We start from the raw sequence: 53,899 nt of genomic DNA, 5'->3' as shown, positions 1-53,899 counted from the left end.
TAGGACAGCGTGGACTTGCCGGACCCGTTCGGCCCCATGATCGCATGGACCTTGCCAGCCTCGACCGTCAGGTCGACGCCCTTGAGGATCACCTTGTCCTCTTCTTCAAGTTTCACATGCAGGTTCTTGATTTCCAGCATTTTTCCTTGATCCTTATGTCCCGCGCCGGGCGCGATAGTGGGGTGTCTAGGGGCCAGTGCCCCCGTGAATGATCCGGCCTCAGCCGAGTGTGACGGCGGTTCCCGAAGCCGAGACCATCAGCATGTTGTTGATGACCTCGTAATCCAGATCGACGCCGACCACGGCGGTTGCGCCCATTGCGGCCGCCCGCTCCTCCAACTCGCGCAGGGCGGTTTCCCGCGCCTCGGCCAGCGCCTTTTCATAGGCGCCCGACCGGCCGCCCAGAATGTCGGTGATCCCCGCGAAGAGATCGCGCACGATATTGGCACCCAAGATCGCCTCGCCGGTGACGATGCCGTGGTATTGGGCGATCGGGTGGCCTTCGACGGTTGGCGTGGTGGTGACAATCATCCGACCGATCCTTCCAGCGAGATCGCCACCAGCGCCTGCGCTTCCATGGCAAATTCCATTGGCAGCGCCTGCAGCACCTCGCGGCAGAAGCCGTTGACGACCAGCGCCACCGCTTCCTCCTCGTCCATCCCGCGCGAGCGGCAGTAGAACAGCTGATCGTCATCGACCTTGGAGGTCGTCGCCTCATGCTCCACCCGGCTCGAGTTGTTCTTGACCTCGATGTAAGGGACCGTGTGCGCGCCGCAGCCCGAGCCGATCAGCAGGCTGTCGCATTGGGTGTAGTTGCGGCTGTTGGTGGCTTTGGGGTGCATCGACACAAGGCCGCGATAGGTGTTCTGCGCCTTGCCCGCCGAGATGCCCTTGGAGACGATCCGGCTTTTGGTGTTCTTGCCCAGATGCACCATCTTGGTGCCGGTATCGGCCTGCTGCATGTTGTTGGCGATGGCGATGGAATAGAACTCGCCCTGGCTGTCATCGCCGCGCAGAAGGCAGGAGGGGTATTTCCAGGTGATCGCCGAGCCGGTTTCGACCTGCGTCCACATCACCTTGGACCGCGCACCCCGGCAATCGGCGCGCTTGGTGACGAAGTTGTAGATGCCGCCCTTGCCCTCTTCATCGCCCGGATACCAGTTCTGGACGGTGGAGTATTTCACCTCGGCATCGTCCAGCAGCACGATTTCCACCACGGCCGCATGCAGCTGCGCGATGTCGCGCTTGGGCGCGGTGCAGCCTTCGAGATAGCTGACATAGCTGCCCTTGTCGGCGATGATCAGGGTGCGTTCGAACTGCCCCGTATTCTCGGCATTGATGCGGAAATAGGTGGACAGCTCCATCGGGCATTTGGTGTTCGGCGGGATGTAGACGAAGCTGCCATCAGAAAACACGGCACTGTTGAGCGTGGCGAAGAAGTTGTCCGACTGCGGCACGACGGTGCCGAGGTATTTCTTCACAAGTTCCGGATGCTCGCGGATCGCTTCCGAGATCGAGCAGAAGATGACCCCAGCCTTGGCGAGCTCGGCCTTGAAGGTGGTGCCGACGCTGACAGAATCGAACACCGCATCGACGGCGACCTTGCGGCCCGAGGTGATCTCCTCGGCGCCCTCGACGCCCGCCAGCAGCATCTGCTCCTTCAGCGGGATGCCGAGTTTTTCATAGGTCGCCAGCAGCTTGGGATCGACATCCTCAAGGCTTTTGGGGCGCTCGGCCATGCTTTTGGGCGTCGCGTAGTAGAACTGGTCCTGATAGTCGATTTCGGGATAGTTGAGCATCGCCCACCGCGGCTCTTCCAGCTGCAGCCAGCGGCGATAGGCCTGCAGGCGCCATTCCAGCATCCATTCGGGTTCGTCATTCTTGGACGAGATCAGGCGCACGATGTCTTCGGACAGGCCCTTGGGGGCATAGTCCATCTCGATATCGGTGTCCCAGCCGTATTTGTAGCTGCCCATGTTCGCCACGGTCTCGACCGTTTCGCGGTCGACGCCTTCGCGCACTTCCAGTTCGCCTACCTGAAGTTCTGGGGCTTCCATCTCGGGGGTCTCGATCTCGGTTTCCAGCGCCATCGTCTTTCCGTTCCGTTACAGCACCTTACGGCGCGAAGTTCATGCAGCGCGCGCCCGGTGGCGCGCCCGTGCTTTCAGCCATGCCTCGGCAAGGCGCTCTATCTCGTCGCGCGTGGTCTGGGGGCCGATCGACACCCGGATCGCGCTGGCCGCGGCGGCGGCGTCATGGCCCATCGCGGCGAGGGTGCGGCTTGCGCGCACCTTGCCGCTGGAGCAGGCTGATCCTGCCGAGACCGAAAATCCCGCCAGATCCATCTGCATCACCTGGGTCTCTCCCTTCCAGCCGGGACAGATGATCGTGGTGGTGTTTGGCAGCCTCGCCGCGTCTCTGCCGGCAAAAGTAACATCTTCGGCGCAGGATTCCACCGCCCATTCTAGAATATTTCTAAGTTCGGCGACCTCTTCCCAGACCCCATTGGCCAGATCGCGCGCCGCTGCCTCGGCTGCTGCGGCAAAGCCGGCGATGCCGATCAGATTCTCGGTCCCGGCCCGGCGGCCCATTTCCTGCCCGCCGCCCTTGATCTGGGCGGGAAGCTCGATCCCGCGGCGCAGGACCAGCGCGCCTACGCCCTTGGGGCCGCCGAGTTTATGCGCGCTGACAAGTCCGATGTCGCAGCCGAGCCAGTTGAAGGCGAGCGGCAGCTTGCCGAAGGCCTGCGTGAGGTCGGAAACCGCGAGGCCCGCGGGCAGATCCTGCACCACGCCGGTTTCGCTGTTGGCCAGCTGCAGCGTACTGCGGGCAGGGTCAGTGACGGTTACCCGCCCCTCGCCATCCACCGGCAGGCTGGCATCGGTCCAGGCCAGCACCGCGTCATGCTCCACTGCCGCCGAGGCGAGGCCGCGGCCGGCGAGGGCCAGCGCCGCCGCCTCGGTCGCGCTGGAGGTGAAGACGATGTCGGCGCCCTCGGCCCCGAGTGCCGCCGCGATCTGGCCGCGGGCACGTTCCAGCAGCGCCTTGGCCCCCCGCCCCTCGGCATGGACCGAGGAGGGGTTGCCCACCACATCCATGGCCGCGATCATCGCCGCCCGCGCCTCGGGGCGCAGGGGCGTGGTCGCATTCCAGTCAAGATAGGCGCGGGTTGGCACGGGCGGCGTCCTTTACTCGTCGACGACGCGGAACAGCGAGGGCACCGCGGGACAGGGTTTGAGCGCGTTCTTCATCACATCCCCCAACGTGGTCTGGTGCAGGAAGACATAGACCTGAGCAGAAAGGCTTTCCCACAGCCGGTTGGTCATCGACTGCGCCCGGCTGCCCGACACGCCGCCCGTCACCCCGGCGCCGGTGTGCATGGCGCTGACGGTTTCATCCACCGCCTCCAGCACTTCGGAAATGCGGATCTCGGCCGGGTCACGCGCCAGCTTGTAGCCGCCGCCGGGGCCGCGGACCGAGTCCACAAGGCCCGCGCGGCGCAGCTTCACGAAGAGCTGCTCCAGGTACGGCAGGGAAATGTCCTGCCGTTTCGAGATCTCGGCCAGCGAGGTCAGTTGCTCGGGCCGGGCCGTAGCCAGGTCCACCAGCGCCACCATCGCGTAGCGGCCTTTCGTCGAGAGTTTCATGCATACCTCTGCGCCAAAGACATTGACGCCGCGGGGAAGGCCGCTTAACTCCAATCCACCCGGCGGTCCGGCTTGGGGAGATGCCCCATGACCGGAAGTTAGAATAGTTCTAGGGTCTCCGACCGAAACCGTCAAGAATGGTCTCGCACGGTCCCGCAAAAAAGTCAGGCGAGGCGATGCCCGAAGTGATTTTCCCCGGCCCCGAGGGCCGTCTGGAAGGCCGATACCACCCCCAGAAAGAACGAGACGCCCCGATTGCCATCGTGCTGCATCCGCATCCGCAGTTTGGCGGCACCATGAACAATCGCGTCGTGTATAACCTGCACTACGCGTTCCACAAGCTTGGCTTCACGGTGCTGCGCTTCAACTTCCGCGGGGTTGGCCGCAGCCAGGGCGAGTATGACCAGGGCATCGGCGAGCTTTCGGATGCCGCCTCGGCGCTGGATTACCTGCAGGCGATGAACCCCAATGCCAAGCATTGCTGGGTCGCGGGCTTTTCCTTTGGCGCCTGGATCGGCATGCAGCTTCTGATGCGGCGGCCCGAGATCACCGGCTTCATTTCCGTCTCGCCGCCGGCAAACATGTATGATTTCAGCTTCCTGGCGCCCTGCCCCTCCTCGGGCCTCATCATCAACGGCACTGCCGACCGCGTGGCGCCGCCGAAGGATACCGCGACCCTGGTGGGCAAGCTGCGCGAGCAGAAGGGCATCACCGTGACCCACCATCTGGTCGAGGGCGCGGACCACTTCTTCAAGGATGACGAGGCGCATATGACGCCGATGATCACCACGGTCAGCGACTATGTGAAGCGCCGTCTGGGCGAAGTGTCGCGCTAAGGGGGCCCCATGGCGCTGCTGGACGATCTGGCCGACGAGCTTGCCCGGGACGTCCTGGACGCGCTCGATGAGCTTGGGGATGACCGGTTCTATGAGAAGGTCGCGAAATCGGTGGGCGAGCTGTCGCCCACCTTGCAGGAAACCTTCATGACCTCGATCCGGCTGCGGCTGGCCGAACGCCGCGGCCGCCGCACGCTGGAGGCGGCGCTGGCGAAGGTGCGCGGGTGAGCGCGCGGCTGGCGGCGCAGTTCGCGTTCCTGAACGAGGCCGACAGGCTGAAGCACGTCCTGCGCGCCACCACGCTCTGCGATGGCTCGCGGCGTGAAAATTCCGGCGAGCATTCCTGGCATCTGGCGCTGTACGCGATGGTTCTGGCCGATCAGGCCGGCCCGGGGGTGAGCATTGACCGGGTGGTGCGGATGCTGATCCTGCATGATCTGGTCGAGATCGACGTGGGCGATGTGCCGATCCATTCGGCGAACGGCGCCGCGCATGGCAGTGCGGAGACGGTTGCGGCCGAGGCTGCGGCGGCGGACCGGATCTTCGGGCTGCTGCCAGCGGATCTGGGTGCCGATCTGCGGGCGCTGTGGGAAGAGTTCGAGGCGGCGGAGACGCCGGATGCGGTGTTCGCCAAGGCTTTGGACCGGGTGCAGCCGGTGATGCACAACATCGAAAGCGGCGGCGGGACGTGGATCAGCTACAACGTGACCGCGGAGCAGCTGGACGCCCGTGTGGGCGCCAAGGTCGCCCGAGGCGCCCCGGCGCTGTGGGACTGGGTGCGGGCGCGGACACGGGCGTTCTTTGACGCGCGCTGACGTTGGAGTGTAGCGCTTTCAACGGCATCTTTGGCGAAGGCCATCGCCTTCGCCACTCAGTGACTTGTCAATCTGCACCGGACGGGCCCCCAAAGGGCCCGGCCAGCGCCCGCCCCGCCCCCGGCGGGCGCTTCTCGCCCGCCAGGTCGGGCGCTGTCCTCATTCGGTTTCTCGCTGCCGGCGGCTCCGGACGACAGGTCACGCACGGGCGGGGCGAGGCAGTGCCTCGCCTATTCCCGCCCGAACTAAGCTTGCACTATGCGGGCCAGTCCGTGCCGCGCAACCAAACGCACCCATTCCCCCTGCGACACAAAAATCCGCCCGCCCGGCCAGTATACCTTTGCATACCACCTTCCCCGCCCGCCGGTTTTCGGCTATGCAGCGCCAAGCAGAGTCACCCAAGCGGAGAAGCCAATGACCAAGATCAAGGTAGACAACCCCGTCGTCGAGCTCGACGGCGACGAGATGACCCGGATCATCTGGGACTTCATCAAGCAAAAGCTGATCCTGCCCTATCTCGACATCGACCTGAAATATTACGACCTCGGGATCGAAGAGCGTGACCGCACCAATGACCAGATCACCATCGACTCTGCGCTGGCGATCAAGGAACACGGCGTCGGCGTCAAATGCGCGACCATCACCCCCGATGAGCAGCGGGTCGAGGAATTCGGCCTCAAGCAGATGTGGAAGTCGCCCAACGGCACGATCCGCAACATCCTCGGCGGCGTGATCTTCCGCGAGCCGATCATCTGCAAGAACGTGCCGCGGCTGGTGCCGGGCTGGACCCAGCCGATCGTCATTGGCCGCCATGCGTTCGGCGACCAGTACCGCGCCACCGATTTCCACTTCCCGACCGCCGGCAAGCTGACCATCAAGTTCGTCGGCAACGATGGCACGGTGATCGAGCGTGACGTGTTCGATGCCCCGGCTGCCGGTGTGGCGATGGCGATGTACAACCTCGATGCCTCGATCATCGACTTTGCCCGCGCCTCGATGAATTACGGGCTGGTCAAGGGCTGGCCGGTGTATCTGTCGACCAAGAACACCATCCTCAAGGCCTATGACGGGCGCTTCAAGGATCTGTTCCAGAAGGTCTATGACGAAGAGTTCGCCGACAAGTTCAAGGCGGCGGGCATCACCTATGAGCACCGCCTGATCGACGACATGGTCGCCTCGGCGATGAAATGGTCGGGCGGCTATGTCTGGGCCTGCAAGAACTACGATGGCGACGTGCAGTCGGACACCGTGGCGCAGGGCTTCGGCTCGCTTGGCCTGATGACCTCGGTGCTGATGACGCCCGATGGCAAGACGGTCGAGGCGGAAGCGGCGCATGGCACCGTGACGCGCCATTACCGCCAGCATCAGGCCGGCAAGGAAACCTCGACCAACTCCATCGCGTCGATCTTCGCCTGGACCGGCGGCCTCAAGCACCGCGCCAAGCTGGATGACAACGCGGCGCTGCTGCGCTTTGCCGAGACGCTGGAGCGGGTCACGGTGGATGCGGTGGAAGATGGCTGGATGACCAAGGATCTGGCGCTGCTGGTCGGCCCCGATCAGAAATGGCTGACCACGATGGGTTACCTCGAGAAGGTCGACGAGTACCTGAACAAGGCGCTGGTGGGCTGATAGCCACGCCTAGGATGTGACACGGGGCTGGCAGCGATGCCGGCCCCGTTTGCATTCCGCGTCAGGCGCTTGGGCCAAGCTTGCCGACAAGGGTGTAGCTGAAACCGTCCGGCGCGTAGTCCAGCTGCGCGCTGCCGCCGAAATCCTGTGGCACGATCTGTTCGATCAGCCTGCTGCCAAAGCTGCGGCGGGTGGGCGGCGCGACCGGCGGGCCGCCGCGCTCTACCCATGTGAAGCGCACCTGCGGGCCAGCCGGGCCCTCCTCTTCCGCCCAGGCCAGATCGACACGGCCGCCCTCGGCGGAGAGCGCGCCATATTTCACCGCATTGGTCGCCAGTTCGTTCAGCGCCAGCGACAGGGCCAGCGCCTGCTGCTCGCGCAGGCGGATCGGCCCGCCGGTCAGGTGAAAGCGGCCCTCGCCGGTGCGGTGCGGGCGCAGGGCGGCAGTGACCACCTCATCCATCGGGGCTGCGACATGATGTTCGGCCGAGAGCACGCTATGGGTCTCGGCCAGCGCCCCCAGCCGCTGCGACAGCACCTGCCACGCGGTTTCCATATCCGGGGCGCCGCGCAGCGTCTGCCGGGCGATGACCGAGATGATCGAGAAGGTGTTCTTGATCCGGTGCGTCAGCTCGGCATTGCGGATCGCCAGCTCGCGTTCGGCGATCACCCGCGGCGTGGTCTCGATCACCGTGTCGATGAAGCCGGCGACCGCGCCGGTCTCATCCCGGATCGGGCTGTAGCAGAAGGTGAAGAAGGCCTGTTCCGGGGTGCCGTGGCGGTTGATGGTCAGCGGCATGTCGGTGACGAACACCGCCTCGCCCTGCAGCGCGCGGCGGGCAAGCGGTTCGACCTCGTCATAGACCTCGGCCCAGACCGCGCGCATCGGCTGGCCCTGCGCTGGGGGCTTGTCGCCGAGGATGATGCGGAAGGCAGAGTTGTGGAGCGAGATCATCTTGGGGCCCCAGAACAGGCTTTTGGGAAATTCCGAGGCCAGCATCATCTGCACCGCGACCTTCAGCGCCGGGGGCCAGAGGTCGGGGGGGCCGAGCGGATGGGCGGTCCAGTCCACGCCCCGCAGCTCTTCCGCGGCCGGTCCACCGCCCGCAAACAGGGCCTGCAAGGTGTCGTTCATGTCGGTCTCCGGCGTCCTTGCGCGGCCGGACACGGCGCAGGGACGTTTGATGTGGGATGCAAACTGCGTCAGCGGCAACGCCCAAGGCAAGCCAAAGTTGCCTGCGACATTTTGGTGCGCGGCGGGAGGTGCTGGTGCGGGCTGGACGCCGGGCCGCGCTTGCGGCACAGAACGGGCATGAGCCAGACATCCCTCTCCCCCGCCACCGCCGAGCCCGCCCCTGCCCCGGTCAGCCGGCACAACCTGATCGAGGATGCGCAAGGCATCCTCTATGGCACCGGCATGGCGGCCTTCGGCATCGTGATCCTGACCCATCTGGGGATGATCACCGGGCAGACGGCAGGGCTGGCGATCCTGATTTCCTATGCGACCGGCTGGGGCTTTGGCCCGGTATTCTTCGCGGTCAACCTGCCCTTCTACTGGCTGGGCTACCGGCGCATGGGGCTGCGCTTCACCATCAAGACCTTCATCGCCGTGGCGCTGCTGTCGGGGATGGTGGCGGTGCTGCCGAACTACATCTCCTTCGCCGACCTGAACCCTTGGGTCGGGGCGGTGCTGTTCGGCTTTGTCTCGGGCTCGGCGCTGCTGGCGCTGTTCCGGCATGGGGCGAGCCTTGGCGGCGTTGGCATCGTCGCGCTGTACCTGCAGGACCGCACCGGGTTCCGGGCGGGCTGGACCCAGCTGATCTTCGATGCCTGCCTGTTTTCGGTGGCGCTGCTGATCCGCGACCCGATCACCGTGGCCTGGTCGGCGCTTGGGGCGCTGGTGGTCAATCTGGTGATCGCACTGAACCATCGGCGGGATCGGTATATCGCGACCTGAGCCCCTTATGTGAGCCATGCGCGGCACGCGCAGTTGAGTTGCAGAACCGGCACTTTACAAATGGTGCTGCACTGCGACATTTAGGTCATGGCCACTGACCTTAATCCCCCAGCGTTCACCACTGCCGCCACGCCGCGCTACAGCCGGCTGGAGGATGCCCAGGGGCTGTTCATCAGCACCGTACAATGCGCGCTTGGCATCCACCTGCTGCGGATGGCGGGGCTGGTCACGGGCGGCACCGCGGGCCTCGCGCTGGTCATCGCCTATGGTACCGGCTGGAGCTTTGGCGCGGTGTTCTTCGTCATCAACCTGCCCTTCTACGGCATCGCCTGGGCGCGCAAGGGCCGGGTCTTCGCGATCAAGAGTTTTGTCTCTGTCGCCGCCGTCTCGGCCCTCGCCGATGCGATGGCGCCCTATGTGACCATCGCCCATATCCACCCCGGCGCCGCGGCCGTGCTGTTCGGCGTGGTGGCGGGCGCGGGTCTGCTGGGGCTCTTCCGCCATGCCTCCTCGCTTGGCGGAGTGTCGATCATCGCGGTGATCGTGCAGGACCGCTTCGGCATCCGCGCCGGCTGGGTGCAGCTTGGCTTCGACGCCTGCCTGTTCGTCGCCTCGGCCTTCGTGCTGGAGCCGATGCAGGTGGCCTGGTCGCTGCTGGGGGCGCTGGTGCTGAACGGGGTGATCGCCATGAACCACCGGCGCGACTGGTATGTCGCGGCCTGACCTCAGACCCGCGTGATCTGTCGCTTCAGGCATTCCGCCGGGCAAAAATCGGGGATATAGGCAGGGCAACCTCCTTGCCGGACCCCGCCGATGAAAACCTACATCTACCTGCTGATCGCCGTGCTGTTCGAAACCTTCGGCACATCGTGCCTGCAGGCCAGCCAGCAGCTGACCCGGTTCTGGCCCTCGGTCGGGATCGTGGTGGGCTTTGGCGGCGCCTTCTGGTTCTTCATGCAGGTGCTGAAGGTGATCCCGCTGGGGGTGACCTATGCGCTGTGGTCGGGCATCGGGATCGTGCTGATCTCGGCCTCGGGCTATTTCGTCTTCGGGCAGAAACTGGATCTTTGGGCCGTCGTCGGCATCGCACTGATCATCGCCGGGATCGCCGTCATCAATCTTCTGTCGCAAACCTCGGTTCATTGAGGTCGATCCCGATCAACGACAGCTCCCCGCCGCCGAGCGCGATCACGGACCAGCCGTTCTCACGAGGACCGTAGCCTGCCTGCCAGCCCTCATGGCCCAATGAGGCGTTGAAGAGATCGATCCGTGTCTCCTGCCCGAACTGCAGTGTCAGGTCCGCTGTCTGCCTGTCCACGCTCGCCGCGGTGATCACCTTGCCGTCGAGCGCCCCTTGCGCCTCGGCCTCGCCATCGACGGGCGACGTGCCGCCGAACAACTCGCCATGGTCCCCGGACCCGAAGGCGATTCCACCACCGGACACGATCCGCCAAGGGCAACTCACGGTCAAGAAGACCCCGCCCGTCAGGTCGAAGGCCCAGCCGTGCTCCCCCCGCCCGATCACGCAGCTTCGTCCCACAAGGCAAGCCTCAAACTCTGCCACCACGTCGTATTCCATAGCCAATCCTCACATCCCGGCCTGCCACCAGCACGGCTGCGTCACGGCCCAGACCTTATTCCGCTGGCCTTTCGGGGGAACATCGTCTATGCGCGGCGGCGCAGCATACAGGACGATATCATGGACCTTCGCAATATTGCGATCATCGCGCACGTTGACCACGGCAAGACCACCCTGGTGGACGAGCTTCTGAAACAGTCGGGGACCTACCGCGAGAACCAGGCCACGACCGAACGGGCGATGGACAGCAATGACATCGAGCGCGAGCGCGGGATCACCATCCTGGCGAAATGCACGAGCGTCGAGCATGACGGCATCCGCATCAACATCGTCGACACCCCCGGCCACGCCGATTTCGGCGGTGAGGTGGAGCGGATCCTGTCGATGGTCGATGGCGTGTGCCTGCTGGTGGATGCCGCCGAAGGCCCGATGCCGCAGACCAAATTCGTGCTGGCCAAAGCGCTGGCGCTTGGCCTGCGCCCCATCGTGATCCTCAACAAGGTCGACAAGGCCGATGCGGAACCCGACCGGGCGCTGAACGAGGTGTTCGACCTCTTCGCCAACCTTGGTGCGACCGACGAACAGCTGGATTTCCCCCACCTTTACGCCTCGGGCCGCTCTGGCTGGGCCGACATGTCGCTGGACGGTCCCCGCAAGGATCTGACCGCGCTGTTCGACACCGTGATCCGCCATGTGCAGTCGCCCAAGCAGGTGGCGCGCCAGGCCGAACCGTTCCAGATGCTGGCGACCACGCTCGGGTCCGACCCGTTCATGGGCCGCGTCCTGACCGGCCGCGTCGAAAGCGGCACGCTGAAGATCGGCGACACGCTGAAGGCGCTGTCGCGCACCGGCGAGCGGATCGAGCAGTTCCGCGTGTCGAAGATCCTCGCGTTCCGCGGCCTCGGCCAGACCCCGATCGACGAGGCGCAGGCCGGTGATATCGTCACCGTGGCCGGCATGACCAAGGCGACCGTTGCCGACACGCTGTGCGACCTGTCGCTGGACGTGCCGCTGCCCTCGCAGCCGATCGACCCGCCGACCATCAGCGTGACCTTCGGCATCAACGATTCGCCCCTCGCCGGCAAGGATGGCACCAAGGTGCAGTCCCGCGTCATCCGCGAGCGGCTGATGAAAGAGGCCGAGTCCAACGTGGCCATCAAGATCGAGGACACGCCGGGCGGCGAGGCCTTCATCGTGTCGGGCCGCGGCGAATTGCAGATGGGCGTTCTGATCGAGAACATGCGCCGTGAGGGCTTTGAGCTGTCGATCAGCCGTCCGCGCGTGATCTTCAAGGAAGAGGGCGGCCAGCGGATGGAGCCGATCGAGGAAGTCACCATCGACGTCGATGATGAATACTCGGGCGCGGTGATCGACAAGCTGACCGGCGAGCGCAAGGGCGATCTGGTCGAGATGCGCCCCGCCGGCGTCGGCAAGACCCGGATCGTGGCCCATGTCCCTTCGCGCGGGCTGATCGGCTATCACGGCCAGTTCCTGACCGACACCCGCGGCACCGGCGTTCTGAACCGGATCTTCCACGAATGGGCCCCCTTCAAGGGCCATATCCAGGGCCGTCGCCAGGGCGTGCTGATCTCGATGGAGAATGGCACCACCGTCGCCTTCGCGCTGTGGAACCTAGAAGACCGCGGCAAGCTGTTCCTTGGCGCGCAAGAGCAGGTCTATGAGGGCATGATCATCGGCGAGCATAGCCGGGACAATGACCTCGAGGTGAACCCGCTGAAGGGCAAGAAGCTGACCAACATGCGCGCCTCGGGCACGGATGAAGCGGTGCGGCTGACCACCCCGGTGCGGATGAGCCTGGAAGAGGCCATCTCCTATATCGACGATGACGAGCTGGTGGAGGTGACCCCGAAGATCATCCGCCTGCGCAAGCGCCATCTCGACCCGCATGAGCGCAAGCGGCAGACGCGCGCCGGCTGATCGTGTTGAAGTGAGATTGCACGCGCCCCTCGAAAGAGGGGCGTTTTGCGTTTGAGCTAGCCGATTTCCGCAAGCCCCCTGCGCAAGGCGTCCGGCGTCCCTTCCCCCAGCTCCGCTTCCAGCCCGGCATGGGCCTGCCCCCACACCTCCACCGCCACCCGCATCAGCGCCACACCCTCGGGCGTGATGCGCAGGCGGCGGGAGCGGAGATCTTCCGGGTCCGGCTCCACCACCAGCAGCCCACGGCGGGCGAGCGGTTTGACGGCGGCGGTCAGGGTCGAGGGCTCCATCCCCAGGAAGGGCGCGAGGCGGCCCATCGGCGGCGGCTCGGGCTGGTTCAGCGCCACCATCAGCGAGAATTGCCCGTTTGTCAGCCCGAAGGGGCGCAGCGCGGTATCGAAGCGGCGCGCGAGCCGGCGGGCGGCGCGCTGCGTGGCGAGGCAAAGGCAGGTGTCGCGGACGGTGAGGACCGTCTCCAGCGGCAGGAGGTCGGGGGTTGTTTCAGGCATGTTGATTTGATATCAAAGCAAATGGGAGAGTGCAAGAGCACACAGAATCAAAGGGAGGAACACCATGACCGAAGCGACCATGCCGGACCCGAACTCGATGAAGGGCGTCATCCCCTATCTGGTGCTTGGCGGACGTGCGGGCGAGGCTTGCGACTTCTATGCCCGCGCCTTCGGCGCGAGCGAGATGGGCCGGATGCCCTTCCCCGACGGCACGCCCGGGCTGATGCACGCGCAGGTCGGCATCAACGACGGCTGCCTGATGATGACTGACTACAATGCCGAGGGCGGCTCGCCCGCCGCCAATTTCGGGCATCTGCAGCTGGTGGTTGGCGATGGTCGCATGTGGTGGGACCGGGCGGTGGCGGCGGGTTGCACGGTGCTGGCCCCGTACGAGCGGCAGCCCTGGGGCGATGACTGGGGGCTGCTGGCCGATCCGTTCGGCTTCAAATGGGCGGTGCTGGAACCCGGCGTTCCTGGCTGAGAGGGAGGCGACCATGACACCCAAGGCCCTGATTTGCCTCTGGTTCGACGGCACCGCCGAAGAGGCCGCCCGCTTCTACGCGGCGACCTTCCCGGACAGTGCCGTGAGCGCCGTCCACCGGGCGCCGACCGACTACCCCAGCGGCAAGGCTGGCGATGTGCTGACGGTGGAGTTCACCGTCTGCGGCCTGCCCTGCCTTGGCCTCAACGGCGGGCCGATCTTTCCACAGACCGAGGCTTTCTCGTTCCAGATCGCCACCGACGATCAGGCAGAGACGGACCGCTACTGGACCGCCATCACCGGCAATGGCGGACAGGAAAGCGCCTGCGGCTGGTGCAAGGACCGCTGGGGGATGAATTGGCAGATCACGCCGCGGGTGCTGACCGACGCGATGGCGGCCGGCGGCGAGACTGCACAGCGCGCGTTCACTGCGATGATGGACATGCGCAAGATAGACGTGGCGGCCATCGAGGCGGCGGTGCGCGGCGCGGGCCCGGCAGGCTGACACGCCCCGCAGCAGCGGTGCCGGCTGGTAGCGGATCACGGGGCCGGAAAAACCAGCCCGTCCATCAGCTTGCGCGCCGTTCTTAACGTGCCTGCGCCGATCACGGCGCCGCTTGCGTCCTGTTCGATCAAAACCTCGGCCGCGCCGCTGGGATGCTCGATCAGGAACCGCCCATCCGCCGGGATCTGCGCCAGCGCGGCGGCGGGCGAGCCCTGCAGGGTGCAGGCGGTTGCCACGCTGACGGCGGCGAAGACGCCTATCGAGGCGTGGCAGCGATGCGGGATGAAGCTGCGGGTGCTGATCGCGCCGCCGCTCAAAGCGGCCGAGATCAGCGTCATCTTCGGCACGGATTTGTCGGCCACATCGCCAAGGTTCATCAGCGGCCCGGCCTGCAGGCGGATCGCCTCCAGCCGCGCCTTCAGCGGCGCGTCCCCGTCCAGCGCCTCGCGGCTTTCCTGCCCGGATATCCCGAGATCGGCAGCGCGCAGGATCACGCAGGGCATCCCGTTGTCGATCAGCGTGCAGTCCACGCCATCGATCACATCGACCGCGTTGCCGGTGGGCAGCAGGGCCCCGCACATCGAGCCGGCAATGTTCTGGAACATCAGCGGCACCGGCGCCGCGGTGCCCGGAACGCCGTCGATGGCAGCCTCCCCGGCATAGCTGACCCGCCCGCCGGGGGTGCGGACCTGCGCCACGGCCACCTCTGACGTGTTCAGCATGTGGATGCGCACCGGCGTCACCTCGCCCTGCGCGGCCACCAGCCCGCGCTCGATGGCGGCGGGGCCGACGCCGGCAAGGATATTGCCGCAGGCCTGCGCGTCCGACACCAGAGGCCGGTCCACGAAGACCTGCAAGAACAGATAATCCACATCCGCATCGGGCCGCGACGATGGCGCCAGCACCGCAACCTTCGAGGTCAGCGGGTCCGCCCCGCCGATCCCGTCGATCTGGCGCGGATCGGGGCTGCCCATGATCCGCAGCAGCAGCGCATCGCGAGCGGAGGGATCGGCGGGCAGGTCAGCGGCAAGGAAATAGGCGCCCTTCGAGGTGCCCCCCCGCATCCAGAGGCAGGGGATACCGCCCTGCCCGTCAGACATATTTCAGGCCCTTGGCTTCCAGCTTGGCCCGCATGTCGTAGATGTCGAGCCCCAACTCACCCGCCGCCAGCCGAACGCGCTTGGCCTCCTCCGCGTCCATCCGCTTCTCGGCCGCCACCAGCACGGCGGCGGCATCGACAGAGCGCACGACGCAGACGCCATCGTCATCGGCGATCACGACATCGCCCGCCTCGATCAGTTGCCCGCCGCAGACGATGGGCACGTTGACTGACCCCAGCGTTTCCTTGACCGTGCCCTGCGCACTGATCGCGCGGGACCAGACCGGGAAGCCCATCGCCTTGAGGTCGGCCACGTCGCGCACGCCCGCATCGATCACCAACCCGCGGCAGCCCCGCGCCATCGCGCTGGTGGCCAGCAGATCGCCGAAATACCCGTTGTCGCAGGGCGAAGTCGGCGCCAGCACCAGAATGTCGCCGGGCTGCAGCTGCTCGATGGCGACATGCAGCATCCAGTTGTCGCCGGGCGGCGCGCTGATGGTGACGGCCGATCCGGCGATGCGCGCGCCGGTCTGGATGGGGCGCATGGCGCTGGCGAGGCAGCCGATGCGGCCCTGCGCCTCATGCACGGTGGCGGTGCCGGCGCGGGCCAGCCCGTCGATGACCTCAGCCGAGGCGCGCGGAATGTTCTGGATGACGACGGCCATGGATCAACCCCCTGCCTTTGCCGGCGGCGTGCCGTGTGTGTGAAAGCTCTCGATGGTCTTCAGGCCCCAGGCCTGGCCTTTCTTGCGGTCGGTCTCTGTCCAGATCACCGGCTGCCAGTCGGGCGCGAGGATCAGGCGGGCACCGGCATTGGCAAGCTCCACCCGGTTGCCCGCAGGCTCCCAGACATAGAGGAAGAACGTGCCCTGAATGGCATGCTTGTGCGGCCCCGTCTCGATATGGACGCCGTTTTGCAGGAAATGGTCGGCGGCGCGCAGGATGTCCTCGCGCTGGTCGGTGGCATAGGTGACATGGTGCAGCCGGGCCTTGCCACGGCCATGCTCCTCGGTGCAGGCCAGATCATAGGTCTTGTTGTTGACGGTGAACCAGCAGCCGCCGATGCGGCCATTGTCGAGCTGGATCAGTTCGGTCACGCGGCTGCCGAGACAGGTTTCCATGAAGCGGCGAAATTCCGTCACGTCATCCGACAGCAGGTTCACATGGTCGAGCCTGCGCGGGGCGGCGCCGGTGAAGGCGCTGGCGGTGTTCTTCAGCGCGGCGCGGTCGGCCTCCGCAGCGGGCTGATACCAGACCGTGTCATAATAGATCTCGAACACATGGCCGAACGGATCCTCAAAGCGGAAGGCGCGGCCGTGGCTCTGGTCGCCCTCGGTCCAGCCGTGGACCTTGTAGCCAGAGGCCTCGATGGCCGCCACGCGCCGGGCCAGCGCCGCCGGGCTGGAGGCGCGATAGGCGACATGGCCGACGCCGGTGGTGTCGGCGCGGGTCAGCTTCAGCGAGCAATGCTCGTAATCATCCCAGGCGCGCAGATAGGCGCTGCTCTCGTCCATCCCCGACAGTTTCAGCCCGTAGATGCGGGTGAAGAAATCAAGGCTTTCGTCGAACTTGTCGGTCAGCATCTCGACATGCGCCAGATGGGCGATGTCGAAGCAGGGTTCGGTCTGGTCGGTCATCACGTGGTCTCCTTGCGCGTGGCGCGTCAAAGCTCGTCAACCGTGCGCGGGAAGATCGACTGGAAGCCCTCGGCATATTTGCAATCGCGCCCGCTGGCCTGCCCGCCCGAGTTGCGCTTGAAATGGTTGGCGCGGTTGATCGCCACGCGGGTGTAGTATTCCCACAGATGCTCCTGCCCCTCCATGCATTCGATGGCGGCGCGCTTCTTGTCCCAGACCGGGGTGATGTCGAGGAAGGTGTCGGGCTTCCAGCCCATCTGCTCGGTCTGGTGCGGCTCGAAGAGGTAAAGCTGTGGCGCGCCCAGAACCTTTTCGCCGGGGTTGTGGCCCCAGGCCTGCGCGATCATCCGGCATTCCAGCGCGACCTGCGTCGCATACATGTGGTCGGTGTTGTAGGGGTCATACTGGCTGTGGCTGAGCATGAACGCCGGCTGCACCTTGCGGATCACATCGACAACGCGGTTCTTGTCGGCCCGGGTCAGTTCCAGCGGATAATCGCCAAGGTCGAGGCAGGTGAGGTCATGCACGCCAAGCGCCTCGGCGGCGCGTTCCGCCTCGGCGCGGCGGGCGTCCTTGACGCGGTCGAGCGTCATGCCCGGCTGCTTCCACAGCTTGGCGCTTTCGCCGCGCTCGCCAAAGGACAGGCACAGCACGGTGACGCGGTAGCCGAGCGAGGCGTGCAGGGCGATGGCGCCGCCGCAGCGCCATACGAAATCGGCGGCATGGGCCGAGATGACGAGGGCTGTCTTACCGGTGGACATGGGTCGGGTCTCCTTGATCGGGTTGGGCAGAACCTGTCACGGGGCGGGGGCGCGGGCCAATTCGAAAGCCCGTCGCGCAGCATAAATTCCGGCTATAGCAGATGGAAACGCGTGCGGAGCTGTGCCAGATTGCCTGTATCGGCACAGGGGGCGGCATCATGACGGATGGCATGGCACGGATCGCGATGATCGGCTTTGGCGAGGCGGCGATGGCCTTCGTGTCAGGCTGGCCCGAGGCGCGGCCCGACCGCTTGCGCGCCTATGACATCAAGACCGATGATCCTGCCCAGATCGCCGCGATGCAGGCACGTTATGCGCTGCTGCGGGTGACGGGCTGCGCGGCGATGGCCGGGGCACTGGCGGGGGCCGAGGCGGCGTTCTGCCTTGTGACCGCCGACCGGGCGCTGGAGGCGGCAACGACGGCTGCCGCGTCGATTGCGCCCGGCACGCTGTGGCTCGATTGCAATTCCTGCGCGCCGCAGACCAAGCAGGCCGCCGCGGCGGTGATCGGGGCGGCGGGCGGGCGCTATGTCGATGTGGCGGTGATGGCGCCGGTGCATCCCAAGCGGCATCTGGTGCCGCTGCTGGTCGCCGGCCCCGATGCCGAGGCCGGGGCGGCGTTGCTGCGCAGCCTGGGGATGCGGCCCGAGATCGCTGGAGGGGAGATTGGGCAGGCTTCGTCGATCAAGATGCTGCGGTCGGTGATGATCAAGGGGATGGAAGCGCTGACGGCGGAATGCCTGCTGGCCGCGCGCAAGGCGGGGGTGGAGGCGCAGGTAATAGCCTCGCTCCAGGCCTCGGACCCGGGCACAGACTGGCCGGCCAAGGCGGCCTATAACATGGAGCGGATGATGGTCCACGGCGCCCGCCGCGCCGCCGAGATGCGCGAGGTGGCGGCGACCGTTGCGGCGCTTGGGCTGGCGAATGGCATGAGCGACGCCACCGCCAACTGGCAGGACCGGGTGGCGGCGACCGGGGCCGATGCGGGGGCGGGTGATCTGGCGGGGCGGCTGGACCGCGTGCTGGCACGGCTGTGATCTCGCGCAACCTTCGCCATCTGCGGCTGTTCCTGGCGGTCAGTGACATGGGCTCGGTCACGCTGGCGGCGGGGCGCTACAACATCACCCAGCCCGCAGTGACGCAGGCGGTTGCCAAGATGGAGGTGGCAGCAGGGGGCGCCCTTTTCGACCGCACGCGGCAGGGGTTTTTTCCCACTGCCCGCGGAAAGATCCTGACCGGGCGCACCCGCCGCGCCTTTGCCACGCTGGACCCACCGCTGAACGAGTTGTCGCCGCGGCTGCGGCTGGTGACCAGCCATGCGCAGCTGACGGCGCTGATCCGCGTCTGCGAGACCGAGAATTTCAGCCTTGCCGCGCGGTCGCTGGGGCTTGCGCAGCCGACGGTGCACCGCGCCATTTCGCAGCTGGAGCAAGAAGCGGGGCGGGCGCTGTTCCAGCGCACCGCCTTTGGCCTTGTCGCCAGCCGCGCGGCGCGCGAGCTGGCGCAGGCGGCACGGCTGGCCTTCCGCGAGCTGGAGCAGGCAGAGGCGGAACTGGCCGAGGCAGAGGGGCGCGAGGTCGGCACCATCGTGATCGGCGCGCTGCCGATGGCGCGGTCGGTGCTGCTGCCGGGCGCGCTGGCGGCGTTCCGCAAGCTGCGCCCGACGCATCCGCTGCATGTGGCGGACGGGCGCTATGATGAGCTGCTGACCGGCCTCAGGCGCGGGGATATCGACCTGATCGTGGGCGCGCTGCGCGAGCCGCAGCCGATCCGCGACATCGTGCAGACCACGCTGTTTCAGGACAGCATGGCGATTCTGGCGCGCAACGATCACCCGCTGGCGGGCGCGGCGGACCTGACCCCGGCCCTTCTGGCGCAGCAGCAATGGGTGGTGCCGCGGCAAGGCACCCCGGCGCGGGCGCAGTTCGATGGCTTCTTCGCTGAGGCCGGGGTGGCCCCGCCGGTCAGCATCCTCGAGGCCGGATCTATCCTGCTGATGCGCGAAATGCTGACCCGCGGCGATTTCCTTGGCTGCATTTCCGACCTTCAGGCCGCGGCCGAGATCCGGCACGGGCTGATCTGCCGCCTGCCCGTTCCGGCGCACTGGGCGCTGCGGCCCATCGGGGTGACGACGCGCAACAGCTGGCAGCCAACGACGGCGCAGCAGCTGATGCTGGACCTGCTGCAGCAAGAGGCCGCGGGCCTGGACGAGGCCAGAGGCGGCGCGCCGCTATAGCCCAGACTTATACGAGACCCGGGCATTTGAATTGGCCCCGGAGGCTGGCTATCCGTTAATCTTGAGCAGGAGCGAGACGGACCCATTGCGCGGTCCGGAAGGGGAGGAACCAGATGAGCCTTGCATTCACTCATGGCCGGACCGGGCATTGCCCTGCGGCCCGCAGCAGCGCAGGATAAGCGCCATGCACAGGGTTGTGGCAAACGGCTCGCGCTGGATCGACCGGACGGTAAGCGCCCTCGTCGCCCTGGCAGGGCTGTGCCTGCTGGCGATTGTCGTCCTCGTCTCGTTCGGCGTGATCATGCGCTATGTGTTCGGCGCGCCTCTGCTGGGCGTGAATGAGTTCGTGCAGCTGACGGCCGTCGCGCTGGTCATGGCCGCGATGCCCTATTGCACGGCGCGGGGCGACCATGTCGCGGTCGATGTGTTCGAGAAGGCGCTGGGGAAATGGGGCCGCTATACCGGCGACATCATCTCCTATCTGGTGGCCGGTTTCGTGCTGGCCATCCTCGCGCAGCGCGCCGCGCTCAAGGCGCTGGACGCGCTGGAATGGGGCGATGCCACCAACATGCTGCGAATGCCGATCTGGCCGTTCTACGGCATCCTTTCTGCCGGGGCCGGCCTGTGCGTGATCATCATGGCGCTCCAGCTTTTCCAGATCATATCGCGGGGCCCCCGGTAATGACTCCTTTCGCAACCGGCTTTGTGGGCATCGGCCTGCTGTTCGTTCTGCTGATGATCCGCACGCCCGTGGCCTTTGCCATGCTGGCGGTGGGCTTTGGCGGCTACTGGTTCCTGGAGGGGCTGCGCAGCGCGGGTGGCGTCCTGCTGACCGAAAGCTATTCGGCGGTGTCGAGCTACAGCCTGATCGTGGTGCCGATGTTCGTGCTGCTGGGCAATGTCTCCTCGGCCGCGGGGTTCAGCCGCGGGCTCTATGACGCGGCCTTTGCCTGGGTCGGGCGGTTCCGCGGCGGGCTGGCCACGGCCTCTGTCATGGGCTGCGCGGTGTTTGCGGCCGTCTCCGGCTCGTCCGTCGCCACGGCGGTCACGGTCGGCAAGGTCGCGCTGCCGGAAATGAAGCGCCTTGGCTATTCCGATGGCCTGTCCACCGGCGCCATCGCGGCGGGGGGCACGCTTGGCTTCCTGATCCCGCCCTCGACCGGCTTCGTGCTCTACGCGATCCTGACCGAGGAATCGATCGGCCGGCTGTTCATGGCGGGTGTCCTGCCGGGGCTGCTGCTGACGGCGCTGTTCATCGCGGCGATCTGGATCGTCACGCTGCTGGACCCCGAGGCCGGCCCGCGCGGCGCGCCGGTGCCTCTGGCCGAGCGGTTCCGGGCGCTGTCCGATGCCGGGCCGCTGCTGCTGGTCATCATCGCCTCCATCGGCGGGATCTATATCGGCGTCTTCACCCCGGTAGAGGCCTCGGCCGTGGGCGCGGCGCTGGTGATCTTGCTGGCGCTGGCGCGGCGCAGGCTGACCTGGGCGGGGTTCAAGGACGCGGTGGTCAGCACGCTTGGCACGACCGCGATGCTGTACACCATCGTGATCGGGGCGAATGTGCTGAACCCGTTCCTGGCGATCACCCGCATTCCCGCCGCCATCGGCGATGGGCTCGGTGCGCTTGGCCTTGGCGCCTATGGCACGCTGTTCGTGATCATCCTCGCCTATATCCTGCTGGGGATGTTCATGGACGGGCTGTCGATGCTGGTCATCACCGTGCCCATCGTGTTCCCGGTCATCACCGCGCTTGGGTTCGACCCGATCTGGTTCGGCGTCATCGCGGTAATCGTGATCGAGATGGGGATGATCACGCCGCCTGTGGGGCTGAATGTCTTCGTGGTCAGGTCGGTCGCGGGGGATGTGCCGCTGACCACCATCTTCCGCGGGGTGTTCCCGTTCCTGATCGCCATGATCATCGGGTTGCTGCTGATCATCGCCTTTCCGGGCATCGCGCTGCTGTTGCCCAATACCATGTTCGGCTGACCCTTCTGGGGTCGCCTGCTACCACGCCCAACCAATCCGAGGGAGGAAACCGGATGCTGATGAAGACCCTGACGGCGGCCCTGCTGGCCGCGACCGCGCTGGCGCCGCTTGCCGCGAATGCCAAAGACCTGAAGCTGGCGGATTTCCAGCCGCCGACCCATTTCGTGCTGGAAGAGGCCTACAAGCCCTTCGCCGACACCATCGCCGAGAAAACCGGCGGCGAGGTGACGGTGACCGTCTATATGGGCGGCGAGCTCGGGCCGGGCCCGGCCGAGCAATACGGCCGCGTCGTGGAAAGCGTCACCGACATGGCCTTTGGCCTGCCGGGCTATACCGCGTCGAACTTCCCGCTGACGCTGCTGAGCGAACTGCCGGGCGTGATCGAGCCCGAGACGGGAACCGAGCGCTTTCAGGCTGCCTCGGACCTGCTGGCCGAGGAATACCGCCGCGTCGTGCTGCTGGGGCTGTGGAACAACGCCCCCAACCTTCTGATGACCGCCAGCAAGCCGGTGAACAGCCTGGCCGATGTGCAGGGGCTCAAGCTGCGGGTCCCCTCGCGCAATGCCGGGCTGGTGGTCAGCGCCTGGGGCGGCACGCCGGTGTCGATGCCAGCGTCGGAGATCTATAACGCACTGCAGACCGGCGTGATCGACGGCGCGATGATCGACGCGACCGCGCTTGGGGCGTTCAAGCTCGACGAGGTGACCAACCACATCACCATCGGCATGGACACGACGATTTCCAACTTCTTCGTCATCATGAACCGCGACAGCTTTGACGGGTTGAGCGGGGAGCAGCAGCAGATCGTGCAAGAGGCCGGCCAGCAGTTGGCGCTGGATGGCAATGCCGCCTGGATGTCGCGGGCGGAGTCGAGCGTTGCCCGCTTTGCCGGGATGCCGGGCAAGGAGGTCATCACCCTGACGCCCGAGGCGGCGGCAGAGTTCAATGCCGCCAGCGCGCCGGTGGTCGATCAGGTCGTGGCCGAAGTCGATGGCCAGGGGCTGCCCGGCAGCGCCTATGTCGCGGCGCTGAAGGGCGAGTAACCTCCCCTGCCCCGCAATTGGTCCCGTCCGGCTCTGCCGGGCGGGATTTTTGGTGTCCCGGGGGATCTTGGACGCCAGCCAGTCCACCCCGCTATATAGGCTTGGCGCCCCGGCGCGATCAGGCGGCTTGCCAGTGGCAAGCCGACCGTGCCGGTTGCCCGGAGGCGCAAGCCGCAGGGCAAGGGGGGTGCCGCCTGGACTTACAGTGCCAAATTCTGATGAGACCGCCCAGGTGGGCACGAATGTGCCCGCCCCCGGAGGGCGGGCACATCAGAATTTCGTCGACGGCCGAAATTCTGCGCCGCGCCCTTATCCGCCAATGCCCCGCTTGACGTTCAAAGCGGAGCCTCTGCTCCTAGCCCCCCCGCCCCCCCTGCGCCTTCTCCGCCAGAGCGACAAACTGGCGGTACTCGTCCTCATCCAGCCCCGGCAGGATATCGCGCTGCAACCCCGCCACCACCGGCATCAGCGCCGCAACCATGGCCTGCCCCTCCTCGCTCAGCGTCAGCTCGCGCGCGCGCTTGTCGCGCGCGCTGACGATGCGGGTCACCAGCCCCTTGCGCTCCAGCCGGTCCACCACGGCACCGATGGTAGCGCGGTCCTTGGCGATCTGGTCGGCGAGCCCGGCCTGATCGATGCCGGGATGGCGGCCGATGGCATCGAGCGCCGCGAATTGCACCGGCGTCAGGTCATGCCCCGCCTCTGCCATCCGCTGCGCGAAAAGCTGGGTCGAGATCTGGTGCAGCCGGCGGATCAGGTGCCCCGGCATCGCGCGGCTGGAAATCGGTTTGGTCATCGCGTCCTCTGATCTCTGCGCGTCCCGGTATAGCGTGGCGTTTGTAAGTGCACATACTTCTTATTTGACCCGAGCCGGCCGGGCAATTAATAAGTCGACTTAGTAATTGTCTCTGGGGAGGAATGACGATGCAATATCATGACAACGGGTTCCGCCCGGGCGATCCGGAACTGTTCGACGCCGCGCCGGGGCGCAGCGAGACCCAAGGCCCGCTGCCGGAGACGCTCGATGTGCTGATCGTCGGCTGCGGCCCCGCCGGGCTGACGCTGGCCGCGCAACTCGCCGCCTTCCCCGACATCACCACCCGCATCATCGAGCGCAAGCCGGGCCCCATCGAGAAGGGCCAGGCCGACGGGATCTCCTGCCGCTCGATGGAGATGTTCAACACCTTCGGCTTTGCCGAGAAGATCCTCAAGCAGGGCTACTGGGTCAACGAGACCACCTTCTGGAAACCCGACGCCAAGGCGCCCGGCCAGATCACCCGCAACGGCCGGATCAAGGATGTCGAGGACGGTCTGTCCGAGATGCCCCACATGATCCTCAACCAGGCGCGGGTGCATGACATGTATCTGGAGGTGATGCGCAAATCCCCCTCGCGGCTGGTGCCGGATTACGGGCTGGAGCTGGTGGATGTGACGGTGGATGACGGCGCCAGCGACTATCCCGTCACCGTGACCCTGCGCCCCGCCGAGGGCGAGGGCGCCGTGCAGACCCTGCGCGCCCGATATGTCGTGGGCTGCGACGGGGCGCGCAGTTCGGTGCGCCGCGCCATCGGCCGCGAACTGGTCGGCGACAGCGCCAATCAGGCCTGGGGCGTGATGGATGTGCTGGCCGTCACCGACTTTCCCGATATCCGCTGCAAGACGCTGATCCAGTCGGCGGCCGAGGGCAATATCATCATCATCCCGCGCGAGGGCGGCCATCTGGTGCGGCTCTATATCGAGATGGACAAGCTGAAGGATGGCGAGCGCGTGGCGGGCCGCAACCTGACCGTCGATCACCTGATCGGGGCGGCGCAGCGGATCCTGCGGCCCTATGCTTTCGACGTGAAGGAGGTCGCCTGGTGGTCGGTCTATGAAATCGGCCAGCGCCTGACCGACAAGTTCGACGATGTGCCGGACGATCAGATGGCAACCCGCCAGCCCCGCGTCTTCATCGCCGGGGATGCCTGCCACACCCACAGCCCCAAGGCGGGGCAAGGCATGAACGTATCGATGGGCGATGCCTTCAACCTTGGCTGGAAGCTGGTGTCGGTGCTGCAGGGCCGCTCTGCCCCCGATCTTCTGCACAGCTACTCGGCCGAGCGCCGGGCCGTGGCGCAGGACCTGATCGACTTTGACCGGGAATGGTCGCGGATCATGAGCGAGCGCCCCGACACCGCCGAGGCGGCCGAAGGCGAGGCGCCGAAGTTCCAGCGATACTTCATCCAGCATGGCCGCTACACCGCCGGCATGTCGGTGACCTATGAGCCCTCGGCGCTGACCGGCACCGCCGATTGGCAGGCGCTGGCAACCGGCCTGCCCATCGGCAGCCGCTTCCACTCGGCACCGGTGGTCCGCCTTGCCGATGCCAAGCCGGTGGAGCTTGGCCATACGGTCAGCGCCGATGCGCGCTGGCGGCTGTTTGCCTTCTGCCCGGATGAGGACCCGATGGCGAACGACTCCGCCATCCGCCGGCTGTGCGATTTCCTCTATGCGGGTGCGGCCTCGCCGATTGCCCGCTTCACCCCGGCGGGCACCGATCCCGATGCGGTCATCGACCTGCGCGCCGTGTTCCAGCAGGGCACCCGCGCGCTGGAGCTGGAAAAGCTGCCCCCGGCGCTGCTGCCCGCGAAAGGCAAGCTGGGCCTGCGCGACTATGAGAAGATGTTCTGCGCCGAAGCGGGCCGCGACATCTTCGATCTGCGCGGCATCGACCGCAAGCAAGGCTGCCTCGTGATCGTGCGCCCCGACCAGTATGTGGCGCATGTGCTGCCGATGGACGCCCATGACGCGCTGGCGGCGTTCTTCGCGGGGTTCATGATCCCGGCATAAGGGCGCAAGCCGGTGCCCCTGCCCCTTGCCCGGGGCCGGGGCACTGTCCGATACAGACGGAATGCCCTTGATCCTCGGCCGATTTTGCACTTCCTCTTGGAATGCAATTCACAGGTAGGGGGCGCATGGACAACCGGGCCGGGGAAATGCAGGCCTTCCTGCGCGTTGTCGAGACCGGAAGCTTTTCCGAGGCTGCGCGGCAGATGCGGATGACACCCTCGACCCTGTCGAAGCTGATCGGGCGGATCGAGGCCAGGCTGGGGGCGCGGCTCTTGGAGCGTTCCACCCGCCGCCTGTCGCTGACCGCCGAGGGCTGGGTCTATTACGAGCGCAGCCAGCAGCTTCTGGCCGGGATCGAGGATCTGGAGCGCGAGCTGTCCAAGGGTGCGGCCAGCGTTGGCGGCACGCTGCGGGTCAGTGCCTCGGTGGGTTTTGGCATGGTCGCGGTGGAGCCGCTGCTGCCGGAGTTCTGGGCGGCCTATCCCAATGTCATCATCGATCTGTCGCTGTCCGATGAGATCGTTGACCTCTACCTTGACCGCACCGATGTGGCCTTTCGCGTTGGAACCCTCGCCAGTTCCAGCCTGACGGCGCTGAAGCTGGGGGTTGCGCCGCGCAAGATCGTCGCCTCGCCGGACTATCTGGCGCGGCGGGGCGTGCCGCAGACCGCCAGCGATCTGGCGCAGCACAGCTGCCTTGGCTTCAACTTCCGCCGATCCGCCCCGGTCTGGCCGCTGCAAGAGGGCGGCCGCACGGTGGACCGCGGCGTGGCGGGGCCGCTGCTGGCCAATAATGGCGAGACGGTGCGGCGGATGGCGCTGGCCGGGATTGGGCTGGCGCGGATGGGCGAGTTCCACATCCGGCAGGATCTGCGCACGGGCGCGCTGGTCGAGGTGCTGGCCGAGGCGGTGGCGGGCGATACCGAGGATATCCATGCCCTCTTTTTCGGCGGCGAGCGGCTGCCGCACCGGGTGCGGGTGTTCCTCGATTTCATGGCACCGCGGCTGCGGGCGTTTCTGGTGGGGCCGTAAGCGGGGCGGTCTGCCCTGGCGATGCCGGCAGCGTCACATCCGGCCGACGGACCTCAGCAACCGCCGCGCCGCATCCAGCACCCGAGCGGCAACCTCGGCGCTGCCCCGCTCTGCCTGAAGCGCGGTCATCGGCACCTCCAGCGCCACCGGCAGTCCTTGTGGCAGGCGGCCAAGGATGGCGGCCAGATCGATCTGCCCCTCGCCGGGCGGCAGGCGCTCGGCACGGCCGGCGTGCAGCAGATCTTCGGTGGAATAGGGCGGATGCACGGCGGCATCGCAAAGGTGCAGGAACGGCAGCCGCGAGGGCGGCAGGCACTCCAGATCCGCGAGCGAACTGCCGGAGCGGTCGAAATGCAGGGTGTCCACCAGAATGCCGATCTCCTCCATCCCCGTCCGCTCCACCACCGCCCGCGCGGTGGCGAGGTTCGGCACCGAGGTCCAGGGGAAGAACTCCAGCACGCAGGTCAGGCCATAGGGGCGGGCGAGGGTCTGGAAGGCTGCAAGGTTGGCCGCCAGCCGGGCGTGGTCCTCGTCATAGGGCGCGCAGATGACGTGGCATGCGCCGAGGGCGGCGCCAGCGGCCAGAAAGGCGGTGAACGCCTCGGGGCGGAAGTCGGGCGTCAGGCGGATGAACTCGATGTCATTGACGGTGAGGCCGGTTTCCGTGAGCGCCGCCTGCGTTTCCAGCAGGGCGGCGGGGTCTTCGTGCAGCGGATAGCCGGGGCTGGTATCTGTAACGCGGATCAGCCGCAGCCCGACCCGGTCATATCCCAGCCGGGCGGCAAGGCGGATCATCTGCGGCGGCGGCAGGTCGATCACCGTCAGATGCGCCAAAGAAATCGGGGGAACGGGCGAGATCTGGGTCATGTTGCCTCCTCCAACGCGCCTGCGGCATGCAGCGCGGCGATATGGCCAAAGGTCAGGGCCGGGCCAAGGTTGATGCCGCCCGCCGGATAGAAGCCGCCCATCACCGAGGCCATGTCAGTGCCCGCCGCATAGAGGCCGGGGATCGGGGCGCCGCCCCGCAGCACCCGGGCGGCGGCGTCGGTTTCCAGCCCGGCAAAGGTGCCGAAGCTGCCGGGCGTGACCCTGACGGCCAGATAGGGCGGGCGGTCGATCGGCGCGATGCAGGGATTGGGGCCGTGCGACGCATCGCCCTGCAGGCGCATGTAGGGCGTGGTGCCGCGGTGGAAGGCGGGATCCTCACCCCCTGCGGCGTGGCGGTTCCAGTCGTCCAGCGTGGCGCGCAGGCCTGCGGGGTCGATGCCGCAGGCCGCCGCCAGAGCCTCGGGCGTGGCACCGGATTTCAGATAGCCGCGCCGCAGCCATGGCCGCAGCGGCAGCGGAAACGGACGCGAGATGCCAAGGCCATAGCGGCGCTGGAAGCCGCGGGTGGCGATCAGCCAGGCTTCGGGCGGCTGGCCGGGCGGGGTGCTGCGCAGCAGGGCCTCGACGAAGTCGTGATAGCCCAGACCTTCGTTGCAGAAGCGGCGGCCGTTCGGCAGCACGGCGATGAGGCCGGGCTTGCCCCGCTCGATGATATGCGGGAACGGCGCCTGCCGCCCGTCCGGCCAGCGCACATGCGAGACCGGGCACCACGCGCCGGGGCTGGCGGTCTCGCCTTGTCGTGCACCCACCGCCTCGGCCATGCGCAGCCCGTCGCCGGTGGCACTGGGCACGGCGAGGCTGAGGTGGGTACCGTTCTGCGGAAACTGCGCCGCGCGGCGGGCGGCGTCATGGGGGAAGCCACCCGAGGCAAGGACCACGCCGCGGGTGGCGTGGATGGTCACTTCGGCGCCATTTGCCCCCACAACGGCTCCGGTGACCAGGCCGCCTTCCGTCAGCAGCCGCAGGGCGGGGCTGTCGGTACGGAACTCCACCCCCAGATCGGCGGCGGAGCGGATCAGGCGCGCGACCAGGGCGCTGCCGTTGCGCAGCTGCATCGCGCGGCCGTGGCGGACGAGGTCCCACAGGTGGCGCGCCATCCGGGGGCTGACATAGGCGAAGGCCCGTGGCTGGCGGGTCATGGTCATGAAGGCGCGCAGGTCGGCCCCGGCCTGGATGGTCAGGCCCCAGAAGCTGGTCTCGCGCAGCGGCGGGCGCAGCAGGCGCATCAGCGGGCCAAGCGCGCGCCCGTCATAGGGCGCCGCGATGACCGAGCGGCCGCCGGTGCCCGCGCCGGGCAAGTGGCCATAAGTGTCGGGGATCTGGCTGCCGGGCTGGAACGTCAGGGCAGTGTGGGTTTCGAAGAACGCCACCATCCGCGGCGCATGGGTCAGGAAAGCGCGGACACGCGGCGGGTCGAAATGGTTGCCAAGGACGCCGCGCAGATAGGTCTCTGCCGCCTCGGCAGAGTCCACGGTTCCGGCGCGGGCGCAGACCGGATTGCCCGGCGCCCAGATCCAGCCGCCGGACCAGGCGCTGGTGCCGCCGAGCACCGCGTCCTTCTCGACCACGATCACCCGCAGCCCGTGATGCGCGGCGGTCACCGCCGCCGACAGGCCCGCCGCGCCGGAGCCGATGACCAGCAGGTCGCACTCGGCGTTCATAGCGCGCCCCGCAGCAGCCGTGATGCCGGGGCGATGGCGATGATCTCCACCGCCGCGGCGTTGAGCAGGGGCAGCAGCTCCGCCCGCCGCGGCGCAGTCAGGCGCACGGCGGGGCCGGCGATGGAGAGGCAGCCGGGCGAGGGCCCCTCGGCGGGCAGCGGCACGGCGATGGCGGCCATTCCGTCCAGAAAGCAGTCCACCGCCTCGGCATGGCCCGAAGCGCGGGTCCGGGCCAGCACCTGAAGCACCCCGTCCATGTCCAGCCGTGACCCCTGCGCGGCGCCCTCGGGCGGCGTCAGCCCCTGCGCCGCGATCAGCGCCAGCGCCCGGTCCTCCGGCAGCGTCGCCACCCAGGCGCGGCCACTGGCGCTGTAGGCCAGCGAGGCAGCGCTGCCCTGCTCGCGCGCAGGATCGTAGCGCAGGCCGGAGGTCGCCCCCTGCGCGACCGCCACCCAGACCAGTGCGGCACCATCAGCCAGCGACAGGCGCACCAGCTCTCCCGTGTCCGTCGCGAGGCGGTCGAGAACCGGCTGCGCCATGTCGGAAATCCCCGTCCGCCCCAACCATGACAGGCCAAGCGCTGCCAGCCGCATCGTCAGCGCATAGGGCCCCTGCGGGATCGGCTGGCAAACATAGCCAAGGCGCAGCAGGTCGTTCAGCAGCCGGTGGGTGGCCGAGGGCGGCAGCTCGAGCCGCGTCGCCACCGCCTGCAGGGACAGCCCCTCGGGGTGCAGCGACAGCAGCTCCAGCACGGCAAGGGTCCGGTCGATCGGGGCGGTCATGCCGGGCTCCTGCGTTTTGGAATATAATTCCAGTATGGGATTGGCAGCCGGTAATCAACCCCCTTTGCCGCCGCCAATCCTCTGCTACCATCCCGCCATGAAGGAACTGACGCTGAGACAGGTGGAGGTGGTGCGCGCGGTGCTGATCGCGGGCAGCATTCAGGGTGCGGCCGATCTGCTGAATGTTTCGGCCCCCGGGATCAGCCGACTGGTCAAGCATACCGAGGAAGGGCTCGGCATCCGCCTGTTCGACCGCAGGGCCGGGGTCTTCGTGCCCGCCCCCGAGGCGCGGGCAATCTTCGAGATGCTCAATCAGGTCTTCCACCAGATGGAGAACCTGAATGCCGCCGTGGGTGCCCTGCAGAAGGGCGAGGATGTGCGGCTGTCCTTCGCCTCTGCCCCCTCCATCGCGCAGTTCATCGCGGCGCGCGCGATCCGCGGCGTGCGCACCCGGTTTCCCGATCTGATGATCGACCTGAACATCCTGAAGATCGAGGAGACGGCGGATTACCTGCTGCTGGAGCGCGGCGAGGTGGTGTTCATGTCCTCGCCGGTCGAGAATTCGGCCATCGACTCCACGCCGCTGGTGGAGGGGCGCATCGTCGCCATCATGCCCGAGGGGCATGAGCTGGCGCTGCAGGACGATGTGTCGGTGCATGACCTGATGCGCTACCCCTTCGTCGGCGTCGATCCTGACGATCCCTACGGCGCGTTGCTGGCGCAGCCGTTCCGCGATGCCGGGCTGTCCCCCCGTCACTCGATGCGCGGGCGATTCGCGCAGACCACCGTCAGCCTTGTGCGGCATGGGCTGGGCGTTGCGGTGATCGACGAGTTCTCGGTGGCAGAGGTCTATATGCCGGGCCTGATCCGCCGGCCGCTGCGCGAAAAAGCCAGCATCACCGCCTGGTCGGTGCAGAAACGCGGGCGCCATCTGTCAAGTTTTGCTGAGTTTACCATCGCGAAATTCCGGCAGGAGCTGACGGCGGCAACGTCGCGGACGCGGTGGGATCCGCTGCCGCAAACTTAACATGAAGTTACGGAAGGGGAGAAATCGGTATTTGCCGTTAAACAGTAAACGCGCGATTATGCACTATCCGGCCTGAGAGGACAGGCCAGGTCGAAAATCACAGGGAGGAATGAACCATGTTGAAATCGGTTATCGGTGCGGTTGTCGCACTTGGCCTGGGGGCGCTGCCCGTTCTGGCCGACTACCCCGAGAAGGAAATCCAGGGCATCATCCAATGGGGCGCCGGCGGGTCCACCGACACGGTTGCCCGCGCGATCACGCCCCATGCCGAGGCGGCACTGGGCGGCAATATCGTCATGCAGAACGTCACCGGCGGCGTCGGCGCCATCGGCCTGAACCAGGTCGCCGATGCCGAGGCGGACGGCTACTCGATCCTGTTCGGCGCAGAGAACCCGCTGCTCTACAAAGTGATGAAGCTGGGCGACAAGGACTACTCGGACTTCGTTGCGATCAACGTCATCGCCCGCGGCGTGCCGATCCTGGTGGCCAATGTCGATGCGCCGTTCAACACCTTCCCCGAGATGGTGGCGTATGTGAACGCGAACCCCAAGGCGGTGAAGTTCGGCTCGACCGGCCCGGGCGGCCTGCCCTCGGTCGTGACCGCGATGATCAACTCGAAAACCCCGCTGGACGTGACCTTCGTGCCCTATGATGGCGACGGCCCGGCGCTGACCGCGCTGCAGGGCGGGGCCATCGACGTGATGCCCGCCGTTCTGGGTGCCGCCATCGAAGGCATCAAGGGCGGCACGATGAAGCCGCTTGCGCTGTTCGACATCGAAGCCTCGCCGCAGCTGCCCGACGTGCCGACCATCGTGTCGACCAACCCCGAGTTCGAGGAAATGCTGCCCTGGGGCCCGTTCTTCGGCGTCTTCGTCAAGCAAGGCACGCCCGATGACGTGGTCGCCAAGCTGACGGCCGCCTATGCCGAGGCTGCCAAGAACCCCGATTTCGTGGCGCTGATCGACGGGCGCGGCTTCAAGATGCTGTCGCTGTCGGGCGCCGAGGCGGATGCATTTCTGACCGAATGGCAGTCCACCACCTCGTGGCTGATCCATGATGCCGGCCTGACCAAGGCCTCGCCCGAAGAGTTCGGCATCGTCAAACCCTGACCCTGACGGCCCATGACCTGACACCGCCCCCTATCCTCAGCACCGGGGGGCGGTGTTTTCATTCCGAGTGCCGGGAGAAGAGCCCCGGACAGCATACCTGACCCAAGGGAGGGGAAAGCAATGCAGACGACACAACCAAGACGCCCGGGCGAGCTGGTGTTTACCATTCTCATGGCTCTGGGCAGCCTGTTCCTGCTGTGGTCCGCCTATGGCATCTCGGGGTTCGAGGCGCTGTCCGCGCCCGGCGCAATTCCGATGGTGACAGCCGCGACGATGCTGATCTGCGCGCTGATGATCCTGCGCGACACGCTGCGCAGAAGCCCTGTCACCAGCGAAAAGCTGGAGCGGGACATTCTTCCCCTGCCCGTGGTCGTGACCATCGCCATGATCACCGCCTATGCGCTGCTGCTCAAGCCCCTGGGCTTCGTGCCGACCTCTTTCGTGTTTCTGGCAGTGATGATCCGCTATCTGGCCCGCTGCACTCTGCCCCGCGCGCTGCTGCTGTCGGTGGTGATCGTCGCGGTCATCTATCTGGTCTTCCGCCTTGTGTTCACCGTGCTGATGCCGGCGGGGATCGTCCCCGAGGCCGAGATCATCGCATGGGTCAAGGCCCTGTTCGCCGGAAAGGGGAACTAAGATGGACGTTCTTCAAAGCCTGTTGATCCCGATCCTGAACCCCGAGCTTCTGGGCCTGATCGCGCTTGGCACCTTTGCCGGCATCTATGTCGGCGCGATCCCCGGCCTGTCGGTGACGATGGCGGTGTCGATCCTGATCTCCTTCACCTTCTCATGGGAGGTGTATCCGGCGCTGGCCCTGATGATCGGCATCTACATGGGCGGCGTCTATGGCGGCTCGCGCACCGCGATCTTGCTGAACATTCCGGGCGCCCCGGCGGCCATCGCCACAGCGCTTGACGGCTATCCGCTGGCGCAGAAGGGCCTTGCGGGCGAGGCCATCGGCATCGTCACCGTGGTGTCCTTCATCGGCGGCTTCATCGGCATCTTTGCCTTGGCGCTGTTCGCCCCGCTGCTGGCCGATTTCGCCATCCGCTTCCAGCCGCGCGACTATATGCTGTTGGCCGTGTTGGGCATTCTGCTGGTCGGCTCGCTGTCCGGTGACAGTCTGGTCAAGGGCATCTTCGCCGGTGCCCTTGGCATCGGGCTGGGATCTGTGGGCATGGACCCGCTGACCTATACCGAACGCTTCACCTTTGGCACCGATGCCCTGCGGTCGGGCGTGTCCTTCGTGGCGGTGATGATCGGGATGTTCGGCATCTCTGAAGGGTTGATGCAGCTGCACACCGTCAATACCGCGGCGGTGAAGCAGAAGATCGGCCGGATCATTCCCTCATGGCCCTTGGTGCGCAAGCATCTGCCGCTTGGCCTGCAAACCTCGAGCATCGGCACGGTGATCGGCGCGCTGCCGGGCACGGGCGGCGATATCGCGGCGCTGATCGCCTATGACCATGCCACCCGCGTGACGCGGAATCCCGAGGTGCCCTTTGGCAAGGGCGCCATCGAGGGGCTGGTCGCCCCCGAAACCGCCAATAACGCGGCCGTCGGCGGCGCCTTCATCCCGATGCTGACCCTTGGCATTCCGGGCGATGCGGTGACCGCCATCATGATCGGCGCGCTGTTCATCCACGGGCTGAACCCCGGCCCGATGCTGATGGTCGAGCAGCCGGACATGTTCTGGTTCATCGTCAGCGCGCTTGGCCTGGCCAACGTGTTCATGCTGATCTTCGGGCTCACGGGCATCAAGATCTTCGTCAAGATTGTGGAACTGCCGCGCGCCATGCTGCTGCCGGTGATCCTGCTGCTGTCCATCGTCGGTGCCTATGCGGTCAGCAACAGCCTTGCCGATGTCTACTGGATGCTGGGCTTCGGGGTGTTTGGCTACTTCCTCAAGCTCTATGGTTATCCCCTTGGCCCGGTGATCCTCGGCGTGATCCTGTCGCGGCTCCTGGACGACAACTGGCGCCGGGCGATCATTTCCGAACAGGAAAGCCTGTGGATGCTGCTGAAGGGTACGCTGGCCAGCCCGCTGTCGCTGGTGCTGTTCGCCACGGTGATCCTGATCTTCGTGTCCAAGACGCCGCTTTGGGGCATGATCTTCCGCAAGAAGGCGGGCTGAGCCATGACCCTGCCAGCCATTGCCGTCGTCGGGGCCGGAGCGATCGGGCGCAAGCATGTGGCCGCGCTGGCGCAAAGCCGCACCGCACGGCTGGCGGCGCTTGTCGATCCCTCGCCCACGGCGGCGGCACTGGCGGCAGAGCATGGCGTGCCGCTGGTGGCGGACCTAGCTGAGTTGGACGGTGTGGCGGGGGTCATCCTCGCCACGCCGACTTCGCTGCACCTTGCGCAGGCGCTGGAGTGCATCGGTCGAGGCTGGCCTGTGCTGGTGGAAAAGCCGGTGGCGGCCACGGCGGCCGAAGGCGCGCAGATGGCGGCGGCAGCCGATGCTGCCGGGGTGCCGGTGCTGGTCGGCCATCACCGCCGCCACAACCCGCGCATCGCCGCCGCACGCGCCGCCCTGCAATCGGGGGCGGTGGGGCGGGTGATTGCGGTGCAGGCCAGCGTCCTGCTGTGCAAGCCCGATGACTATTTCGCGCCCGATTGGCGCCGCCAGCCCGGCGCGGGCCCGGTCCTGACCAACCTGATCCATGAGATCGACACGATGCGCCATCTGCTGGGCGAGGTGGTGTCGGTGCAGGCCGTCACCTCGAACGCGGTGCGCGGCTTCGCGGTGGAGGATAGCGCTGTCGCCCTCCTGCGCTTCGCCTCGGGCGCGCTGGCCACGGTCACGGTGTCGGATGCCGCCGCCGCGCCGTGGAGCTGGGAGCTGACCGCGGAGGAGAACCCGGACTACCCGCCCACCGGGCAAAGATGCCTGCTGATCTCGGGTACCGAGGGCGCGCTGGAATTGCCGAACCTGCGGCTGTGGCGCCATGCGAAGGGCCCCCGCGGCTGGTTCACCCCGCTGCTGGCGCAAGACTTGCCGGTGGCGGACGAAGACCCGCTGATCCGCCAGATCGACCATTTTGTCGCCGTGATCGGGGGCACCGAGCCGCCGCTGGTGACAGCCGCCGATGCCGCCCGCTCGGTCGCGGTGGTCGATGCCATCCTGCGCGCCGCAAAGACCGGCCACAGCGAAACGCCACATCAAGGAGCCGCCGCATGACCGACACCATCCGCCTTGGCCTGATCGGCGACAATATCGCAAAGTCGCAATCGCCGCGGCTGCACCGGCTGGCCGGGGCGCAGAACGGGCGGCGCACCACCTATGACCGGCTGGTCCCGGCGGAACTGGACAAGGCCTTCGACGCCGTCTTTGCCCATGTCGCCGCCTCGGGCTATCGCGGGGTGAACGTGACCTATCCCTACAAGGAGCGCGCCGCGGCCAAGGTGGTGATCGACGATCCTCTGGTGCGCGCCATCGGGGCGGTGAACACCGTGGTGTTCGACGCGGGCGGCCCGCATGGCTTCAACACCGACTATTCGGGCTTCATCGCCGCCTATCGCCGGGTGCGGGGCGATGCCGCCCCCGGCCCGGTGCTGATGATCGGCGCGGGCGGCGTCGGCAAGGCGGTGGCCTTCGGGCTCATCGCGCTTGGTCTGAGCGAAATCCGCATCGTGGACCGTGACCTGCCCAAGGCCGAGGCGCTGGCTGCGGCACTGGCAGCCGCCCGCCCCGGCCTTGTCACCCGCACCGGCACCGATGCCGGCGCGCTGGCGACCGGCGCTGGCGGCATCATCAACTGCACCCCCGTCGGCATGGTCGGCTATGACGGAACGCCCCTGCCCCGCGCGGCGCTGGCGGGCGCGGCCTGGGTGTTCGACGCGGTCTATACCCCGGTCGACACCCAGTTCCTGCAAGATGCCGCCGCCGAGGGGCTGCAGGTCATTTCGGGCTACGAGCTGTTCTTTGGCCAGGGCGTCGATGCCTGGGCCATCTTCACGGGGCTGCCGCTCGATGAGGCGCGGATGCGCCGCGAGCTGGCCGAAGGCAAGGACGTGACATGAAAACCTCCATCGCCACCGTCTCCATCTCTGGCACCTTCGCCGAAAAGCTGGCCGCCATCGCCATTGCGGGCTTTGACGGGATCGAGATCTTCGAGCAGGATTTCACCGCGTCGGATTTCACGCCGGCCGAGGTGGGCCGGATGGTCCGCGATCAGGGGCTGGAGATCACGCTGTTCCAGCCGTTCCGGGATTTCGAGGGGCTGCCCGAACCGCACCGCGCCCGCGCCTTCGCCCGCGCGGCGCGCAAGTTCGATCTGATGAACCAGCTGGGGACCGATCTGGTGCTGGTCTGCTCCAGCGTCCACCCCGCCGCGATGGGCGGGATCGACCGGATGGCGGCCGATTTTGCAGAGCTTGGCGATCTGGCGAAATCGCACGGCATCCGCGTCGGGTTCGAGGCGCTGGCCTGGGGCCGCCATGTGAACGATCATCGCGACGCGTGGGAGGTGGTGCGCCGCGCCGACCATCCCAATATCGGGCTGATCCTCGACAGCTTCCACACCCTTGGCCGCAAGATCGACCCTGACACCATCCGCCGCATCCCCGGCGACCGCATCTTCTTCGTGCAGCTGGCCGATGCGCCGGCCATCGACATGGACTTGCTGTACTGGTCGCGCCACTTCCGCAACATGCCGGGCGAGGGCGATCTGGACGTGACCGGCTTCATGCGCGCGGTGATGGCGACGGGTTATTCCGGCCCGCTGTCGCTGGAGATTTTCAACGACCAGTTCCGTGCCGGCCTGCCGCGGCTGGTGGCGAGCGATGGGCATCGCAGCCTGATCGGGGTCATGGACCGGGTGCGCCGGGCGGAACCCACGCTGCCGGTGGACCTGCCCGCCTTCCCCGCCGCCGCCGCCGTGCAGCGGGTGGAGTTCATCGAATTCGCCACCTCGCCCGAAGAGGCCCCGGCGCTGGAAAGTCTGCTGGCGGCCACCGGCTTCGCCCGCGCGGGCGCTCATGTGTCCAAGCCGGTGACGCTGTGGCGGCAGGGCGGGGCCAATGTGCTGGTCAACACCGAGGGCAAGGGCTTTACCCACAGCTCTTTCGTCGCGCATGGCACCGTGGTGTCTGAGGTTGCGCTGATGGTTCCCGATGCGCAGGCCGCCCATGCCCGCGCGCTGGCGCTGCTGGCGCAGGACCACACCCAGGCGGCCCTGCCCGGCGAGCTGGAGATCCCGGCCTTCCGCGGCGTCGGCGGCAGCATCCTGCGGCTGCTGGATGCGACCGAGACCCTTTCGCATATCTGGAGCGTGGATTTCCGCAGCGACGCGGCGCCGGCCGAGGGTGCGGGCCTGACCGGCATCGACCATATCGGCCAGACCATGGCCTATGATGAGATGCTCAGCTGGGCGCTGTTCTACACCTCGATCTTCGACGCGAAGAAAGCGCCGATGGTGGATGTCGCCGACCCGGACGGGCTGGTGCGCAGTCAGGCGGTCCAATCGGGCGGGCTGCGGATCACCCTGAACGGCGCCGAGGCGCGGCGCACCCTTGCCGGGCGGTTCGTCGAGGAGACCTTCGGTGCCTCGGTCCAGCACATCGCCTTTGCCACGGACGCCATCTTCCAGACGGCGGCCAAACTGGCCGAGGGCGGCTTCCCGGTGCTGCAGATCGGCGACAACTATTATGACGATGTCGAGGCGCGCTTTGGCCTCGACCCGGCGCTGGTGGCGCGGATGCGGGCGGCGAACGTGCTTTATGACGAAGAGGCAGAGGGGCAGTTCTTCCAGCTCTATTCCGCCCCGCGCCCCGATGGCTTCTTCTTCGAGATCGTGCAGCGGCAGGGGAACTACCTCGGCTATGGCGCCGCCAATGCCGCGTTCCGCATCGCGGCGCAGAAACGCAGCACCCGGGCGCCCGGCATGCCGCGGGCCTAATGCTGCGCGGCGCCGTCCTGGCAAAGGCGCATCAGCAGGTCCAGCCCCGCCACCGCTGGCCCGGCCTGCCGGCGGGTGATGCCGACCGAGCCCGACAGGAACCGCGCGCCGGTGGGCAGCAGGGTCATGGCGCCCCGGTCCAGCTCATCCGCGATCACGCCGCGCGAGATGAACCAGACGGCGTGGGACTCCGCCAATATCCCGCGCCCCACCGCCAGTGCCACCGTCTCGAAGGCCGGCCGCAGGGTGGGCAGGCCGAGGCTGGCCAGATAGTCATCCACCGCCCGGCGGATCAGCGCCCCCTCGGGCGGCAGGATCAGCGGCACGGATTGCAGGATGGCCGGCAAGGGCTGCGCCTGCATCGGATGCCCGGCGCGGGCGACCAGCACGACCTCCTCTTCATAGAGATGCTCGAAGGCCAGCCCGGCCATGTCGCCCGCCACTGGCATCCGCCCGATCATCAGGTCGATCTGCCCCTCGCGCAGCAGGCCCAGCAGGTAGGAATGCGGCCCCGTCTCGATCTTCAGCAGCGTATCGGGCTGCGCGGCCCGAAAGCGCAGCGCGACACGGGGGAACAGCCGTGTCGCCGCCGTGGGCAGGATGCCGACGCGGATGGTGCCCCCGCCCGCCCCGGGGCGCAGCGCGGCTGCCCCCGCCTCCAGCGCCTGCAGGCCAAGGCTCGCATGGCGGCGGAACACCGCGCCTTCCTCGGTCAGCACCAGCCGGCGCTTTTCGCGGCGGAACAGCGGCACGGCCAGCAGGTCTTCCATCTCGGCCAGCGTCCGGCTGAGCGCGGGCTGGCTGATCCCCTGCCGCCGCGCGACCGAGGAGAGGCTACCCTCGGCGGCGATGTCCAGAAAGGCGCGGATGTGGCGCAGCTTGATGCCGGGATGCATAATCATGGGGGTATCAACATCGCTGCATTTTGCATTATCCCATCCACTTCGCGCGGGTTAGATTATGGACAGGAGGAGACCCGATGCAAGCCCTGACACGCCCTTTCGGCGCGCTTCACCTGCAGGTCGATGGCCCGAAGGGCGCGCCCGCGGTGATCTTCGCCAATTCGCTGGGAACCGACCTGCGCCTGTGGGACCGGGTGCTGCCGCTGCTGCCGCAAGGGCTGCGCTATATCCGCTATGACAAGCGCGGGCATGGGCTGTCCTCGCTGGGTGGCGGGTCGGTCATCGACGACCATGCCGAGGATGCGATTGCGGTGATCGAAGAGGTGGTCGGTGGCCCGGTGGTCTTCGTGGGTCTGTCGATCGGCGGGCTGATCGGGCAGGTGGTGGCCAGCCGCCGCCCCGATCTGCTGCGCGCCCTCGTGCTGTCGAACACTGCGGCCAAGCTCGGCACCGCCGAAAGCTGGCAGGCGCGGGTCGAGGCGGTCCAGGCTGGCGGGCTGGACAGTATCGCCGATGCGGTGATGGAGCGGTGGTTCGCCCCCGCCTTCCGCGCGACACCGGGCCTTGCGCTGTGGCACGCGATGATGGCGCGGACGCCCGCCGCGGGCTACATCGCCGCCTGCGCGGCCCTCGCCGCCGCGGACCAGACCGAGGCGACCCGCGCCCTGCGCCTGCCGGTGTTGGTGATTGCTGGATCGGAGGATGGCGCCAGCCCGGCCGCCGTGGTCAAGGCCACGGCAGACCTGATCCCCGGCGCCGCATTCCACGAAATCCCGGGCACCGGCCATCTGCCCTGCGTCGAGGCGCCTGCCGAATGGGCCGCCCTCGTTGCCCCTTTCCTGAAGGACCATGCCCATGTCTGACTTCACCGATCAAGGGATGCAAACCCGCCGCCGGGTTCTGGGCGATGCCCATGTGAACCGCGCCGAGGCGGCCAAGACCCCGGCCGACGCCCCGTTTCAGGCGCTGATCACCGATGCCGCCTGGGGCCATGTCTGGTCGCGGGACACGATCACGCTGCGCGAACGCTCGATGCTGACCATCGCGCTGCTGGCGGGGCTCGGCAACGACCATGAGCTTGCGATGCATATCCGCGCCACCGCCAATACCGGCGCCAGCGAGGCCGATGTGATGGAGGCGCTGCTGCATGTGGCGATCTATGCCGGTGTGCCGCGCGCCAACCATGCCATCAAGATCGCCAAAGAGACATTCGCCACGATGGCCACGACAAGCAAGGGGGAGGACCAATGAAACCTGCAGAGTTCTATCAGCGCGACCGCACGTCGCAGCCGCCGGCGCTGACGCCCGATTACAAGACCTCGGTGCCGCGCAGCCCGCGTCTGGCGATGCTGTCGCTGCAAGGCTCGATGTCGGAAATCACCGGGCCGACCTTTGGCCATTCCGATATCGACGCCATCGACAATGACCTGATCCGCAACTACGCCAAGACCGGCGATCCGGTGGGCGAGCGGATCATCGTCCATGGCCGCGTGCTGGACGAGAATGGCCGCGGCATCCCGAACACGCTGGTCGAGATCTGGCAGGCCAATGCCGGCGGGCGCTACCGGCACAAGAAGGACACCTATCTTGCGCCTATCGACCCGAACTTCGGCGGCTGCGGGCGCACGTTGACCGACGATCAGGGCCATTACCACTTCCGCACCGTGAAGCCCGGCGCCTATCCCTGGCGCAACTGGGTCAACAACTGGCGCCCTGCGCATATCCATGTGTCGGTCTTCGGCACCAGTTTCAGCCAGCGGCTGATCACCCAGATGTATTTCGAGGGCGACCCGCTGATCCACAAATGCCCCATCGTGGCCACCATCCCGGATCCGCGCGCCATCGACCAGCTGATCGCGCCCCTGGACATGAACGCGGCGATCCCGCTGGATTGCCTGGCCTACAAGTTCGACATCATCTTGCGGGGGCGGCGCTCCACCCTGTTCGAGAACCGGCTGGAGGGGAACTGAAATGGCACAACCGCTGAATTACCTCAAGGAATCCGCCTCGCAGACCGCCGGGCCCTATGTCCATATCGGCCTGGCCCCCGGGGCTGCCGGGTTCGACATCTACCGCACCCAGCTGGGTGAGGATATCGCCGGGCCGGATGCGCCGGGCGAGCGGATCCGCGTCGAAGGCGTGGTGATGGACGGTACCGGCGCGCCGGTGAAGGATGTGCTGCTGGAGGTCTGGCAGGCCGATGCCGCCGGGATCTATCCCCATGCCGAAGACCCGCGTTTCGCCGATTGCGCCCCCGGCTTTCGCGGCTGGGGTCGGGTGATCACCGATTTCGACACCGGGCTCTGGGCCTTCGACACGGTCAAGCCGGGCCCGGTGATGGGCCGCAACGGCCGGATGATGGCGCCGCATATCAGCTTCTGGCTGGTGGCGCGCGGCATCAACATTGGCCTCAACACCCGGATGTATTTCGAGGATGAGGATAACAGCGCCGACCCGGTCCTGAACCTCGTCGAACAGGCCCCGCGCCGCGAAACCCTGCTGGCCCGCAAGACCGGCCCCGGCCACTACCGTTTCGACATCCGCCTGCAGGGCGATGGCGAAACCGTGTTTCTGGACATCTGAGCCATGACCCAAGCCTCGCACGGCCCCTGCATCATCTGCGTGGCCATCACCGGCTCCTTGCCGCGCAAGGCCGACAATCCGGCAGTGCCGATCTCCATCTCCGAACAGGTGGAAAGCGCGCAGCAGGCCTTCGAGGCCGGGGCCACCATCGCCCATTGCCATGTGCGCAACGACGATGAGACGCCTTCGTCCGACCCCGAGAAGTTCGCGGCGCTGATGGAAGGGCTGCAGACGCATTGCCCCGGGATGATCGTGCAACTGTCCACCGGCGGCCGCTCTGGTGCAGGCACCGCGCGGGGCGGCATGTTGCCGCTGCGCCCCGACATGGCCAGCCTGTCGGTCGGGTCCAACAACTTCCCGACCCGCGTCTACGAAAACCCGCCGGATCTGGTCGATTGGCTGGCCAGTGAAATGCTGGCCCACGGCGTGAAGCCCGAGATCGAGGCCTTCGACCTGTCGCATATCCTCAAGGCCAAGGAGATGTGGGACAAGGGCCAGATCAAGAACCGCCCCTATGTGCAGTTCGTGATGGGCGTGAAGAACGCGATGCCCGCCGACCGCGAGGTCTTCGACTATTACATCAAGACCGTGCATCGGCTGTTCGGAGCGGATGCGCCGTGGTGCGCCGCCGGGATCGGGCCCAACCAGATCGTGCTGAACGACTGGGCCGTGTCCTCGGGTGGCCACGCGCGGACGGGGCTCGAGGATAACGTGCGGCTCGACAAGACCACACTTGCGCCATCGAACGCCGCGCTGGTGCAGCGGGTGGTGGCGCTGTGCGACAAGTGCGAACGCCCGGTCGCAACCTGGCAACAGGCGCGGGCTATCCTTGGGCTGGAGCTTGCACCGGCTGCCGGGGCCTGATTGCTTGGCCTGAAACCCCGGCCCCAAAACCGCAAGGACTTCCATGCCCGCTGCCCCCGCCGATTCCCAGATCTACGGCCGCCTGTTCGGTGATGAGGAGACCGCCCGCCTCTTCACCGACAGCGCCGATATCCGCGCCATGCTGCTGGTCGAAGGCGCATTGGCCCGGGTACAGGGCGCGCTTGGGGTAATCCCCGCCGAGGCGGCGGCCTTCATCGACCGCGCCTCGCAGGAGGTGGTGATCGACCCGGCGGCGCTGGCGGTGGAGACGGCGCAGAACGGCGTGCCGGTGCCGGCGCTGCTGGCGGCCTTCCGCAAGGGCGCCGCCGCGCCGGGGCCGATGCAATACCTGCATTGGGGCGCCACCAGTCAGGACATCATGGATACCGCGCTCGCCCTGCGCCTGCGCCCGATGCTGCGGCTGTGGGAGGCGCGGATCGCGGGCCTCCTCATGCGCCTTGCCGAACTGGCAGAAGCTAATGCCAGCCTGCCGATGACCGGGCGTACCTATGGTCAAGCGGCGACGCCCACCAGCTTTGGCGCGGTGGTCGCCGCCTGGGGCTGGCCGCTGCTGGACTGGCAGGGCCGCCTGCCCGTGCTGCGGGAGAGCGTGCTGAAGGTCTCGCTGTCAGGGGCCGCCGGCACGCTGTCGGCTATGGGCGAGGCTGGCCCGGCGGTACGCGCGGCGCTGGCGGCAGAGCTGTCGCTGACCGATCCCGGCCATAGCTGGCACAGCGACCGTTCTGCGCCCGGGCAACTGGCGGGTTTCGCCGCGGGGCTTGCCGGTAGTCTGGGCAAGCTGGGCGAGGATCTCATCTTGCTCAGCCAGTCAGGTGTGGGCGAGGTCACGCTGGCCGGCGGCGCCTCCTCCACCATGCCGCAAAAGCAGAACCCCGTCGGCCCCTCGGCGCTGGTGGCGCTGGCGCGGCATGTGATCGGGCTTGCGGCGCTGGTTCAGGGCGCGGCCCTGCACCGCCAGCAACGCGACGGCGCGGCGTGGTTCGGCGAGTGGCTGGCCCTGCCGCAGCTGTGCATCAGCACCGGCCGGATGCTGACGCTTGCCGCCGAGGTCTTGGCCAGCCTCGCCCCCGATGGCGCTGCCATGGCGCGGGGTCTCGAGGCCGGTCAAGGCCTGATCCATGCCGAGGCACTCAGCTTCACGCTGGCCAAGACCATGCCCCGCCCCGAAGCGCAGGCGGCGGTGAAGGAGATGTGTGCGCAGGCAATGGCAACCGGCGCGCCCTTGCTGGCGCTCGCGGCGCAGCGTTTCCCGCAGACCGACTGGGCCGCGCAACTGGCCGGCGCCGGGCTCGGGCAAGCCCCGGCCGAGGCGCGCGCCTTTGCCGCGCGGGTGCGCGGGGGCTGACCGGCAATGGATGCCGTCAACGCCATCATTCCGCTGTTTGCGGTGATCTTGATCGGCTTTCTGGCCGTACGCACTGGCTATGTACCGGCCGAGTCCCTGCGCCCGGTGGGCGAGGTCGTGCTGCGCATCGCCCTGCCGGCGCTGATCTTCCTCTCCGTCGCGGGTGCGGCGCCGGGTGAGGGCCTGCAACCCTTGGCGCTGCTGGCCGTCGGGCTCGGCTCGCTGGCCGCCTTCGCCTGCGGTGTGGCGGTGGCGATCTGGGGCTTGCGGATGCCGTTGCGGCAGGCGGCGATGGTGGGGCTTGGCATTTCCGCCTCCAACAGCGGGTTCATAGGCTACCCGGTCGTGCAGCAGCTCTACGGCACCGCCGAGGCCGGGCGGTTGCTGGCGCATATGATGGTGATCGAGAACCTGGTGATGATCCCCCTGGCGCTGATCCTGTCCAGCAACGCGGGCGGCGGCGGCAGTGTTCGCGCATGGGCCCTGCTGCGGGATCTGGCCCGCAATCCGCTGATCCTCGCGCTTGGCGCGGCGATTGCCTTCCAGCTGGCCGGGCTCTCGCTGCCCAGTCATGCGGCGCGCACGCTGGACCTGCTGGCACGGATGTCAGCCCCCGCCGCGCTGCTGGTCGTCGGCGCCACGCTGGCGACGCTGCGCCCGCAGGGGCAGGCCGGGGCCACAGCGGTGATCGTGCTGGGAAAGCTGCTGCTGCACCCGGCGCTGACCCTTGCCGCCTTTGCCGCAGTCGGCGGCCTCCCCGCGCCCTTCGTGCTCGGCGCCGTCCTCTTCGCCGCGATGCCGATGATGTCGGTCTACCCGATCCTGGCCCAACGCGCCGGGCTCGGCCCGCTGGCCGCCTCCGCCCTGCTGGTGGCGACGGTCCTTGGCACCGTCACCATCCCGCTCTGGCTGCCGGCGCTTGGGCAGCTTGGGTATCGGTAGGGGTAGCGGCGGCGGGCTTGGCGGAAGCGGTGGGATTCGAACCCACGGTACGGTTCCCCGTACGCTAGTTTTCAAGACTAGAGCCTTAAACCACTCGGCCACACTTCCAGACCAGCCAGGCGCCCGCGACAGATGCGGGGCCATGCCCTGCCTTGCCGCGGCCCGGGCCGCTGTCCGTTGTAACCACATCCGCGAGTCGGGGTCCAGATGTCGCGCCGCGGCTTGTGCCGGCGCGGGCGGGGCGGGCACAGGCGCGCCCCGCCCCTGATCCGCTGCGGCTCACGCAGAACTGACGGGCCTGCTGGCAATTGCGGCCCCGGCGGGCCGCCTGCGGCATGGTGCGGCTCTTTCCTTGGGCTGGCCTTGCCGTTAAGATGCGCCGTGGCTGGGCCGGGTGGCCGGCCGCAGAACCGCGGACCAGAACCGACGCACGGCACTTGCCCCAGCGGGGCAGCGCGCCGCACGGGAAAGATCACGGCACCTGTCCGCAACAGGCAGAGGGCGCAGCGCCGTGCAGGGCGCGCGAAGGGGGCAAGAATGATGAGTGGCACCACCGGGCGGATCGGCCTGACCAAGGGCCTGCGCGGCGCGCTGCTGCTGAGCGCGGCCCTGGGACTGGCGGCGTGCGAGGGCACGAAGATGCCGTTCGGGATCGGCTCCGGTTCGGGCAGTGCCGAGGGCGCGCCGGTGCGGCAGGCCAGTTCCGCCACGCTGGTGGACCGCGATGTCGAAGCGCCAGAGGTGTTCGAGGTCTCCGATCAGGGCCTATGGGACGGCCGCCCCTCGCTTGGCGGCGTCTGGGTCGCGCATCCCGATGTGAAGGACCCCGAGCGGGTCATCATCCGCAACCCCGCCAATGGCAAGTTCATCATCGGCGCGCTGTTCCGGCGCGAGCGCGACATGCCCGGCCCGCGCCTGCAGGTGTCCTCCGATGCCGCCGGCGCGCTCGACATGCTGGCCGGCCAGCCCGCCGCGCTGCAGGTGACGGCGCTGCGCCGCGAGGAGGCCGCGGGGGCCGCCGTGGCCGAGACCGATCCCGCCCTCGCCGCCGCCGAGCCGATTGAGGCGACGCCGATCGGCGCGGTTGCGAGTGCCGCCATCGACCGCGCCGACCCGCCCGCCACCCCCTCCGCCAGTGCCAACATCCCGGCCGCGCCAAAGCCCGCTGCTGCGCCGGCCACTCCCGCCGCCACCTCTGGCCGCCCCTATATCCAGATCGGCATCTTCAGCGTCGAGGCGAATGCCGACCGCGCCGCCGGCCAGATGAAATCCGCTGGCCTGACCCCGACGATCCGCAAGGATGAAAGCCAGGGCAAGACCTTCTGGCGCGTCATCGTCGGCCCTCTGACCGGCGCAGAGGAACGCACAGCGGCTGTGGCCAAGGTGAAAAGCCTCGGCTACCCCGACGCCTATGCCGTGAGCAAATGAACTCGGGGGCCGCGACAGGCCCCCAGACGTCCCCTGCCCCAGACCCCGGAGCGACAAGACCCATGCTGAAGCGCCTCCTCCATTCCGCCCTGATCCTCATCGCCTTGCTGGCCCCCGCCGCGGCCTATGAGACCAAGGCCCGCGCCGCCTGGGTCTACGACCTGACCACGCAGACGGTGCTGCTGGAAAAGGATGCCGACGTGCCGCTGCCGCCAGCCTCCATGTCCAAGCTGATGACGCTGAACATGCTGTTCGAGGCACTGCGCGCGGGCACCGTGTCGATGGACACGCAGTTCTCGGTCTCGACACGCGCGAAAAGCATGGGCGGCTCGACCATGTTCCTCAACGAGATGGACCGCCCGACGGTCGAGGAGCTGATCCGCGGCATCGTCATCAACTCGGGCAACGATGCCTGCGTGGTGGTGGCCGAGGGGTTGGCCGGGTCCGAGGAAACCTTCGCGCAGAAGATGACCGAGCGCGCCCGCACGCTTGGCATGACCAATTCCACCTTCAAGAACGCCTCGGGCTGGCCGGCCGAGGGCCACCGGATGAGCCTGCATGACCTTGGCCTGCTGGCCACCCGTCTGATCACCGAGTTCCCCGAGTTCTACCCCTACTTCGCAATGACCGGCTTCAACTACGAAGGCCGCGCCCCCGCCAATGCCAACAACCGCAACCCGCTGCTGGGGCTTGGCGTCGGGGCCGATGGCCTGAAGACCGGGCATACGCAAGAGGCGGGCTATGGCCTCGTCGGCTCGGCCGAGCAGAACGGCCGGCGGATCGTGTTCGTGATCTCGGGCCTCACGTCCGAGGCAGAGCGGCGGCAAGAGGCCGAGGCGCTGACCAACTGGGCGTTCCGGCAGTTCGTGCTGCGCACGCTGGCCAAGGGCGGCACGCGGCTGGCCGAGGCCGAGGTGCATATGGGCGCGGAGGAAACCGTGGGCCTGGTGGTCGAGAAGGACCTGACGCTGCTGCTGCCGGCGCTGGCGCTGTCGCAAGAGGGGATCAAGGCGGAGGCGGTCTATAACGGCCCGATCTCGGCCCCGATCGCCGCCGGTCAGGTGCTGGGGGAACTGGTGCTCGACCTGCCGGACATGGACGATGTGCGGGTGCCGCTGGTTGCGGAAACGGACGTGCCGGTGGGCGGTTTCGGCAAGCATCTGTCGGTCGCCGCGGGCGCGCTGATGGCCCGCGTGTCGGGCAGTTGAGCGAAAGGCCAAGGGAAAGGACCGCAGGCGCGATGTTCATCACCTTCGAGGGCATCGACGGGTCCGGCAAGTCCACCCAGGCTCGGCGTCTGGCCGAGGCTTTGCGCACGGACCATAACGTGGTGCTGACGCGCGAGCCCGGCGGCAGCCAGGGCGCCGAGGAAATCCGCCGGCTAGTACTGGAGGGTGACCCAGACCGCTGGTCTGCGGAAACCGAGATCCTGCTGTTCACCGCCGCCCGCCGCGACCATCTGGAAAAGACCATCCGCCCGGCGCTGGAGGCGGGGCGCATCGTCATCTCTGACCGCTTCGCCGACAGCACCCGGCTGTATCAGGGCATCACCCGCGGCGATCTGCGGGGGCAAGTGGACGCGCTGCACGCGCTGATGATCGGGCGCGAGCCGGACCTGACCTTCATCATCGACATCGACCCCGCCGTCGGCCTCGCCCGCGCCTTTGCCCGCAAGGGCACAGAAGAGCGCTTCGAGGAGATGGGCGAGGCCATGCAGCACACCATGCGCGCCGGGTTTCTGGCGCTGGCCGCCGAATTCCCCACCCGCTGCGTCGTGATCGACGGGGGCCGCGCCCCGGAAGCCGTCGCCGCCGATGTGCTGGCCGTGGCACAAGGGCGCCTGACATGAGAGCGCCCCGCGGCGTCTCCACCGAACTCGCCGAGCCGGTGCCCGAAGCGGACCGCGTCGAAGGCGCCCCGCATCCGCGCGACACGGCCCTGCTTTACGGGCAGGCGCGGGCCGAGGCTGGGTTCCTCGAGGCCTTCGCCACCGGCCGCCTGCATCACGGCTGGATGCTGACCGGCCCGCGCGGCGTCGGCAAGGCCACCCTCGCCTGGCGCATCGCCCGCTTCCTGCTGGCCACGCCCGAGGCGGAGGAGGACGGCTTCTTCGGCGCCCCCCCGCCCCCGACGTCTCTGGATATCCCGGCCGATCACCCCGTCGCGCGCCGGATGCATTCCCTCTCGGAATCCCGCCTGTTCCTGCTCCGCCGCACATGGGACGAGGACAAATCCCGCCTCCGCGCCGTGATCGGGGTGGATGAGGTGCGCCGCCTGAAATCCTTCTTCAACTTCTCCGCCGCCGACGGTGGCCGCCGCGTGGCGATCATCGACGCCGCCGACGAGATGAACCCCAACGCCGCCAACGCCCTGCTGAAACTGCTGGAGGAACCGCCCGCCGGCGCGACGCTGCTAATGGTCTCGCACCAGCCCTCCAGCCTCTTGCCCACCATCCGCTCGCGGGTGCGCGAGCTGCGGCTTGGCACCCTGAGCGCCGAGGAGATGGCCGCGGCACTGGCGCAGGCGGGCACCGAGACCAGCCATGCCGCGGCCCTCGCCGAGCTCTCCGCCGGGTCGGTGGGCGAGGCGATCCGGCTGGTGAACCTCGACGGGCTCCGCGCCTACGCGCAGATGGTCGACCTCTTCGCCGGAATGCCGCGGCTCGACCGCATCCGCGCGCTGCAACTGGCCGACAGCGCCGCGGGCCGCGGATCGGAAGGCCGGCTCGACGTGCTGCTGACCCTCTTTGACCTGTTCCTCGCCCGCCTCGCCCGCGCCGGTGTCGCCGGCCCGCCCGCCACCGAGGCCGCCCCCGGCGAAGCGCAGCTCTTTGCCCGCCTCGCGCCCACACCGGCGGCAGGTCGCCTCTGGGCGCAGCGCCAGCAGGATCTGGGCGCGCGGGCGCGTCATGGCCGGGCGGTCAACCTTGACCCTGCCGCGCTTCTCATGGATATGGTGCTGCAGGTGAACGAGACGGCGGCACGGCTTGCCGCTTGAGGAAAGCCGGATCATGCCCCAGACCCCTGCCCCGACCAGCACCGCCGGCCTTGCGTTGCCCGAAATCGTAGATAGCCACTGCCATCTCGACTTCCCCGATTTCGCCGATGAACTCCCGCAGGTGATCGCCCGCGCCCGCGCCGCCGGGGTGACGCGGATGGTGACGATCTGCACGCGGCTGGCCAGCGAGCCCGCCGTGCGCGCCATTGCCGAGGCGCATGACGGCGTGTTCTACGCCGCCGGCACCCACCCGATGCGCGCCGGCGAAGAGCCGATGGTGACGGTGGAGCAGCTGGTCGCCTTTGCCCGCCACCCCAAATTCGTCGGCATCGGCGAGACCGGCCTCGACTACCACTACAGCGCCGACAGCGCCGCCGCGCAGCAGGAGAGCCTGCGTATCCATATCGCCGCCGCGCGCGAGACCGGCCTGCCGCTGATCATCCACGCCCGCGACGCCGATGACGACATGGCCCGCATCCTGGCCGAGGAACACCGCGCCGGGGCCTATGGCTGCGTGATGCATTGCTTCTCCTCCAGCGCGGAACTGGCGCAGGCGGCGCTGGAGCTTGGCTTCTACCTGTCGATGTCGGGTATCGCCGCCTTCCCCAAATCCGCGGATCTGCGCGCGATTTTCGCCGCCGCCCCGCTGGACCGGATCCTGCTGGAAACCGACTCCCCCTACCTCGCCCCGCCCCCGCATCGCGGGCGCCGGAACGAGCCCGCCTATACCGCCCATACCGCCCGTGTCGGGGCCGAGGTCTTCGGGCTGACGCTGCCCGGCTTTGCTGCCGCCACCAGCGCCAATTTCGACCGGCTCTTCACCCGCGCCGCCACCAAGGCGCAGGCGGCATGACCCTGCGCTTCACCATCCTTGGCTGCGGATCGTCCGGCGGGGTGCCGCGGCTTGGCAACCACTGGGGCGAATGCGATCCCGAAAACCCGCGCAACACCCGCCTGCGCTGCTCGATGCTGGTCGAACGCATGGGCCCCCGCGGCACCACCCGCGCCCTGATCGACACCACCCCCGACATGCGCACCCAGCTGCTGCGCGCCGGCATCGGAGAGCTGGATGCCGTGGTCTTCACCCATGCCCATGCCGACCATACCCACGGGCTCGACGACTTGCGCCAGATCGTGTTCAACACCCGCCAGCGCCTGCCGGTCTGGGCCGATGGCGCCACGCAGGACTCGCTCTATGCCCGCTTCGGCTATGCCTTCGCGCAGCCCGAAGGCTCGGCCTATCCGCCGATCTGCGACATGCATTCGATCCGCGGCCCCTTCCAGATCGAGGGTGCCGGCGGCGCGATCCCGTTCCTGCCGCTGAAGGTCGCGCATGGCGGCATCGACGCGCTTGGCTTCCGCATCGGCGGGCTGGTCTACATGCCTGACGTGTCCGAGATCTATGACGCGGTCTGGCCGCATCTGGCGGGGCTGGAGGTCTTCGTGATCGACGCCCTGCGCCGCATCCCGCACCCGACCCATGCGCATCTGGCGCTGGCGCTGGAATGGATCGAGCGCGCGGCCCCGGCCCGCGCCGTGCTGACCAACATGCATATCGACCTCGACCATGACCTCGTCGCCGCCGAGACCCCTGCCCATGTGATCCCGGCCTTCGACGGCATGGTGATCGAATTGGGCCTCTAGGCGGATGCAGGCGCTTCTCGACGTCATCTTGCCGGTCTTCCTGATCATCGGCTTTGGCTATGTCGCCGCCTGGCGCGGGCTGTTCAACGAAAGCGCGGTCGAGGGCGTGATGCGGTTTGCGCAGAACTTCGCGGTGCCGGTGCTGCTGTTCAAGTCGATCTCGGGCCTCGATCTGGCGGCAAGCTGGGATCCGCGGATCCTGGTCAGCTTCTACACCGGCGCCTTCCTCAGCTTCGGCCTCGGCTTTGCCGGCTCGATCTGGCTGTTCCGCCGCTCGGCGACGGATGCCGTGGCCATCGGGTTCTGCTGCCTCTTCTCCAACTCGCTGCTGATGGGCATCCCGATCACCGAGCGCGCCTATGGCACCGAGGCGCTGGCCGGTAACTTCGCGATCATCTCGATTCACTCGCCGCTGCTCTACGGCTTCGGCATCACCCTGATGGAGATCGTGCGCAACCACGGCCGCGGCACCAGCCCCGCGCGGGTAGCGCTGGCGGCGCTGGCCGGCATCGCCCGCACCCCGCTGGTCATCGGCATCGCCGCCGGTCTCGCGGTGAACCTGACCGGGCTGCCGGTGCCGGGCGTGGTAAGTGCCGCCGTGGCGATGATGGCCAGCGCCGCCCTGCCCGCCGCCCTCTTCGGCCTTGGCGGCGTGCTGCTGCGCTACCGGCCCGAGGGCGATCTGCGCACCATCGCCATGGTCTGCGTGCTGTCGCTGGTGCTGCATCCTGCCGTGGCCTATGCCACCGGCCGTTGGGGGCTGGGGCTCGATACCGCCGGGATGCGCTCCTCGGTCGTCACCGCCTCGATGGCGCCGGGGGTAAATGCCTATCTCTTCGCCAACATGTACGGCGCCGCCCGCCGTGTCGCCGCCTCGAGCGTGCTGATCGCCACTGCGCTCTCGGCTTTCACCATCTGGGGCTGGCTCGCGATCCTACCGTAAAGTCGAAAAGGCCCGGCCCAAGCGCCAAGCCCTTCCCTTCGTTTTGGTCCAAATATCCTCGGGGGGTGAATTGGCGCAAAGCGCCAAGAGGGGGGCAGACGGCCCCCCTTCTTCCTTATCCCGCCGTCACGCCCCGCAGCTTCTCGCTGCGCCTCCGCAAGATCTCCACCGTCGCCAGCAGCGCGATCGACACCACCACCAGGATCGTCGCCACCGCCAGGATCGCCGGGCTGATCTGCTCGCGGATGCCGTTCCACATCTGCCGCGGGATCGTCTGTTCGTCATGGCCGGCGATGAACAGCACCATCACCACCTCGTCGAACGAGGTCACGAAGGCAAAGAGCGCGCCCGAGACCACACCCGGCAGGATCAGCGGCATGATCACCTTGAAGAAGGTGGTGCGCGGATTGGCACCAAGGCTGGCGGCGGCGCGGCTCAGCGAATGGTCGAAGCCCGACAGCGTGGCGGTGACGGTGATGATCACGAAGGGGATCCCCAGCGTCGCATGGGCCATGATGATGCCAAGATAGGGCACGCCCCATTTCTGGATCTCGATCTTCGAGTAGAAGAAGAACAGCCCCGTCGCGGTGATGATGATCGGCACGATCATCGGCGAGATCAGCACCGCCATGATCGACCGCCGCCAGGGCATTTCGGACCGCGACAGCCCAAGCGCCGCCAGCGTGCCAAGCCCGGTGGCGAGGATGGTCGAGAAGAAGCCGATGATGATCGAGTTCCACGCGACGTCGAGCCAGGTCGCGTTCGCCAGCACGTCGCGCCACCAGGACCAGTCGCGCGGCGCATCGGGCGCCTGCATCCCGAAGGTCAGCAGCCGGTCATACCAGCGCAACGAATAGCCCTCGGGGTCGAAGGACAGCATCTTTTCGGTGAAGGTGAAATAGGGCTCGGCGTTGAACGAGAGCGGGATCACGATCAGGATCGGCGCGATCAGGAAGATGAAGATCGCGGTGCAGATCGCCTTGTAGGTCCAGTGCCAGACCTTCTCGAGCGGCGAGGCGTAGATCGGAAGCGCCATGTCGGTCTCCTTGTCTGGCGGGCGTCAGCCCAGTTTCAGGTTGTCGATGCCGATGAGGCGGTCGTAGAGCCAGTAGAGGATCAGCACCCCGGCCAGCAGCAATGCGGCCAGTGCAGCGGCGAGCGACCAGTTCAGGCTGTCCTGCATGTGATAGGCGATCAGGTTCGAGATCAGTTGGCCCGAGGCCCCCCCGACCAGCGCCGGGGTGATGTAATAGCCGACCGACAGGATGAAGACCAAGAGCGCCCCTGCCCCGATCCCCGGCAGCGTCTGCGGCAGGTAGACCCGGCGGAAGGCGGTCCAGCTGGTGGCGCCAAGGCTGCGGGCGGCGCGCACATAGCTTGGGTTGATCGGGCGCATCACCGAATAAAGCGGCAAGATCATGAAGGGCAGCAGGATATGGGTCATCGCGATGATGGTGCCGGCCTGATTGTACATCATCTGGATCCGGCTCTCATTGCCGATCAGGCCGAGGGCCACCAGCGTATTGTTGATCACGCCCTGTTCTTGCAGCATCACCATCCAGCTGGTCGTGCGCACCAGAAGCGAGGTCCAGAACGGCAGCAGCACGAGGATCATCAGCAGGTTGGATTTCGCCAGCGGCAGCACCGCCAGCAGATGCGCGACCGGATAGGCCAGAATCAGGCACAGCCCGGTGATCAGCGCCGAGAGCCACAGCGTGCGCATGAACAGCATCCCATAGATGCGCCGGTCCTCGGGCGCGCGGACGATCTCACCATTCTCGTCTCGGGCGAGGTCCAGTGCCGCCAGGTAGAAGTTCGCGCTATAGGCCGATGAGACGGAGCGCATCACCCCCCAGAGCTGCGGATCGCCCCATTTCTCGTTCAGGTCCAGCATCGCCTCGCGGTAGGGCGGCTGCAGATCCTCGGCATTGCGGCCGGCCGAGGTGAAGAGCGAGCGGGTGCCCGACAGTTCGTAGTTCACCCGGGTGCCGACCACGCCAATGGTGCGGGCCTCGGCGGCGGCGGCAATGTCTGCAACCAGCGCCGCATAGGCGGCCTCATCTGGCGCGTCCCCGGCCTTGGTCTCGTCGAACCAGGCCGAGATCTGCGGCATGTTGGCCGAGAACCCGTCATTGTGGATCGAGCGGAACAGCAGCTGCCCGATCGGCATCACGAAGGTGATCAGGATGAAGGCCAAGAGCGGCACCACCAGCAGCAGTGCCTTGCGCTTGGCCCGTGCCTGCGCATGGGCCAGCGCCTGTTTCAGCGGCTTGCCATCGGCGGTGGTCAGACCGCCGCGCATATCTTCAGGAACCTCTGCGTCGATAGCGACCATTCATTCACCC

General features: G+C 67.5%; 57 protein-coding genes and 1 tRNA gene (1 of these 58 only partly in view). 38 read left to right on the top strand and 20 right to left on the bottom strand.

Features of this window, described 5'->3' with window-relative positions; all coding sequences use genetic code 11:
• From sufC to Q8S30_RS04635, 5 genes are all read right to left on the bottom strand, one after another.
• Positions 1-140 carry the 5' end (the start) of a Fe-S cluster assembly ATPase SufC gene (gene sufC / locus Q8S30_RS04655; RefSeq protein ID WP_305664872.1) on the bottom strand. 616 nt of this gene lie to the left of the window's left edge, so the window shows 140 of its 756 coding nt (coding positions 1-140); the start codon lies at positions 138-140; its stop codon lies off the left edge, out of view.
• A 79-nt stretch (positions 141-219) separates the two neighbouring features.
• Positions 220-531 carry a heavy metal-binding domain-containing protein gene (locus tag Q8S30_RS04650; RefSeq protein WP_305664871.1) on the bottom strand — a complete coding sequence of 104 codons (312 nt, stop codon included), beginning with the start codon at positions 529-531 and terminating at the stop codon, positions 220-222.
• A complete protein-coding gene (gene sufB, locus Q8S30_RS04645) occupies positions 528-2,057 on the bottom strand; it encodes a Fe-S cluster assembly protein SufB (RefSeq protein WP_305665662.1) in 1,530 nt (509 codons plus the stop codon). Before sufB ends, Q8S30_RS04650 begins: the two co-directional genes overlap by 4 nt.
• A 72-nt stretch (positions 2,058-2,129) precedes the next feature.
• Positions 2,130-3,176, bottom strand: a complete 1,047-nt coding sequence (locus Q8S30_RS04640) for a cysteine desulfurase family protein (RefSeq protein ID WP_305664870.1) — start codon at positions 3,174-3,176, stop codon at positions 2,130-2,132.
• Positions 3,177-3,188: 12 nt separating this feature from the next.
• Positions 3,189-3,647 (bottom strand): Rrf2 family transcriptional regulator, encoded by a 459-nt coding sequence (locus tag Q8S30_RS04635; protein ID WP_305664869.1) that lies wholly within the window; start codon positions 3,645-3,647, stop codon positions 3,189-3,191.
• Between the two features lie 176 nt (positions 3,648-3,823).
• Here Q8S30_RS04635 and Q8S30_RS04630 point away from each other — a divergent pair, with 176 nt between their 5' ends.
• The 4 genes from Q8S30_RS04630 (at position 3,824) to Q8S30_RS04615 (ending at position 6,927) form a co-directional block, all read left to right on the top strand.
• The gene (locus Q8S30_RS04630; protein ID WP_305664868.1) at positions 3,824-4,483 is read left to right on the top strand and encodes an alpha/beta hydrolase; all 660 of its coding nucleotides are present in this window, start codon (positions 3,824-3,826) and stop codon (positions 4,481-4,483) included.
• Positions 4,484-4,492: 9 nt separating this feature from the next.
• Complete coding sequence (locus Q8S30_RS04625) at positions 4,493-4,711, top strand: hypothetical protein (protein WP_305664867.1); 219 nt, start codon at positions 4,493-4,495, stop codon at positions 4,709-4,711.
• Positions 4,708-5,298 carry an HD family hydrolase gene (locus Q8S30_RS04620; protein WP_305664866.1) on the top strand — a complete coding sequence of 197 codons (591 nt, stop codon included), beginning with the start codon at positions 4,708-4,710 and terminating at the stop codon, positions 5,296-5,298. Before Q8S30_RS04625 ends, Q8S30_RS04620 begins: the two co-directional genes overlap by 4 nt.
• A 414-nt stretch (positions 5,299-5,712) precedes the next feature.
• A complete protein-coding gene (locus Q8S30_RS04615) occupies positions 5,713-6,927 on the top strand; it encodes an NADP-dependent isocitrate dehydrogenase (protein WP_305664865.1) in 1,215 nt (404 codons plus the stop codon).
• A 61-nt stretch (positions 6,928-6,988) separates the two neighbouring features.
• On the opposite strand, the gene Q8S30_RS04610 is transcribed toward Q8S30_RS04615, so the two are convergent.
• Entirely contained in the window at positions 6,989-8,062 is a 1,074-nt protein-coding gene (locus Q8S30_RS04610) for a sensor histidine kinase (RefSeq protein ID WP_305664864.1), read from the bottom strand.
• A gap of 177 nt (positions 8,063-8,239) precedes the next feature.
• Between Q8S30_RS04610 and Q8S30_RS04605 the strand changes: the two genes are divergently transcribed.
• From Q8S30_RS04605 to Q8S30_RS04595, 3 genes are all read left to right on the top strand, one after another.
• Positions 8,240-8,884, top strand: coding sequence for a YitT family protein (locus Q8S30_RS04605; protein WP_305664863.1), 645 nt, complete (start codon positions 8,240-8,242; stop codon positions 8,882-8,884).
• 87 nt (positions 8,885-8,971) lie between these two features.
• On the top strand, positions 8,972-9,607 hold the full coding sequence (locus Q8S30_RS04600; protein ID WP_305664862.1) for a YitT family protein: 636 nt from the start codon (positions 8,972-8,974) through the stop codon (positions 9,605-9,607).
• Between the two features lie 90 nt (positions 9,608-9,697).
• Entirely contained in the window at positions 9,698-10,030 is a 333-nt protein-coding gene (locus tag Q8S30_RS04595) for a multidrug efflux SMR transporter (RefSeq protein WP_305664861.1), read from the top strand.
• Here the strand turns inward: Q8S30_RS04595 and Q8S30_RS04590 are convergent.
• A complete protein-coding gene (locus tag Q8S30_RS04590) occupies positions 9,999-10,463 on the bottom strand; it encodes a hypothetical protein (RefSeq protein WP_305664860.1) in 465 nt (154 codons plus the stop codon). The genes Q8S30_RS04595 and Q8S30_RS04590 overlap by 32 nt on opposite strands.
• Positions 10,464-10,583: 120 nt before the next feature.
• Between Q8S30_RS04590 and typA the strand changes: the two genes are divergently transcribed.
• Positions 10,584-12,401, top strand: a complete 1,818-nt coding sequence (typA, locus tag Q8S30_RS04585) for a translational GTPase TypA (protein ID WP_305664859.1) — start codon at positions 10,584-10,586, stop codon at positions 12,399-12,401.
• A gap of 56 nt (positions 12,402-12,457) precedes the next feature.
• Here the strand turns inward: typA and Q8S30_RS04580 are convergent, their stop codons facing one another.
• Entirely contained in the window at positions 12,458-12,910 is a 453-nt protein-coding gene (locus Q8S30_RS04580) for a MarR family winged helix-turn-helix transcriptional regulator (protein ID WP_305664858.1), read from the bottom strand.
• A 64-nt stretch (positions 12,911-12,974) separates the two neighbouring features.
• Between Q8S30_RS04580 and Q8S30_RS04575 the strand changes: the two genes are divergently transcribed.
• Both Q8S30_RS04575 and Q8S30_RS04570 read left to right on the top strand, forming a co-directional pair.
• The gene (locus tag Q8S30_RS04575) at positions 12,975-13,391 is read left to right on the top strand and encodes a VOC family protein (protein ID WP_305664857.1); all 417 of its coding nucleotides are present in this window, start codon (positions 12,975-12,977) and stop codon (positions 13,389-13,391) included.
• Between the two features lie 13 nt (positions 13,392-13,404).
• Entirely contained in the window at positions 13,405-13,896 is a 492-nt protein-coding gene (locus Q8S30_RS04570) for a VOC family protein (RefSeq protein WP_305664856.1), read from the top strand.
• Positions 13,897-13,931: 35 nt separating this feature from the next.
• Here the strand turns inward: Q8S30_RS04570 and Q8S30_RS04565 are convergent, their stop codons facing one another.
• Genes Q8S30_RS04565 through Q8S30_RS04550 form a run of 4 tightly spaced genes read right to left on the bottom strand, consistent with a single transcriptional unit; the run spans position 13,932 to position 17,393 of the window.
• Entirely contained in the window at positions 13,932-14,996 is a 1,065-nt protein-coding gene (locus tag Q8S30_RS04565; RefSeq protein WP_305664855.1) for a 4-oxalomesaconate tautomerase, read from the bottom strand.
• The gene (locus Q8S30_RS04560; protein WP_305664854.1) at positions 14,989-15,660 is read right to left on the bottom strand and encodes a 4-carboxy-4-hydroxy-2-oxoadipate aldolase/oxaloacetate decarboxylase; all 672 of its coding nucleotides are present in this window, start codon (positions 15,658-15,660) and stop codon (positions 14,989-14,991) included. Before Q8S30_RS04560 ends, Q8S30_RS04565 begins: the two co-directional genes overlap by 8 nt.
• Positions 15,661-15,663: 3 nt before the next feature.
• Positions 15,664-16,632, bottom strand: coding sequence for a VOC family protein (locus tag Q8S30_RS04555; RefSeq protein ID WP_305664853.1), 969 nt, complete (start codon positions 16,630-16,632; stop codon positions 15,664-15,666).
• Positions 16,633-16,658: 26 nt separating this feature from the next.
• Positions 16,659-17,393 carry a PIG-L deacetylase family protein gene (locus Q8S30_RS04550; protein WP_305664852.1) on the bottom strand — a complete coding sequence of 245 codons (735 nt, stop codon included), beginning with the start codon at positions 17,391-17,393 and terminating at the stop codon, positions 16,659-16,661.
• 101 nt (positions 17,394-17,494) lie between these two features.
• Here Q8S30_RS04550 and Q8S30_RS04545 point away from each other — a divergent pair, with 101 nt between their 5' ends.
• The 5 genes from Q8S30_RS04545 (at position 17,495) to Q8S30_RS04525 (ending at position 22,658) form a co-directional block, all read left to right on the top strand.
• Positions 17,495-18,430 (top strand): NAD(P)-dependent oxidoreductase, encoded by a 936-nt coding sequence (locus tag Q8S30_RS04545; RefSeq protein ID WP_305664851.1) that lies wholly within the window; start codon positions 17,495-17,497, stop codon positions 18,428-18,430.
• Positions 18,427-19,629, top strand: coding sequence for a LysR family transcriptional regulator (locus Q8S30_RS04540; protein WP_305664850.1), 1,203 nt, complete (start codon positions 18,427-18,429; stop codon positions 19,627-19,629). The genes Q8S30_RS04545 and Q8S30_RS04540 overlap by 4 nt, the downstream gene beginning before the upstream one ends.
• A gap of 184 nt (positions 19,630-19,813) precedes the next feature.
• Positions 19,814-20,311, top strand: coding sequence for a TRAP transporter small permease (locus Q8S30_RS04535; protein WP_305664849.1), 498 nt, complete (start codon positions 19,814-19,816; stop codon positions 20,309-20,311).
• A complete protein-coding gene (locus Q8S30_RS04530; protein WP_305664848.1) occupies positions 20,311-21,615 on the top strand; it encodes a TRAP transporter large permease in 1,305 nt (434 codons plus the stop codon). Before Q8S30_RS04535 ends, Q8S30_RS04530 begins: the two co-directional genes overlap by 1 nt.
• A 53-nt stretch (positions 21,616-21,668) precedes the next feature.
• Entirely contained in the window at positions 21,669-22,658 is a 990-nt protein-coding gene (locus tag Q8S30_RS04525) for a TRAP transporter substrate-binding protein (RefSeq protein ID WP_305664847.1), read from the top strand.
• 355 nt (positions 22,659-23,013) lie between these two features.
• Here Q8S30_RS04525 and Q8S30_RS04520 read toward each other — a convergent pair whose 3' ends face one another.
• The gene (locus tag Q8S30_RS04520; protein WP_305664846.1) at positions 23,014-23,454 is read right to left on the bottom strand and encodes a MarR family winged helix-turn-helix transcriptional regulator; all 441 of its coding nucleotides are present in this window, start codon (positions 23,452-23,454) and stop codon (positions 23,014-23,016) included.
• A 128-nt stretch (positions 23,455-23,582) separates the two neighbouring features.
• On the opposite strand from Q8S30_RS04520, the gene Q8S30_RS04515 reads away from it, so the two are divergent.
• A complete protein-coding gene (locus tag Q8S30_RS04515; protein ID WP_305665661.1) occupies positions 23,583-25,487 on the top strand; it encodes an FAD-binding monooxygenase in 1,905 nt (634 codons plus the stop codon).
• Between the two features lie 125 nt (positions 25,488-25,612).
• Positions 25,613-26,518 carry a LysR family transcriptional regulator gene (locus Q8S30_RS04510; RefSeq protein WP_305664845.1) on the top strand — a complete coding sequence of 302 codons (906 nt, stop codon included), beginning with the start codon at positions 25,613-25,615 and terminating at the stop codon, positions 26,516-26,518.
• A gap of 33 nt (positions 26,519-26,551) precedes the next feature.
• Here the strand turns inward: Q8S30_RS04510 and Q8S30_RS04505 are convergent, their stop codons facing one another.
• The 3 genes from Q8S30_RS04505 to Q8S30_RS04495 are packed head-to-tail and all read right to left on the bottom strand — an operon-like array spanning position 26,552 to position 29,849.
• Positions 26,552-27,385: a sugar phosphate isomerase/epimerase gene (locus Q8S30_RS04505; RefSeq protein WP_305664844.1), complete on the bottom strand. Its 834-nt coding sequence runs from the start codon at positions 27,383-27,385 to the stop codon at positions 26,552-26,554.
• The gene (locus Q8S30_RS04500; protein WP_305664843.1) at positions 27,382-29,067 is read right to left on the bottom strand and encodes an FAD-dependent oxidoreductase; all 1,686 of its coding nucleotides are present in this window, start codon (positions 29,065-29,067) and stop codon (positions 27,382-27,384) included. The genes Q8S30_RS04505 and Q8S30_RS04500 overlap by 4 nt, the downstream gene beginning before the upstream one ends.
• Complete coding sequence (locus tag Q8S30_RS04495) at positions 29,064-29,849, bottom strand: IclR family transcriptional regulator (protein WP_305664842.1); 786 nt, start codon at positions 29,847-29,849, stop codon at positions 29,064-29,066. The genes Q8S30_RS04500 and Q8S30_RS04495 overlap by 4 nt, the downstream gene beginning before the upstream one ends.
• 97 nt (positions 29,850-29,946) lie before the next feature.
• Here Q8S30_RS04495 and Q8S30_RS04490 point away from each other — a divergent pair, with 97 nt between their 5' ends.
• The 7 genes from Q8S30_RS04490 to Q8S30_RS04460 all read left to right on the top strand — a co-directional run bounded on the left by Q8S30_RS04490 (position 29,947) and on the right by Q8S30_RS04460 (position 37,885).
• Entirely contained in the window at positions 29,947-30,876 is a 930-nt protein-coding gene (locus Q8S30_RS04490; protein ID WP_305664841.1) for a LysR family transcriptional regulator, read from the top strand.
• 116 nt (positions 30,877-30,992) lie between these two features.
• Positions 30,993-31,985: a tripartite tricarboxylate transporter substrate binding protein gene (locus tag Q8S30_RS04485; protein WP_305664840.1), complete on the top strand. Its 993-nt coding sequence runs from the start codon at positions 30,993-30,995 to the stop codon at positions 31,983-31,985.
• A gap of 156 nt (positions 31,986-32,141) precedes the next feature.
• A complete protein-coding gene (locus Q8S30_RS04480; RefSeq protein ID WP_305664839.1) occupies positions 32,142-32,621 on the top strand; it encodes a tripartite tricarboxylate transporter TctB family protein in 480 nt (159 codons plus the stop codon).
• Between the two features lies 1 nt (position 32,622).
• Complete coding sequence (locus tag Q8S30_RS04475; protein WP_305664838.1) at positions 32,623-34,119, top strand: tripartite tricarboxylate transporter permease; 1,497 nt, start codon at positions 32,623-32,625, stop codon at positions 34,117-34,119.
• A gap of 3 nt (positions 34,120-34,122) precedes the next feature.
• The gene (locus Q8S30_RS04470) at positions 34,123-35,166 is read left to right on the top strand and encodes a Gfo/Idh/MocA family protein (protein WP_305664837.1); all 1,044 of its coding nucleotides are present in this window, start codon (positions 34,123-34,125) and stop codon (positions 35,164-35,166) included.
• Positions 35,163-36,008 carry a shikimate dehydrogenase gene (locus tag Q8S30_RS04465; RefSeq protein ID WP_305664836.1) on the top strand — a complete coding sequence of 282 codons (846 nt, stop codon included), beginning with the start codon at positions 35,163-35,165 and terminating at the stop codon, positions 36,006-36,008. The genes Q8S30_RS04470 and Q8S30_RS04465 overlap by 4 nt, the downstream gene beginning before the upstream one ends.
• Entirely contained in the window at positions 36,005-37,885 is a 1,881-nt protein-coding gene (locus Q8S30_RS04460; RefSeq protein ID WP_305664835.1) for a bifunctional sugar phosphate isomerase/epimerase/4-hydroxyphenylpyruvate dioxygenase family protein, read from the top strand. Before Q8S30_RS04465 ends, Q8S30_RS04460 begins: the two co-directional genes overlap by 4 nt.
• Here Q8S30_RS04460 and Q8S30_RS04455 read toward each other — a convergent pair.
• Positions 37,882-38,787, bottom strand: a complete 906-nt coding sequence (locus Q8S30_RS04455; RefSeq protein ID WP_305664834.1) for a LysR substrate-binding domain-containing protein — start codon at positions 38,785-38,787, stop codon at positions 37,882-37,884. The two genes, Q8S30_RS04460 and Q8S30_RS04455, sit on opposite strands and share 4 nt — an antisense overlap.
• A 77-nt stretch (positions 38,788-38,864) precedes the next feature.
• Between Q8S30_RS04455 and pcaD the strand changes: the two genes are divergently transcribed.
• Genes pcaD through Q8S30_RS04420 form a run of 7 tightly spaced genes read left to right on the top strand, consistent with a single transcriptional unit; the run spans position 38,865 to position 44,542 of the window.
• Positions 38,865-39,650, top strand: coding sequence for a 3-oxoadipate enol-lactonase (gene pcaD / locus Q8S30_RS04450; RefSeq protein ID WP_305664833.1), 786 nt, complete (start codon positions 38,865-38,867; stop codon positions 39,648-39,650).
• Entirely contained in the window at positions 39,643-40,038 is a 396-nt protein-coding gene (pcaC, locus tag Q8S30_RS04445) for a 4-carboxymuconolactone decarboxylase (RefSeq protein WP_305664832.1), read from the top strand. The genes pcaD and pcaC overlap by 8 nt, the downstream gene beginning before the upstream one ends.
• Positions 40,035-40,757 carry a protocatechuate 3,4-dioxygenase subunit beta gene (gene pcaH, locus Q8S30_RS04440; RefSeq protein ID WP_305664831.1) on the top strand — a complete coding sequence of 241 codons (723 nt, stop codon included), beginning with the start codon at positions 40,035-40,037 and terminating at the stop codon, positions 40,755-40,757. The genes pcaC and pcaH overlap by 4 nt, the downstream gene beginning before the upstream one ends.
• A gap of 1 nt (position 40,758) precedes the next feature.
• On the top strand, positions 40,759-41,370 hold the full coding sequence (gene pcaG, locus Q8S30_RS04435; RefSeq protein WP_305664830.1) for a protocatechuate 3,4-dioxygenase subunit alpha: 612 nt from the start codon (positions 40,759-40,761) through the stop codon (positions 41,368-41,370).
• A 3-nt stretch (positions 41,371-41,373) separates the two neighbouring features.
• The gene (locus tag Q8S30_RS04430; protein WP_305664829.1) at positions 41,374-42,234 is read left to right on the top strand and encodes a 3-keto-5-aminohexanoate cleavage protein; all 861 of its coding nucleotides are present in this window, start codon (positions 41,374-41,376) and stop codon (positions 42,232-42,234) included.
• Positions 42,235-42,277: 43 nt separating this feature from the next.
• Positions 42,278-43,600 (top strand): lyase family protein, encoded by a 1,323-nt coding sequence (locus Q8S30_RS04425; protein WP_305664828.1) that lies wholly within the window; start codon positions 42,278-42,280, stop codon positions 43,598-43,600.
• A gap of 6 nt (positions 43,601-43,606) precedes the next feature.
• A complete protein-coding gene (locus Q8S30_RS04420; protein WP_305664827.1) occupies positions 43,607-44,542 on the top strand; it encodes an AEC family transporter in 936 nt (311 codons plus the stop codon).
• Between the two features lie 18 nt (positions 44,543-44,560).
• Here Q8S30_RS04420 and Q8S30_RS04415 read toward each other — a convergent pair.
• Positions 44,561-44,650: transfer RNA gene (locus tag Q8S30_RS04415), tRNA-Ser, on the bottom strand.
• Between the two features lie 429 nt (positions 44,651-45,079).
• Here Q8S30_RS04415 and Q8S30_RS04410 point away from each other — a divergent pair.
• The 7 genes from Q8S30_RS04410 (at position 45,080) to Q8S30_RS04380 (ending at position 51,554) form a co-directional block, all read left to right on the top strand.
• Positions 45,080-45,970 carry an SPOR domain-containing protein gene (locus Q8S30_RS04410; protein WP_371135442.1) on the top strand — a complete coding sequence of 297 codons (891 nt, stop codon included), beginning with the start codon at positions 45,080-45,082 and terminating at the stop codon, positions 45,968-45,970.
• Between the two features lie 62 nt (positions 45,971-46,032).
• The gene (locus Q8S30_RS04405) at positions 46,033-47,178 is read left to right on the top strand and encodes a D-alanyl-D-alanine carboxypeptidase family protein (RefSeq protein ID WP_305664825.1); all 1,146 of its coding nucleotides are present in this window, start codon (positions 46,033-46,035) and stop codon (positions 47,176-47,178) included.
• A gap of 32 nt (positions 47,179-47,210) precedes the next feature.
• On the top strand, positions 47,211-47,819 hold the full coding sequence (gene tmk, locus Q8S30_RS04400) for a dTMP kinase (RefSeq protein WP_305664824.1): 609 nt from the start codon (positions 47,211-47,213) through the stop codon (positions 47,817-47,819).
• Positions 47,816-48,967 (top strand): DNA polymerase III subunit delta', encoded by a 1,152-nt coding sequence (locus Q8S30_RS04395; protein WP_305664823.1) that lies wholly within the window; start codon positions 47,816-47,818, stop codon positions 48,965-48,967. Before tmk ends, Q8S30_RS04395 begins: the two co-directional genes overlap by 4 nt.
• 13 nt (positions 48,968-48,980) lie before the next feature.
• A complete protein-coding gene (locus Q8S30_RS04390; RefSeq protein WP_305664822.1) occupies positions 48,981-49,820 on the top strand; it encodes a TatD family hydrolase in 840 nt (279 codons plus the stop codon).
• Positions 49,817-50,611 carry an MBL fold metallo-hydrolase gene (locus tag Q8S30_RS04385; RefSeq protein WP_305664821.1) on the top strand — a complete coding sequence of 265 codons (795 nt, stop codon included), beginning with the start codon at positions 49,817-49,819 and terminating at the stop codon, positions 50,609-50,611. Before Q8S30_RS04390 ends, Q8S30_RS04385 begins: the two co-directional genes overlap by 4 nt.
• Positions 50,612-50,615: 4 nt before the next feature.
• The gene (locus Q8S30_RS04380) at positions 50,616-51,554 is read left to right on the top strand and encodes an AEC family transporter (protein ID WP_305664820.1); all 939 of its coding nucleotides are present in this window, start codon (positions 50,616-50,618) and stop codon (positions 51,552-51,554) included.
• A 115-nt stretch (positions 51,555-51,669) separates the two neighbouring features.
• Here Q8S30_RS04380 and Q8S30_RS04375 read toward each other — a convergent pair whose 3' ends face one another.
• Together Q8S30_RS04375 and Q8S30_RS04370 are read right to left on the bottom strand one after the other, a co-directional pair.
• A complete protein-coding gene (locus tag Q8S30_RS04375; protein WP_305664819.1) occupies positions 51,670-52,590 on the bottom strand; it encodes an ABC transporter permease in 921 nt (306 codons plus the stop codon).
• A 24-nt stretch (positions 52,591-52,614) separates the two neighbouring features.
• The gene (locus Q8S30_RS04370) at positions 52,615-53,889 is read right to left on the bottom strand and encodes an ABC transporter permease (protein WP_305664818.1); all 1,275 of its coding nucleotides are present in this window, start codon (positions 53,887-53,889) and stop codon (positions 52,615-52,617) included.
• Positions 53,890-53,899 lie beyond the last annotated feature (10 nt).

It is taken from the genome of Frigidibacter sp. (genome assembly GCF_030695035.1).
Taxonomy (GTDB): Bacteria; Pseudomonadota; Alphaproteobacteria; order Rhodobacterales; family Rhodobacteraceae; genus Frigidibacter.
The sequence above is the reverse complement of the archived record's forward strand: the minus strand, read 5'-3'. Positions and strand labels throughout refer to the sequence as shown.

Bases quoted from the DNA above. Each gene is read 5' to 3' on its own strand.
- Q8S30_RS04650 (WP_305664871.1), bottom strand. From the start codon at position 531: ATGATTGTCACCACCACGCCAACCGTCGAAGGCCACCCGATCGCCCAA.
- sufB (WP_305665662.1), bottom strand. From the start codon at position 2,057: ATGGAAGCCCCAGAACTTCAGGTAGGCGAACTGGAAGTGCGCGAAGGC.
- Q8S30_RS04635 (WP_305664869.1), bottom strand. From the start codon at position 3,647: ATGAAACTCTCGACGAAAGGCCGCTACGCGATGGTGGCGCTGGTGGAC.
- Q8S30_RS04630 (WP_305664868.1), top strand. From the start codon at position 3,824: ATGCCCGAAGTGATTTTCCCCGGCCCCGAGGGCCGTCTGGAAGGCCGA.
- Q8S30_RS04625 (WP_305664867.1), top strand. From the start codon at position 4,493: ATGGCGCTGCTGGACGATCTGGCCGACGAGCTTGCCCGGGACGTCCTG.
- Q8S30_RS04615 (WP_305664865.1), top strand. From the start codon at position 5,713: ATGACCAAGATCAAGGTAGACAACCCCGTCGTCGAGCTCGACGGCGAC.
- Q8S30_RS04610 (WP_305664864.1), bottom strand. From the start codon at position 8,062: ATGAACGACACCTTGCAGGCCCTGTTTGCGGGCGGTGGACCGGCCGCG.
- Q8S30_RS04605 (WP_305664863.1), top strand. From the start codon at position 8,240: ATGAGCCAGACATCCCTCTCCCCCGCCACCGCCGAGCCCGCCCCTGCC.
- Q8S30_RS04600 (WP_305664862.1), top strand. From the start codon at position 8,972: ATGGCCACTGACCTTAATCCCCCAGCGTTCACCACTGCCGCCACGCCG.
- Q8S30_RS04595 (WP_305664861.1), top strand. From the start codon at position 9,698: ATGAAAACCTACATCTACCTGCTGATCGCCGTGCTGTTCGAAACCTTC.
- Q8S30_RS04590 (WP_305664860.1), bottom strand. From the start codon at position 10,463: ATGGAATACGACGTGGTGGCAGAGTTTGAGGCTTGCCTTGTGGGACGA.
- typA (WP_305664859.1), top strand. From the start codon at position 10,584: ATGGACCTTCGCAATATTGCGATCATCGCGCACGTTGACCACGGCAAG.
- Q8S30_RS04580 (WP_305664858.1), bottom strand. From the start codon at position 12,910: ATGCCTGAAACAACCCCCGACCTCCTGCCGCTGGAGACGGTCCTCACC.
- Q8S30_RS04575 (WP_305664857.1), top strand. From the start codon at position 12,975: ATGACCGAAGCGACCATGCCGGACCCGAACTCGATGAAGGGCGTCATC.
- Q8S30_RS04570 (WP_305664856.1), top strand. From the start codon at position 13,405: ATGACACCCAAGGCCCTGATTTGCCTCTGGTTCGACGGCACCGCCGAA.
- Q8S30_RS04565 (WP_305664855.1), bottom strand. From the start codon at position 14,996: ATGTCTGACGGGCAGGGCGGTATCCCCTGCCTCTGGATGCGGGGGGGC.
- Q8S30_RS04560 (WP_305664854.1), bottom strand. From the start codon at position 15,660: ATGGCCGTCGTCATCCAGAACATTCCGCGCGCCTCGGCTGAGGTCATC.
- Q8S30_RS04555 (WP_305664853.1), bottom strand. From the start codon at position 16,632: ATGACCGACCAGACCGAACCCTGCTTCGACATCGCCCATCTGGCGCAT.
- Q8S30_RS04550 (WP_305664852.1), bottom strand. From the start codon at position 17,393: ATGTCCACCGGTAAGACAGCCCTCGTCATCTCGGCCCATGCCGCCGAT.
- Q8S30_RS04545 (WP_305664851.1), top strand. From the start codon at position 17,495: ATGGAAACGCGTGCGGAGCTGTGCCAGATTGCCTGTATCGGCACAGGG.
- Q8S30_RS04535 (WP_305664849.1), top strand. From the start codon at position 19,814: ATGCACAGGGTTGTGGCAAACGGCTCGCGCTGGATCGACCGGACGGTA.
- Q8S30_RS04530 (WP_305664848.1), top strand. From the start codon at position 20,311: ATGACTCCTTTCGCAACCGGCTTTGTGGGCATCGGCCTGCTGTTCGTT.
- Q8S30_RS04525 (WP_305664847.1), top strand. From the start codon at position 21,669: ATGCTGATGAAGACCCTGACGGCGGCCCTGCTGGCCGCGACCGCGCTG.
- Q8S30_RS04520 (WP_305664846.1), bottom strand. From the start codon at position 23,454: ATGACCAAACCGATTTCCAGCCGCGCGATGCCGGGGCACCTGATCCGC.
- Q8S30_RS04515 (WP_305665661.1), top strand. From the start codon at position 23,583: ATGCAATATCATGACAACGGGTTCCGCCCGGGCGATCCGGAACTGTTC.
- Q8S30_RS04510 (WP_305664845.1), top strand. From the start codon at position 25,613: ATGGACAACCGGGCCGGGGAAATGCAGGCCTTCCTGCGCGTTGTCGAG.
- Q8S30_RS04505 (WP_305664844.1), bottom strand. From the start codon at position 27,385: ATGACCCAGATCTCGCCCGTTCCCCCGATTTCTTTGGCGCATCTGACG.
- Q8S30_RS04500 (WP_305664843.1), bottom strand. From the start codon at position 29,067: ATGAACGCCGAGTGCGACCTGCTGGTCATCGGCTCCGGCGCGGCGGGC.
- Q8S30_RS04495 (WP_305664842.1), bottom strand. From the start codon at position 29,849: ATGACCGCCCCGATCGACCGGACCCTTGCCGTGCTGGAGCTGCTGTCG.
- Q8S30_RS04490 (WP_305664841.1), top strand. From the start codon at position 29,947: ATGAAGGAACTGACGCTGAGACAGGTGGAGGTGGTGCGCGCGGTGCTG.
- Q8S30_RS04485 (WP_305664840.1), top strand. From the start codon at position 30,993: ATGTTGAAATCGGTTATCGGTGCGGTTGTCGCACTTGGCCTGGGGGCG.
- Q8S30_RS04475 (WP_305664838.1), top strand. From the start codon at position 32,623: ATGGACGTTCTTCAAAGCCTGTTGATCCCGATCCTGAACCCCGAGCTT.
- Q8S30_RS04470 (WP_305664837.1), top strand. From the start codon at position 34,123: ATGACCCTGCCAGCCATTGCCGTCGTCGGGGCCGGAGCGATCGGGCGC.
- Q8S30_RS04465 (WP_305664836.1), top strand. From the start codon at position 35,163: ATGACCGACACCATCCGCCTTGGCCTGATCGGCGACAATATCGCAAAG.
- Q8S30_RS04460 (WP_305664835.1), top strand. From the start codon at position 36,005: ATGAAAACCTCCATCGCCACCGTCTCCATCTCTGGCACCTTCGCCGAA.
- Q8S30_RS04455 (WP_305664834.1), bottom strand. From the start codon at position 38,787: ATGATTATGCATCCCGGCATCAAGCTGCGCCACATCCGCGCCTTTCTG.
- pcaD (WP_305664833.1), top strand. From the start codon at position 38,865: ATGCAAGCCCTGACACGCCCTTTCGGCGCGCTTCACCTGCAGGTCGAT.
- pcaC (WP_305664832.1), top strand. From the start codon at position 39,643: ATGTCTGACTTCACCGATCAAGGGATGCAAACCCGCCGCCGGGTTCTG.
- pcaH (WP_305664831.1), top strand. From the start codon at position 40,035: ATGAAACCTGCAGAGTTCTATCAGCGCGACCGCACGTCGCAGCCGCCG.
- pcaG (WP_305664830.1), top strand. From the start codon at position 40,759: ATGGCACAACCGCTGAATTACCTCAAGGAATCCGCCTCGCAGACCGCC.
- Q8S30_RS04430 (WP_305664829.1), top strand. From the start codon at position 41,374: ATGACCCAAGCCTCGCACGGCCCCTGCATCATCTGCGTGGCCATCACC.
- Q8S30_RS04425 (WP_305664828.1), top strand. From the start codon at position 42,278: ATGCCCGCTGCCCCCGCCGATTCCCAGATCTACGGCCGCCTGTTCGGT.
- Q8S30_RS04420 (WP_305664827.1), top strand. From the start codon at position 43,607: ATGGATGCCGTCAACGCCATCATTCCGCTGTTTGCGGTGATCTTGATC.
- Q8S30_RS04410 (WP_371135442.1), top strand. From the start codon at position 45,080: ATGATGAGTGGCACCACCGGGCGGATCGGCCTGACCAAGGGCCTGCGC.
- Q8S30_RS04405 (WP_305664825.1), top strand. From the start codon at position 46,033: ATGCTGAAGCGCCTCCTCCATTCCGCCCTGATCCTCATCGCCTTGCTG.
- tmk (WP_305664824.1), top strand. From the start codon at position 47,211: ATGTTCATCACCTTCGAGGGCATCGACGGGTCCGGCAAGTCCACCCAG.
- Q8S30_RS04395 (WP_305664823.1), top strand. From the start codon at position 47,816: ATGAGAGCGCCCCGCGGCGTCTCCACCGAACTCGCCGAGCCGGTGCCC.
- Q8S30_RS04390 (WP_305664822.1), top strand. From the start codon at position 48,981: ATGCCCCAGACCCCTGCCCCGACCAGCACCGCCGGCCTTGCGTTGCCC.
- Q8S30_RS04385 (WP_305664821.1), top strand. From the start codon at position 49,817: ATGACCCTGCGCTTCACCATCCTTGGCTGCGGATCGTCCGGCGGGGTG.
- Q8S30_RS04380 (WP_305664820.1), top strand. From the start codon at position 50,616: ATGCAGGCGCTTCTCGACGTCATCTTGCCGGTCTTCCTGATCATCGGC.
- Q8S30_RS04375 (WP_305664819.1), bottom strand. From the start codon at position 52,590: ATGGCGCTTCCGATCTACGCCTCGCCGCTCGAGAAGGTCTGGCACTGG.
- Q8S30_RS04370 (WP_305664818.1), bottom strand. From the start codon at position 53,889: ATGGTCGCTATCGACGCAGAGGTTCCTGAAGATATGCGCGGCGGTCTG.